The sequence below is a fragment of the Cellvibrio japonicus Ueda107 genome, assembly GCF_000019225.1.
Taxonomy (GTDB): domain Bacteria; phylum Pseudomonadota; class Gammaproteobacteria; order Pseudomonadales; family Cellvibrionaceae; genus Cellvibrio; species Cellvibrio japonicus.
On record NC_010995.1, the window covers coordinates 4,119,088 to 4,176,758 of the forward strand.

The 57,671-nt window shown below is 47.6% G+C and carries 40 protein-coding genes (1 of these 40 running past the window's edge); 23 read left to right on the top strand and 17 right to left on the bottom strand.

What is annotated here, in order from left to right; genetic code table 11:
- From rfbC to CJA_RS16645, 14 genes are all read left to right on the top strand, one after another.
- A protein-coding gene (rfbC, locus tag CJA_RS16580) for a dTDP-4-dehydrorhamnose 3,5-epimerase (RefSeq protein WP_012489013.1) crosses the window boundary here: on the top strand, nucleotides 1-314 show its 3' portion. 235 nt of this gene lie to the left of the window's left edge; only the last 314 of its 549 coding nucleotides appear in the window; the start codon falls outside the window, past its left edge; the stop codon is at nucleotides 312-314.
- A gap of 18 nt (nucleotides 315-332) precedes the next feature.
- The gene (locus tag CJA_RS16585; protein ID WP_012489014.1) at nucleotides 333-1,106 is read left to right on the top strand and encodes an ABC transporter permease; all 774 of its coding nucleotides are present in this window, start codon (nucleotides 333-335) and stop codon (nucleotides 1,104-1,106) included.
- The gene (locus tag CJA_RS16590) at nucleotides 1,103-1,807 is read left to right on the top strand and encodes an ABC transporter ATP-binding protein (RefSeq protein WP_012489015.1); all 705 of its coding nucleotides are present in this window, start codon (nucleotides 1,103-1,105) and stop codon (nucleotides 1,805-1,807) included. Before CJA_RS16585 ends, CJA_RS16590 begins: the two co-directional genes overlap by 4 nt.
- Before the next feature lie 82 nt (nucleotides 1,808-1,889).
- The gene (locus CJA_RS16595) at nucleotides 1,890-3,695 is read left to right on the top strand and encodes a glycosyltransferase family 2 protein (RefSeq protein WP_012489016.1); all 1,806 of its coding nucleotides are present in this window, start codon (nucleotides 1,890-1,892) and stop codon (nucleotides 3,693-3,695) included.
- Between the two features lie 6 nt (nucleotides 3,696-3,701).
- Entirely contained in the window at nucleotides 3,702-4,925 is a 1,224-nt protein-coding gene (locus CJA_RS16600; RefSeq protein ID WP_012489017.1) for a glycosyltransferase family 4 protein, read from the top strand.
- Nucleotides 4,926-4,938: 13 nt separating this feature from the next.
- Nucleotides 4,939-6,099 (top strand): polysaccharide pyruvyl transferase family protein, encoded by a 1,161-nt coding sequence (locus CJA_RS19205; protein ID WP_012489018.1) that lies wholly within the window; start codon nucleotides 4,939-4,941, stop codon nucleotides 6,097-6,099.
- A 202-nt stretch (nucleotides 6,100-6,301) separates the two neighbouring features.
- Entirely contained in the window at nucleotides 6,302-7,441 is a 1,140-nt protein-coding gene (locus tag CJA_RS16610; RefSeq protein WP_012489019.1) for a glycosyltransferase family protein, read from the top strand.
- Nucleotides 7,438-10,056 carry a rhamnan synthesis F family protein gene (locus CJA_RS16615; protein ID WP_012489020.1) on the top strand — a complete coding sequence of 873 codons (2,619 nt, stop codon included), beginning with the start codon at nucleotides 7,438-7,440 and terminating at the stop codon, nucleotides 10,054-10,056. The genes CJA_RS16610 and CJA_RS16615 overlap by 4 nt, the downstream gene beginning before the upstream one ends.
- Nucleotides 10,050-13,490, top strand: coding sequence for a hypothetical protein (locus CJA_RS16620; RefSeq protein WP_012489021.1), 3,441 nt, complete (start codon nucleotides 10,050-10,052; stop codon nucleotides 13,488-13,490). The genes CJA_RS16615 and CJA_RS16620 overlap by 7 nt, the downstream gene beginning before the upstream one ends.
- Before the next feature lie 92 nt (nucleotides 13,491-13,582).
- A complete protein-coding gene (locus CJA_RS16625; RefSeq protein ID WP_012489023.1) occupies nucleotides 13,583-14,401 on the top strand; it encodes a glycosyltransferase in 819 nt (272 codons plus the stop codon).
- A gap of 35 nt (nucleotides 14,402-14,436) precedes the next feature.
- A complete protein-coding gene (locus CJA_RS16630) occupies nucleotides 14,437-15,921 on the top strand; it encodes a glucosyltransferase domain-containing protein (protein WP_012489024.1) in 1,485 nt (494 codons plus the stop codon).
- Between the two features lie 37 nt (nucleotides 15,922-15,958).
- Nucleotides 15,959-18,013, top strand: a complete 2,055-nt coding sequence (locus CJA_RS16635; RefSeq protein ID WP_012489025.1) for a glycosyltransferase family 2 protein — start codon at nucleotides 15,959-15,961, stop codon at nucleotides 18,011-18,013.
- Between the two features lie 7 nt (nucleotides 18,014-18,020).
- Nucleotides 18,021-18,902, top strand: coding sequence for a glycosyltransferase family 2 protein (locus CJA_RS16640; protein WP_049765488.1), 882 nt, complete (start codon nucleotides 18,021-18,023; stop codon nucleotides 18,900-18,902).
- An 18-nt stretch (nucleotides 18,903-18,920) separates the two neighbouring features.
- Complete coding sequence (locus CJA_RS16645) at nucleotides 18,921-19,391, top strand: hypothetical protein (RefSeq protein WP_041551697.1); 471 nt, start codon at nucleotides 18,921-18,923, stop codon at nucleotides 19,389-19,391.
- A gap of 35 nt (nucleotides 19,392-19,426) precedes the next feature.
- Here the strand turns inward: CJA_RS16645 and CJA_RS16650 are convergent, their stop codons facing one another.
- The 6 genes from CJA_RS16650 to CJA_RS16675 form a co-directional block, all read right to left on the bottom strand.
- The gene (locus tag CJA_RS16650; RefSeq protein WP_012489027.1) at nucleotides 19,427-20,422 is read right to left on the bottom strand and encodes a glycosyltransferase family 2 protein; all 996 of its coding nucleotides are present in this window, start codon (nucleotides 20,420-20,422) and stop codon (nucleotides 19,427-19,429) included.
- 2 nt (nucleotides 20,423-20,424) lie between these two features.
- Complete coding sequence (locus CJA_RS16655; protein WP_012489028.1) at nucleotides 20,425-22,272, bottom strand: DUF2142 domain-containing protein; 1,848 nt, start codon at nucleotides 22,270-22,272, stop codon at nucleotides 20,425-20,427.
- Between the two features lie 5 nt (nucleotides 22,273-22,277).
- Nucleotides 22,278-23,111 carry a glycosyltransferase family protein gene (locus CJA_RS16660; protein WP_012489029.1) on the bottom strand — a complete coding sequence of 278 codons (834 nt, stop codon included), beginning with the start codon at nucleotides 23,109-23,111 and terminating at the stop codon, nucleotides 22,278-22,280.
- 3 nt (nucleotides 23,112-23,114) lie between these two features.
- Nucleotides 23,115-25,112 (bottom strand): polysaccharide biosynthesis protein, encoded by a 1,998-nt coding sequence (locus tag CJA_RS16665; RefSeq protein ID WP_238526785.1) that lies wholly within the window; start codon nucleotides 25,110-25,112, stop codon nucleotides 23,115-23,117.
- A 124-nt stretch (nucleotides 25,113-25,236) separates the two neighbouring features.
- Entirely contained in the window at nucleotides 25,237-26,130 is an 894-nt protein-coding gene (locus CJA_RS16670; RefSeq protein ID WP_012489031.1) for an NAD-dependent epimerase/dehydratase family protein, read from the bottom strand.
- Entirely contained in the window at nucleotides 26,127-27,164 is a 1,038-nt protein-coding gene (locus CJA_RS16675) for an MraY family glycosyltransferase (RefSeq protein ID WP_012489032.1), read from the bottom strand. The genes CJA_RS16670 and CJA_RS16675 overlap by 4 nt, the downstream gene beginning before the upstream one ends.
- Before the next feature lie 171 nt (nucleotides 27,165-27,335).
- Here CJA_RS16675 and CJA_RS16680 point away from each other — a divergent pair, with 171 nt between their 5' ends.
- Complete coding sequence (locus tag CJA_RS16680) at nucleotides 27,336-28,646, top strand: GGDEF domain-containing protein (protein WP_041551701.1); 1,311 nt, start codon at nucleotides 27,336-27,338, stop codon at nucleotides 28,644-28,646.
- An 88-nt stretch (nucleotides 28,647-28,734) separates the two neighbouring features.
- Here the strand turns inward: CJA_RS16680 and CJA_RS16685 are convergent, their stop codons facing one another.
- From CJA_RS16685 to CJA_RS16695, 3 genes are all read right to left on the bottom strand, one after another.
- Nucleotides 28,735-31,149 carry an acyl-CoA dehydrogenase gene (locus CJA_RS16685; protein WP_012489035.1) on the bottom strand — a complete coding sequence of 805 codons (2,415 nt, stop codon included), beginning with the start codon at nucleotides 31,147-31,149 and terminating at the stop codon, nucleotides 28,735-28,737.
- Nucleotides 31,150-31,416: 267 nt separating this feature from the next.
- A complete protein-coding gene (locus CJA_RS16690) occupies nucleotides 31,417-32,736 on the bottom strand; it encodes an ABC transporter permease (protein ID WP_041551703.1) in 1,320 nt (439 codons plus the stop codon).
- A complete protein-coding gene (locus CJA_RS16695) occupies nucleotides 32,733-33,515 on the bottom strand; it encodes an ABC transporter ATP-binding protein (protein ID WP_083766891.1) in 783 nt (260 codons plus the stop codon). The genes CJA_RS16690 and CJA_RS16695 overlap by 4 nt, the downstream gene beginning before the upstream one ends.
- Nucleotides 33,516-33,542: 27 nt before the next feature.
- Here CJA_RS16695 and CJA_RS16700 point away from each other — a divergent pair, with 27 nt between their 5' ends.
- Complete coding sequence (locus CJA_RS16700) at nucleotides 33,543-34,214, top strand: DUF3299 domain-containing protein (RefSeq protein ID WP_012489038.1); 672 nt, start codon at nucleotides 33,543-33,545, stop codon at nucleotides 34,212-34,214.
- Nucleotides 34,215-34,223: 9 nt separating this feature from the next.
- Here CJA_RS16700 and CJA_RS16705 read toward each other — a convergent pair whose 3' ends face one another.
- Complete coding sequence (locus tag CJA_RS16705) at nucleotides 34,224-35,249, bottom strand: CobW family GTP-binding protein (protein ID WP_012489039.1); 1,026 nt, start codon at nucleotides 35,247-35,249, stop codon at nucleotides 34,224-34,226.
- 78 nt (nucleotides 35,250-35,327) lie between these two features.
- A complete protein-coding gene (gene zigA / locus CJA_RS16710; RefSeq protein WP_012489040.1) occupies nucleotides 35,328-36,545 on the bottom strand; it encodes a zinc metallochaperone GTPase ZigA in 1,218 nt (405 codons plus the stop codon).
- A gap of 460 nt (nucleotides 36,546-37,005) precedes the next feature.
- Here zigA and CJA_RS16715 point away from each other — a divergent pair, with 460 nt between their 5' ends.
- The 4 genes from CJA_RS16715 (at nucleotide 37,006) to CJA_RS16730 (ending at nucleotide 45,021) form a co-directional block, all read left to right on the top strand.
- Nucleotides 37,006-40,065, top strand: a complete 3,060-nt coding sequence (locus tag CJA_RS16715; protein ID WP_012489041.1) for a TonB-dependent receptor — start codon at nucleotides 37,006-37,008, stop codon at nucleotides 40,063-40,065.
- Nucleotides 40,066-40,160: 95 nt separating this feature from the next.
- The gene (locus CJA_RS16720; protein ID WP_012489042.1) at nucleotides 40,161-41,684 is read left to right on the top strand and encodes a tryptophan halogenase family protein; all 1,524 of its coding nucleotides are present in this window, start codon (nucleotides 40,161-40,163) and stop codon (nucleotides 41,682-41,684) included.
- Between the two features lie 70 nt (nucleotides 41,685-41,754).
- Nucleotides 41,755-42,993 carry an ABC transporter substrate-binding protein gene (locus CJA_RS16725; RefSeq protein WP_012489043.1) on the top strand — a complete coding sequence of 413 codons (1,239 nt, stop codon included), beginning with the start codon at nucleotides 41,755-41,757 and terminating at the stop codon, nucleotides 42,991-42,993.
- Between the two features lie 24 nt (nucleotides 42,994-43,017).
- Nucleotides 43,018-45,021: a methyl-accepting chemotaxis protein gene (locus CJA_RS16730; protein ID WP_012489044.1), complete on the top strand. Its 2,004-nt coding sequence runs from the start codon at nucleotides 43,018-43,020 to the stop codon at nucleotides 45,019-45,021.
- A gap of 141 nt (nucleotides 45,022-45,162) precedes the next feature.
- Here the strand turns inward: CJA_RS16730 and CJA_RS16735 are convergent, their stop codons facing one another.
- The 4 genes from CJA_RS16735 to CJA_RS16755 form a co-directional block, all read right to left on the bottom strand.
- The gene (locus CJA_RS16735) at nucleotides 45,163-47,655 is read right to left on the bottom strand and encodes a CBM35 domain-containing protein (protein WP_012489045.1); all 2,493 of its coding nucleotides are present in this window, start codon (nucleotides 47,653-47,655) and stop codon (nucleotides 45,163-45,165) included.
- 541 nt (nucleotides 47,656-48,196) lie between these two features.
- A complete protein-coding gene (locus CJA_RS16745; protein ID WP_083766894.1) occupies nucleotides 48,197-49,849 on the bottom strand; it encodes a sensor domain-containing diguanylate cyclase in 1,653 nt (550 codons plus the stop codon).
- 162 nt (nucleotides 49,850-50,011) lie between these two features.
- The gene (locus tag CJA_RS16750) at nucleotides 50,012-50,662 is read right to left on the bottom strand and encodes a thiol:disulfide interchange protein DsbA/DsbL (RefSeq protein WP_012489049.1); all 651 of its coding nucleotides are present in this window, start codon (nucleotides 50,660-50,662) and stop codon (nucleotides 50,012-50,014) included.
- Between the two features lie 197 nt (nucleotides 50,663-50,859).
- Nucleotides 50,860-51,543 (bottom strand): c-type cytochrome, encoded by a 684-nt coding sequence (locus CJA_RS16755; RefSeq protein ID WP_012489051.1) that lies wholly within the window; start codon nucleotides 51,541-51,543, stop codon nucleotides 50,860-50,862.
- 150 nt (nucleotides 51,544-51,693) lie between these two features.
- Here CJA_RS16755 and yihA point away from each other — a divergent pair, with 150 nt between their 5' ends.
- Nucleotides 51,694-52,353: a ribosome biogenesis GTP-binding protein YihA/YsxC gene (gene yihA, locus CJA_RS16760; protein WP_012489052.1), complete on the top strand. Its 660-nt coding sequence runs from the start codon at nucleotides 51,694-51,696 to the stop codon at nucleotides 52,351-52,353.
- 408 nt (nucleotides 52,354-52,761) lie between these two features.
- Here the strand turns inward: yihA and polA are convergent, their stop codons facing one another.
- Nucleotides 52,762-55,518, bottom strand: a complete 2,757-nt coding sequence (polA, locus tag CJA_RS16765) for a DNA polymerase I (RefSeq protein WP_041551709.1) — start codon at nucleotides 55,516-55,518, stop codon at nucleotides 52,762-52,764.
- A 394-nt stretch (nucleotides 55,519-55,912) separates the two neighbouring features.
- Between polA and CJA_RS16770 the strand changes: the two genes are divergently transcribed.
- Entirely contained in the window at nucleotides 55,913-56,170 is a 258-nt protein-coding gene (locus CJA_RS16770; RefSeq protein ID WP_012489054.1) for a hypothetical protein, read from the top strand.
- Between the two features lie 318 nt (nucleotides 56,171-56,488).
- The gene (locus tag CJA_RS16775) at nucleotides 56,489-56,773 is read left to right on the top strand and encodes a hypothetical protein (RefSeq protein WP_012489055.1); all 285 of its coding nucleotides are present in this window, start codon (nucleotides 56,489-56,491) and stop codon (nucleotides 56,771-56,773) included.
- On the opposite strand, the gene CJA_RS16780 is transcribed toward CJA_RS16775, so the two are convergent.
- Complete coding sequence (locus tag CJA_RS16780) at nucleotides 56,750-57,583, bottom strand: metal ABC transporter solute-binding protein, Zn/Mn family (RefSeq protein ID WP_238526786.1); 834 nt, start codon at nucleotides 57,581-57,583, stop codon at nucleotides 56,750-56,752. The two genes, CJA_RS16775 and CJA_RS16780, sit on opposite strands and share 24 nt — an antisense overlap.
- Nucleotides 57,584-57,671 lie beyond the last annotated feature (88 nt).

Below are 57,671 nucleotides of genomic sequence, written 5' to 3' on the forward strand. Positions count from 1 at the left end.
GGGAAGTTTTTGATGTGGCGGTAGATATCCGTAAATCCTCTCCAACCTTTGGTCAATGGGTCGGAGTGATACTCTCTGCGGACAATAAGCGCCAGCTATGGATCCCTGAAGGCTTCGCCCACGGGTTCCTAACCCTCAGTGAAACTGCTGAATTCCTGTATAAAACAACAAACTATTACTCTCCCTCCCATGAAGGTTCAATTATCTGGAGTGATCCAACACTAAATATTCAATGGCCGGATACAAGTGCTGTACAAATATCGACGAAAGATCGGACAGCGCCTATTTTGAAACAGGCTCAATATTTTGAATGAGCGTAGTAGGTATTTGAATTGAAAATCAGAGACTTTATTATTTTGGTTGATACAAAAGCCAAAATGAACCTCAAGGCTGAGGCTTCCAGGTTGTATTTGTCATTTTTATGGTGGCTTCTTGAGCCGATCCTTTTTGTTTTAGCTTTTTATTTTGTATTTAATATATTACTTAAAAGCGGGCATGAAGATTACTTGCTTTTTTTAATGTGCGCCAAAATTCCTTACATGTGGTTTTCTAAAGCTGTTACCAGTGCATCTGGCAGCATTGTTGCCAATAGGGGAATTATCAGCCAAATCGATATCCCTAAAACTATATTTCCGTACGCCTCAATCCAAATTTCGCTATACAAAGAAATCCCCGTATTTATTCTACTGTTTGGAATGTGTATTGGTTATGGTTACATGCCATCCACAGAATGGCTATGGCTAATACCATTATTTTTTGTACAATATTTATTTATTGTTGCTGCCAGTCTGGTAACAGCACTAATGGTTTGCTATGCAGATGATGTCAGAATGTTTATTAGTATGTTGATGTTATTTCTGATGTTTATCAGCGGCATCTTCTTTGACATCAGCAATATTCAACAACCATTGCGAGATTATTTAATCCTTTATAATCCACTCGCTTTTTTGTGTGACAGTTTCCGTAAAATTCTAATGCACAAAGGCATGTACGCAATAGAGCACCTCATCGGACTTATCGTATTTTTCAGCATTGCAATTGGCTCTCTGCACCTTGTATACCGATCTTTAAGTAGAAATATCGCATCCAAGGTGGTTAATGCATGAGCCAATCATCTATTATTCTACGAGCAGAGAATGTCAGCCTGACTTATAAAAGCCGTACAGGATTCTTATCGAGTTTTACTCATCAAGCACTTAAAGGAATTACCTTTGAGCTTGAGAAGGGCGAAACAATTGGTATTCTGGGTAAAAATGGCGGAGGCAAAAGCTCACTGTTGCGAATTCTCGCTGGCATTATTAATCCCACAGGGGGGCAAGTTATATGTCCACCCCAAACAACTCGGGCACTGCTGACACTGGGTTTAGGTTTTATGCCAAATATTAGCGGGCGAGAAAATGCTATTTACTCAGCCATGCTTCAAGGTGCATCACGAAAAAAAGCAAAAGCGATTATACCAGCAATCGAAGAGTTTGCTGAGCTTGGAGAGTTTTTTGATCAACCAGTTGATACCTACTCCTCTGGGATGAAAGCACGCCTGGGATTTGCGACTGCAATAATGGCTGAAGTAGATATTTTGTTTATCGACGAAGTACTAAGTGTAGGTGATACACATTTCCGTCAAAAAGCAGAGGCAGCAATGCTCAACAAACTTAAAGGAGAACAGACATGTGTTTTTGTTTCTCACAATTCGGATCAAGTCAACAGAGTTTGTTCCAGAGCCATTTGGATTGAAGGCGGAAGTATCAAAGAACAAGGTGATACCGCTACAGTTGCACATCACTATAATTTGTTTATGCAATCCTAAATTAGTATTTAGACAATAAATGTTGTGAATTACCCACAACGATATGTTAAAGCATTAAATGCCCTATAATCTGGAGAAATCAATGTCCTCCCCGACATTCAATTTTAATATCGAATCTGTCTTTCGTATTGGCAAAGGTACTGGGCTTATTGGATGGGCACTGGATATTCAGCGCAGTATTGAAACCATTACGTTGAAATCCTCTATTTTTAAAAGTCGCACATTTCACTTGGGCACAGAGACAGAGCTTATTCGTACGCACAGGCCCGACGTCTGTGCCGCATTTAATCTTCCAGATAATCATACTTTAGGTTTTGTAATATGGCTTCCAGTTGAGTTAGATCCGCACTCAGAGATTATAATTCACTTTGATGACCATGTTAATCTCGCCCAAGGGCACAGCCCAGTGCAGCTCGGGGAGGGAGAGCGCAATCTATTTATTGAACAATCTTATTCTCATTCAGGCATGCCACTACGGCAACTGGCAACCAAATTCGATGACCCAACCTTTCTATTTGCATTACATCGCGTTAGCCGCCAATTATTAAAAGATACGTCAACATCGCCAAGCATCGAGCCGGCTCTGGGAATATGCTCGGTTGACTATGCCTTTAATTTAGATAATAGAGGCATCTTATTACTTGGTTGGTATCATTTTCTTGGCGCTGCTCCGACGGCCATTCACATTATTAGGAGTACAGGCGAGCCCATAGAAATACAACAGCCATTTTCAATTGCTCGTCCCGATGTTCAGGAGCATCTAAAAAGTCATTACAGTGGTGTCCAACAAAATTGCGGTTTTTTATCTTATATAGAGTATCCGCTCAACCCAGCACATGATTATGCCTTGAGATTTAAATTTAACCAAGGTGAACTCTGGGTTCATTTCTCTCTTGCAAACGACCACACTGATCTCACTCTTGTTAAAAAAATTCTCGAGTCTATACCTTGTCCGCAGTATCTGACCGGCTCCATATATAACATTTATAATTCCGGACTCGGTAAAGCTATTGAAGCAATTAGCATTAGGTACAAGCGCTCTCATCCAGCTTATACAGAACGCCAGTTTGGTATACCACCGACATCACCTCATACCTCAGTGATCGTCCCACTTTATGGCAGGTATGATTTTATGCGCCATCAATTGGCACATTTTGTACATGACCGTGATTTTGATGATGTTGATTTAATTTATGTTGTCGACGATCCTGCTATTAAGGAAAGTGCCATCAGTACAGCCATCAGTTACTACGCTTTATTCAGAAAGCCATTCCGCGTGGTATGGTACGACTGTAATTTGGGCTTTGCAGGAGCAAACAACATTGGTGTCAGTGCTGCAAGGGCAGAGCACCTACTCTTGATGAACTCCGATGTAATACCACAAGAACCTGGCTGGCTCACAATCTTAAGAAATGCCTATATGTCACTGCCAAACCCAGGAATCCTTGGCCCTCTATTACAGTTTTCTGATAACTCTACACAGCATGCAGGAATGAAAGCAAACCGGGATCCATACCTCCCCGGATTTTTACTCAATGGACACCCGGGCAAAGGTTGGCTCTATTACAAAGCAACAGAACCCAGCGAGCAGCAACTCCTGACGGCTGCCTGCATATTTTTATCAAAACAGGATTATGTCGTCGTCGGTGGTTTCGATGAGGGTTACCTTATTGGTGATTTTGAAGACAGTGATCTCTGCATGGCAATTAAGAAGATGGGCAAAAAGCTCTGGCTGGTTCCAGAGGCAAAACTGTGGCACCTGGAGCGCCAATCACAAAACATCGGTTCCATATCAGGATATAGACAACTTATAACACTATATAACGGCTGGCGATATCATGAAAAAATAATACGCGGTGAAATTGCCAATCCGGAAGAGCAGGAATAAAAAACAATGAAATACATGGTATTCAGTCATGGCCACCCAACCTTTAGTAAAGGCGGCGCAGAAATAGCGGCCTATAATTTATTTAAAGGCATCAATGAGCTACCTGGTCATGAGTGCTGGTTTGTTGCACGTTGCACAGACAATATTTTGCACCTTGGTTCTCCCCTTGCGGCCATTAACGAAAAAGAGTTTCTGATTTCAGGTAATGCCGACCTAACCCATCTGACCTCTACAATTCGCTTAGGTGATAATAGCGAATTTGCCGAACTACTCCGCTATATCAACCCCGATGTAGTGCATTTTCATCACTACATTAATCTTGGCCTAGAGATGCTTTACGCGGTTAAGCGTACGCTGCCTAATACCAAAGTTTTAGTAACACTTCACGAGTTTATCGCCATTTGTTCAAACAACGGGCAAATGCAAAAAACCAATGGCACACTTTGCCACACTTACAGCCCGCGTGAATGTATGCAGTGCTTCCCCAATAAAACACCTGAAGACTTTTTTCTGCGCGAACAATATATAAAGAGTTTTTTCAGAAATGTGGATCTGTTCATTTCGCCCAGCGAGTTTCTAAGAAAGCGTTATATAGAGTGGGGTATTGACGAGAACCGAATTAAAGTTATTGAAAATGGACAACGTATTGAAACGGATTTACCACCTCGGGAGATCAGATCAGAGGAAAAGCGTAATATATTTGGCTTTTTCGGCCAAATAAATCCATTTAAAGGTGTTGATGTACTACTGCAGGCGATCAGTAATCTGACCTCGAAACAACGCCGTAAAATTGTGTTGGAAATCCATGGTGCCAATCTGGAATATCAAACCCAAGATTTCCAAAAGAAAGTCAAGCGACTCTCAAAACCACTGGAGGAGGAGGGTGCTATTCGATGGGTAGGCTCTTATCAGCCTCATGAACTGCGTGATCGCATGGCAAATGTTGATTGGGTTGTGGTGCCATCTATCTGGTGGGAAAACTCCCCCATGGTTATTCAGGAAGCCATGCTTTTTAACCGCCCCCTGTTAGTAAGCAATATCGGTGGTATGGCTGAAAAGGTAACTCACGGTGTTAATGGTCTTCATGTACCCGTTGGCAATGCAAACGCCTGGGGTAATATGTTAATCAGATGTACAGAGGAGCCGGGGCTATGGGAAACCCTCCATAAAGGGATATCAAAGCCAATCTCTTATATAGAGTGCGCCAAAACCCACCTGAACATCTTATAAAAAGGTAATCATCATGACTATCATGTTTAGATGTGATCCACCACGTATTGGTTTGACAGCTCATCTGGATACCCACGCCGCCGCTTCGATGGTTGGTTTAAACCCGGGAAATCTGGCTTTTGGCTATGCCACAGCATTACTTCTCGGTTTTCCTCGCAATACTCACTTTCTAGCACCAGTCGATGCACAAGAAACCATCGGTGTATATGCCTGTGCTAACTTATTAGGTAGTCATTATGACCCCTCCCACTTTCTTAACTTCGTAAACACAAGTCCAAGTAGTTGGAAAATGCTGTTAATAGGTTTGGGGGCTCAGGGGCCACTGGATAGATTGACAGATAATCCCAATGACTTATCTCTCAGCGATATACAAATTTCATGGTTGAATGCAGTCTGTAGCAGATCTACTAATAGTGCTCCCAATATAGCTGTCAGAGGGGGATTTTCTCATGGCGTCTTAAATAAATATGGATACGGGGACAGAGCAGTTACCACAGGTTGTCCATCTCTGCTGCTTTCACCGGATAAAAATTTGGGTAAAAAAATCGTAGCAAAGTTCAATACGATAGGTTCAAACCCCTTACTAGACGGTACACTGGGTAATCCCTGGGACCTCAAGCATGCACCATTTGAACAACACCTTCTCCGTTTGGTTATTGCCACAGGAGGAGTGTCTCATGTACAGATGGATAAACGGCATATGTCGCTGGCCAGATTTGATCAACTTAGCCAGGAGGATCTGGCCGAGCTGAGATTTCAATTATCACCGGAAACCAGTATATCCGGCATGAGAGATTTTGGTCGCAGGCATTTACGGGTCTGGTGGGACGTCCCCTCATGGATGGAATACCTTCGCCGTGCTGACTTTGTTTTTGGTTCCCGTATTCACGGTATAACGCTGGCACTTCAATCTGGTACTCCGGCAATGTGCGCCGTGTGGGACTCCAGAACACTGGAACTATGCAGAGCAATGGGGATTCCCCACGTATCCCTTTATGATCAACCATGGATCACTGGCAGGTTTTCTTTCGATGACCTCAGAGAAGAATTTGCCAAACAATTCGATGGAGAGGGCTTTGATCAGAACAGAAAATTACGCGCCAATCAATTTCTTGAAATATTCACGAGAAATGGTGTTCCTGTTACTGATCATTTAAGGAACATTGCAAGTTAGAACAGGAAAGTTGATACATCACAAGACGGTATAATTTTCCCAACACCGACCAATTCTATTGACTCTTTTAAAACGGAGATATGGCGGGTGAGGGAAATCATCTGACAGCTTTTTGAATGACCATATTTATTGGTATAAATGGATTTTCAAATACAACTTCAGCAACCGAAAATTGATATCAAACACCTGATGAGATAAATGTATGGGCGAAAATATTCTTGATCGGCAAACTCACACAGAGCTAATGGCACATAATGCAACCACAACAAACCAGCAAATTATAAGAAATATTTCGCACTCAAAATCTATATGTTTCATCTCCGAAACAGGACGGGCAGATCGGCCACTGCAAGACCCCTCTGTTCGCTATCGCTGCTTTCATCCGGCCGAGACACTTATGCAACGCGGCCATTTTTGTTCGATCTATTCCGCAGCTCAGTTTTACAACAACCCCTGTATCGATTTTGATGTTTATGTATTTCATCGTCCGAATATGGCACGTCCGAATTTTCGGGAAATTGTTCAGCTGCTGCGCAAACATGGTCGAGTTCTGATTGCAGATTACGACGACCTCATCTTTGGTACGGAAGACATAGCACTTGTTTCCTCAGCAGTCAAAAATGGCACACTCAGCCCAGATCATGCAATCGCTGCTTTTGCCAGCAACCTTGCGGGATTATGTGAGTTTGATCGGGTTACTGCCTCCACAGAGCCCCTTGCAGCACGAGTACGCCAATTCAATCCAGATGCGCGAGTAGAGGTAGTCCCCAATATAATTCCCGAATCCATCTTGTCTACCCATGAAGCACTAGGTACACATTTATACCCGCGCCCAGGGAATACCATTGGATATTTCGCTGGCACACGTAGCCACGATAAGGATTTTCCCGTCGTTGAAGAAGCGCTTCACAGAGTGCTCTCTGAAAATCCAGATTTTAATCTGCTGGTAGTCGGTCCTGTTGCAATACCGCTCGGCATTTCATCACTACCCAATGTGAGCACTGCACCTGTAGTCAACTATTGGCGACTACCCAGTTTAATGACTATGTGCGCAACAGTGATCGCCCCTCTGGAAATGAGCGACTTTAATGCCTGTAAATCCCGGGTAAAATTCCTTGAAGCAGCGCTGACCGGTTGTCGCTTAATTGCAAGCCCTATTCCCGATATGCAAACCATCGGAACCGATCATTTAACGCTGGCCGCTAATTTGGATGACTGGTATGAAGCTTTGTCCTGGGTACCCGATCCCGCCAGCAAGCGCAACCTTGCGTTGCATAACCTTAACTTTCTGCGTCGCAATTGCAGTGTTGACGGGTTGGAAAACCTTGGAGAACTGAAATGAGAGTGTTGTTTTATGTTGAGCCCCATCCAATTCGCAACTCGGAAATCCATTTCAACGACGTAGTACGCAAATTCCTGCCACTGCTTGATGCTGGCCCCAAAATGGATATGCGGTTATTTGCTAACAACAAAACATTAGAAGCCGTGGGCGCTGCAACATTAGAGCCTTATACAAAACGATTGATTCGCTCAACACTTGAAGAAGAAACACTTTTCAAAAGCTATCTGCTTGATTGGGGTAGTGAAGGTGTCCCTATATGGCTGGATTTGATGGCCGGGCGCGGAGACGTGAGCGAAGACTATCTGAATATCCTGCGCCGGATCTGGCGTACCTTCCCATTCGAGGTGATTGTTCATTGGGGAGAGAATGGTGCTATCACCCGCTTTACTGAAGAGCGGCCCGTAACACGCATTGCCATGGAATTAGGTTGTACCCGTTCTCCCTTCTTCGAATCGGTTGTTATGGATCCTTTTGGTACCAATGGCTCAGCAGTAACACCGAGACTATCAGTTGCCGACCTGCGCGATATAGTTGGTGGGCAACAAATGTCACGCCACCAGGCAATTATGGCCTATTCACAGAATCTCGAAACACTGACCTACGAACATCAGTTTCTTCCGCTACCAGGTGACCTGGCAAGCGAAGCACTCAAAGCAAAGCGCTTGGCCTTCCTGCCACTGCAACTTTATGATGATGCTAACCTGTTGCGTTTCTCACCTTATAACAAGGTCAGTGATGTTGTCCTTGATGTGATCTCTAAACTTGCGGAACAGGGTTACACCACTATTATTAAACCCCATCCGGCATCCAGACATCGCCAGAATGCCCATATGGCAAATTTCATTGCGCGCTCTGAACTACAGCAATGGGCAGACAAGGTCATTTGGTGTGACCGTACCGATGTCACTTACAACAATTCCCAGCTGATTAACCTTTGTGATTTCGTCATCACGGTAAACAGCTCCGTTGGTTTTGAGGCACTTTATTACGACAAGCCTGTTGTCGTATTGGGCGATGCAGTCTATAAACCGCGCGACCTCTTCCCATCGCTTGAGCAAATACTAGAAGGCAATTTCGATTACGACACCTATCTGCAAGGAGCAGGCTATCTGCGTCAGTTTTTCCTCGGTGGCTATCTGCAGTCCGACAAGATCCGCAGCGATGCCTCCATGTTTGCGGAACGTCTTGGACTGATAGATTATTTGTGCAAGCTACGGCCAACAGATCCAATTCATTTTGCACGTGGATTTTATGCTGCCTCGGCACCCGCGCAGCAGAGCAGCGCGCGCTCAGCCATGTTTTATGGCCTGTCCACACCCGGGCAAAATGAGTTCGCCATACCAGGCCAGGCACAACGCAAGAACCGCTCACAAACCGCGATAACTTCAGCCTACCTACCCATAGCCCGCAGGTTGCTGTCCTATACCAGAATCCAGGAATTGGATGAAGTTCTCGAATGGCTTGACCTCACCTGGCGCAGCGAGAAGGGGCTCACCGAGATTATTATGGAAGGCGGTCTTGTTGATGACACTTATTATCTAAAGACCTACGCCGACGTCAGAGAAGCAAATATTGATCCCATCTTCCACTTTGTACATTACGGCCTGCAAGAAGGACGCAGCCCCCGTGCATCCATTTCAGGTGCAAAAGCAGAGGAAACACTCACACTGCTAAAAGAGGCAATTACAGCTGCCATTGTTCAACCTGTTATTCCGCTATACCCGCTCTCCCCAGAAGAGGCAGTGCGGCGCGATAGCCAATTTGCCGAAATCCGCGCAGCTCTTGAGCACAGCCAGAAACGAATTGCCGTAGTCGCTCATCTCTATTACCGCGACCTGGTACCCGAAATCCTGTCAGCATTGGAAACCATTCCCGAGGCCTTCGACTTAATAGTCACGCTGCCCGATTGGGGTACCCGACACATTGAGCAAATGGTACGCGAAGCCTATCCCGAAGCAGTGTTTTACCGCGCCGTTAACCGTGGCCGTGACATAGGGCCGTTTGTCGATTTACTGCCGCTGATTACTGAGAAAAACTATGATGCACTGCTGAAAATCCAAACTAAACGCGGTTACTATCGATCGGGCCGCTTGTTGCCACAATTTGGGCAACTGTGGCGCAGTGAAACCTTCCGCGCACTATTGGGCAATAAAAGCCGCGTTACCGATATCCTGGAGGCATTACGCACCGACCCATCTCTGAACATGGTTGGACCTTCACCCTATTTCCTGTCGCTAACTAAATACCCTTACCACGATCAAGGAGATTTGGCTCAGACCATACTCAATAATCCAACAGGTAATGGATTTTTTGCCGGAACCATGTTCTGGGTGAGACCCAGCTGTCTGCGCCCGCTGACTGAACCAGAACATTTATCAATTACTGCTTTTGAGCCAGAATCAGGCGCAAACGACGGTGCAACAGCACATTTAATTGAACGTCTTTTCAGTCAAGTAGCTTTTGCCAACGATGGCAAAATTGCAGGGGTTCCCAGTGACCCTGAGCTACCGCTTGAATTTGACCTTGCCCCTTGCAGGATGGAGATCCACGACTATTTCAAAAAGCGAATAGAAGAACAATCTGAAAACTCGCAAAAAGGGGCGCTGGCGTGGTGAGTCCCCTTGCTGCCTCCTTGATTGTCGGTCCATCGTATACGTTGCGTTGGCACCAGCAGGTACGCGATGGCGTAGTTTGCTGCAATCTGGAGGCAGAACGAATTATTGGCCTGGCTGACCATCCCATATGGTCGAAACAATTGCTTGAAACAGCCCGTGCAATGGCTGATACCGAAAAACCGATAGGGGTCATGATTGGCGATCTCCGCTCAGGCAATGGAATCTGCCTCAGCGACAGATGCAATCAAGAGTCTGTATTGAATGATGGTTTTTGGGGAATCAACAGTGCCGCGATTACCCTGGAATATGACCGGCAAATGCTTCAACGCGCGCGTGCTGGCCTGGCCTGTTGGCATCAGTGCTTTGGGGCTCGCGCCCGCTATGTATTTTGGTATTTATTCGGACAGCAAGTACATGACAGACTGGCAGGTCGCTACATCAACGATACAGGTTATCGGCATCTCACGTTCAATTATGTGGATGTTGTTGCCAACTTGCCGGATCTGGACATAGTAGATCTATCGCCTTTTTTATGTATGCCAATGCATGAGGTCAATCGCTTATTTATCGATAGAAACTCACACCCATCACGCATTGGCTATCTGTTACTTAACGGACTCCTGTGCGAAAACCTTAGTCCGCAAGACGCCTATCATCTTGCCGTGGCCGAGGTTGAAGCCGACTTGATCGCGCTCGCCCAGCAAATTGTCAGCCAGAAAAATGGGCCTGTTATCCTCACCGGTCATTCAATCTGGCTGGACACCTTGAGTCGCTATTTGGGGGCTTCGGGAGCAAAACGATTGGCTGAAGTCGGGCTAATCCTGGCACCACTTGAGCAAGCGCCCGGCCAAGCCTCCATTAAAGAAATTTGCACAGGGCTTGATCTGTCGTCCTGTGCCATTATCGTCTTGTCTGCAGGCGGAGCTGATTTAACACCAGTACTGGCAAAAGCCTTCGACACCACCACCGCTGCCTGGCATGAACTGCCGTGTATCGATTGGGAGAGCGCCGCCAGTTCAATAATTGTGGAACGCAAGGAGCACATCAAATTCAACCGCCTGAATACAACCTTGCCAGTACATACCAATATAATTAACTGCGTGCTTGAAGCACCTATGGTTGAACTCGGCCCAGAGGGTATCCCCAGTTGGGCAGGCCTTAAACATCTTATGCAAGTTATAGCCAGCGAACAGGTTCCCCTGTGTAAGTTGGCAACACAAAGCCAGAGCAAACCGACATTGACAGGCAGCTACCATATCGAAGGGGATGTGTTGCTGACAAACTCGGGAATGGCATTTCTGATCGGCGAAAACCATTCGATATTGAAATATGTATCCGGTGAATTGGTACCAACACAAGCATCATTGGACGACTTCAATAGCAGTATCGCCGAACAGCTCAAAATCGCACAGCAAAGCGGTATTTCCTATGTCCATATCATCTTTCCTGACAAACAGTCAGTGATGCAGGAAATCTTCCCAATCAAATCGCCGAGAAGATTGGGTGACCTGTACCTAAATCACCTGAACCCAGCGCTACGGCCTTATGTGATTTATCCTGTCGATGTTCTTGCCCAGCAATCACAAGCAGCATTTTATCCGTTGGATTCCCATATGACTGACCAGGGATCTCTGATGGTATTGCGACTAATGCTGGATGCCATAGAGATCAAGGCAGAAGATGCCTTGGATCGTATCGCCACACGTATTACCAAGCTGCAACGCAGGACAGGTGATCTGGGCGAAAAATTTACACCGAGTCTGCATCAGAATGGCCTCATGCTCGATTGCGATTGGCCACTTACTGAAGTGCGCAGTCCAGGTGATTTTAACAATGGCATGATCGACATACTGTTTAGCCCGGAAGCTCCTGTACACAAAACGGTATTGGTGTTGGGGGACTCGTATTTCCGTGTGATGTTAAAACACCTGAGTGCGATCTTCACTCGTGTCGTCTGCCTGTATACCAGCTCTTTGCCCCGTGAGATGATTTCACTCATTCGCCCGGATATTCTCTTCATTGGCACTGTCGAGCACACTCTCTCCAACACAAAATCTGATAGTGAGACCGATTCCTTTCCCTCATATCTTCATTTATGGGATGGTACGGATACGGCAATAGACAGGGAGTTTCTCTCCGCATGGGATGCAGTAACCTCACCCACTACCGAGAAGTCACAGGCCTACTTTACAGCGAAAGGTGTCGGGGAAAATATAACCACCAAAGCCACCACAACGGCGGCTAAAACTTCCGCTGCCCCAACCAATACCATAAATCGCAAGTTGCCCCTCAAAGGACTTATAGCCACACACCATCTCTATCGATGGGGAGGCTCAGAACTGGTTGCCATTGAATTGGCCGAAGCCTTGCGCCAACGCACCTGCAATATTTCCATTTATTCACCCTTCGCCGAAGTAAAATTCCTGGACGAAGCATTGGGATCAGACATTCGGGTTTTTACTGCACCTGAACAAATCCAGTTACAACAGTTCGATTTTGTCTATTGCCAGCATCAAACCTTGTCACGAATTATCCCACAACAAAAGGGGGACTTTCCCTTCAGGGGATCTTTACCTGTATTTATTTATAACCACTTATCCCCCTTCGAACAATTCGAATTCCCCGGCCCCTTTATCGAAGAACAACTCGCCGATATCATCATGTGTAATAGCCAGGAAACGGCGAGACGCCTATCCATGTTCGGGTCGCGATTTACAGACACACTACTCTTTCCCAATCCAGCCCCAGAAAGTTTTGAGGCACCAGTGGAAACCCACGCGCGATACCAGCTAAAGCGCCTGCTGTCAGTCTCCAGCCACTTACCGAAGGAACTGGACACCGCTTTTAGTATACTGCGCGAGCAGGGTATCGAAGTAACAAGAATTGGCGCGCCAGATAACGAGCGCCGCGTTCAGCCCGGTGATATTAGCAGCCACGATGCAGTAGTCACTATCGGGAAAACTGTGCAGTATGCTCTGCGCAGCAAGCGCCCCATTTTTTGTTATGACTATTTGGGCGGCCCTGGTTGGGTTGACTCAAATAACAGGGAAGTAGCAGGTGAAGCAAACTTTTCCGGTCGCAGTCATCCAAGGCACCTCAGCCCTGAGACAATTGTGCAAGAGCTTCTCGGTGGCTTTTCCAGAGCCTTTTCGGAAGTACAAGGTTTTGCAGCTGATCTGCTTGCCCCTTATCATCAGGAAAAGCTTCTTGATGATTTATTAGAGCGAATACATACACAGAAAAGTTGCCTGTCGAAATTGCACCAAATTGATAAAGATCAGTGGCCAGAGATCAGAAGGCGATGGGCTCACGAAGCAGATATTTACCATCTACTGGATCGAACCTTTCTAGCGGGAAACCCTTATGGTGGAAAGATTCATGCTTCTGTACCGATTTTTAAAAAGCGAGTTTTGGAACAGCCTTATTATTTTTAACATGCGATGAATACAAAATATTCCTGGAAAAAGCCACCCCATAACTCGTTAGTTGTCTATTTACATATTTTTTAGCTAGCGGATAAGTCACTATGAAGTTCCCAGTTTTTCTATCTGTCGTACTGACGGTAAAAAATCAATCAGACTCTATTGAGTCAATTCTGAAAAATGCCACACAAATACTTGCACCTCTGGTAAGTGACTACGAGATTATCATTATCGACAACGCCTCAAACGATAACACAATACCTCTACTCAAAAGAATCACCAGCGATTCGGGGCTACCTAATCTACAAATTTATGCCCTGACGAAAGAAGTTGACATAGATACTGCAAGCTGGGTTGGGGTGGAGAACTCCCTTGGAGACTATGTCGCGATAATAGACCCGTTTAGCAACGATTTTAACTTTATAGAAACCATGCTTGCCAAAGCCGTTGATGGCACAGATGTTGTTTTTGCCAGAAATACTGCCAAACAGAAAATTGGTACAATATATCATTTGGGAAGTTGGATATTTAATTCCGTTTATAAAAAACTAAATGGAGTCAACCTATCAAAAGAAGCGCCACAATTCAGAGTCCTCAACAAAAAAATCATTAATTTTATTTTACAGCACAAGCAACCAGCTCTTGCATACAGGCATCTGCCCGCAACAGGTGGATTTAACAAAACAATACTCGATTACTATTATATTAACAGCGATCTGAAGAGCAAAAACATCACAGAAAGTATAGATAAAAGCATCAAATTATTGGTTTCAACAACGCGTGCACCTATGCGCCTTGTTACAGCACTTGCATGGTGGATAATGTCAGACAATATTAAAGGAATACGCATAGACTTGGATAATCCAGGCTCATGTAAAGCCATTTCTGTAGATGACATAGGTCTATACAAAAGAATCTTTTAATTTCATTTAAAAAACATCTATAAGGCTTTTAAATAATGAATGAAATTTATATCGAAAAACCTATAGGAAAATCTATAGATATTCATGTTATGAGGTTTATTGTTACATCGTTATTTATCACAACAATTTACTTATTTTCATTTTTGAATAGCTCTGTTTATTACATTGATGATATAGGCAGAGTTATCACGGGTGGCTGGGGATGGTTAGGCAATGGCAGACCTTTTAGTCAGTATTTTTTTCAATTCTTAACTGGCAATAACACGGTTGATATACACCCACTTCCACTACTACTAGGTGTATCTGCAATACTCTATGCTGGATGGCATATTTATATTAACCTTTTTCCAAACTCGCCTTATATTGGTGCTGCTGCTTTTGCGATCATACTAATCAACCCTTTTTATCTTGAAAATCTATCTTACCGATTTGAGTCAATGATGATGGGGTTCTCCGTTGGCTTGGCTATCCTTAGTGCAATTATATTATCCAAAATCAGCCCACTAAGGATCTTGATAAGTATTATCTTATTATTTTCAATGATGTGTTTTTACCAGGCATCTCTCGGATTATATTTAACTATTTCCATAATTGTTCAATTTAGTGTTTTGCTTAAATCTTCCGAGAACAAACCTTTCTTAGATAGATATAAGCATTTAATTTCAAGTGCAGTAGTTTTGTTGGTTTCTTTCGGCCTTTACAAACTTATTTATGGAGACTTGGTAAACAATAACGAATATGATCGTTTGCACAGTCAGCTAATACCTTTTTCTTATGAAGGCTTGATCATACTTATTGACAATATAAACAGGTTTTATGAGATTATTAAATTACCAATTATAGGTCACAATGGTTATTTTTATGGTGTACTTCTTATTGGCGGATTTACATCTTCGTTATTTTTAGCAATCAAACTTCTTGCTTTGAAGAGATGGATAGATTCATTATTTTTAGCATTAGCCCCTTTTCTCGTCGTAATAGCATCACTAATTACACTATGTATTTTAAAAGAACCTGTATTCGCTGCCAGAACATTTATCGGTACATCCGGTGTTTTGCTTTTTTTCTTTTATTCGCTTTATTACGTTGGAAGAAATATTCTTGCCCTGCCCGTTTTTGCTTTTCTATTTATTACGTCTTTAACAATAAACTACGCGTATGCTAATGCTGTTAAAGCCCAGCAAGAGCAGGAATATTTAATTTTAAACCAACTTGCTGCGGATATAAAAACAGAAGACGCTTCAATTAATGAGATAATCATTATAGGAAGGGAAAAATTCTCAGATAAAGGCTTGCTATCCACAAATACATTTCCAGTCATTCAATTGTTGGTACCCAGAGTTCTTAACAATCAATGGTACTGGGGCTACATGCTACTTAAACATCACCCAGAAACTCGACACTTAAAGCAATATAAAGACGCGTCACAGTTCGTAGTTACTGAATCAAAACTTATAGCTGAAAGATCTCTATACAAGCTCTGGATATGTAGAAATAGATTCATATTACAATTTAAGTAAATGTAATCAATTAGTTCATTAGCTATGGATTCTATATATGTTTAAACGGCGAGTTGACGCTGATTGGTATTTATCCCAATACCCTGATGTGGCAAATAGTGGAATTTCTGCGGAAGAACACTATAAAGTCTTCGGTAAAGCGGAGGGAAGACTACCACGTCCACCAAGGACAACACCCCCATCAAAATTGGAGATTTTGCTAGTTGCTTTAAGTTCAGCCCCCCGCTTTTATGGTGGAATATTACCGGCCACCAGATTCCTGCTTGGGAATTTAAAACACCATGGAATACAAGGGTTTAAGGGGGTACTGGCAGAAATATACTATCGCAGCAGACCCAATCAGATTAATGTTGATTATAGTTCCTGGATTGCGTTAGGCGAGTTAAATGCAGCGGACTATTCAGCGGCAAAGAGGCGGCTGGAAGGCTTAGCTTTACAACCCTGCATTTCATTTGTGCTACCCACTTATAACTCTTCGATTCCATGGCTGAAAGAAGCTATTGACTCCTTAAAAGCCCAACCTTATCAAAATTGGGAACTCTGCATTGCAGATGATGCATCAACTCACCGGGAGGTACGAGACTTTCTCGCGCAACAACAATCACAGGATTCTCGTATTAAAGTGGTTTTTCGTGAAAAGAATGGGCATATCTCTGAGTCATCTAATAGTGCTGCAGAAATAGCAAGTGGCGACTGGATCGCACTTTTCGATCACGATGATCTATTACATCCTTTTGCACTTTACTGGATATTACAAGCGATTAATAACAACCCGGATGCGCAACTTATTTATTCTGATGAGGACAAGATTGATGAGCAAGGGAATCGACATAGCCCTTACTTTAAACCTGATTGGAACTATGATCTTTTTTTGTCGCAGAATTGCTTTAGTCACTTGGGCCTAATTCGCCGTTCTCTATTTGAAAAAATACATGGATTTCGCAAAGGTTATGAAGGATCACAAGATCATGACTTGATTTTACGGGCTATTGAACTGGTAGAACCTACACAGATAATCCATATTCCTAAAGTACTTTATCACTGGCGCGTTCATGCCGACAGCACCGCCAAATCTACAGATTCAAAACCTTATGCAGCTATCGCTGGAGAAAAAGCTATTCAAGATCATCTTTTGCGTATAAACGCAAAAGCCCAGGTTAGTTTTGAGGGATATGGTTATCGTGTTAAATATAAACTACCGGATAATCCCCCGCTGGTTAGTTTAATTATTCCTACTCGTAATGGCTTACAATTAATTCGCCAATGTATTGATAGTATTCAACAGAAAACCACTTATCCCAATTATGAGATTATTGTTGTTGATAATGGCTCTGATGATCCTGAAGCGCTGACTTATTTCGACACATTAAAAAATACCCCGAGATTTAAGGTTATTCGTGACAATCGACCATTCAATTACAGCCAACTTAATAACCTGGCGGTTAAACACAGTGATGGCGAAATCATTGGGCTAATCAATAATGACGTTGAGGTTATCCGTCCAGAATGGCTCAATGAAATGGTTGTCCATGCATTGAGACCTGGAGTCGGTGCTGTAGGCGCAAAGTTGTTATTTCCTGATGAGCGTCTTCAACACGGTGGTGTGGTTCTTGGTATAGGAGGGGTTGCCAATCATGCTCATTTATTTATTCGCGGCACGCATCATGGCTATTTCGCTCGGGCAAGTGTTACGCAACAATTTTCTGCGGTTACTGCTGCCTGCTTGGTAATTCGTAAAGCCATCTATCAGGAAGTGGATGGGTTAGATGAGCAAAACTTGGCCGTTGCATTCAATGACGTTGATTTTTGCATACGTGTCACTAATAAAGGATATAGGAATATATGGACTCCTTACGCCCTTCTCTATCACCATGAATCCGCGACGCGAGGGGCTGATATAGCGCCGGAAAAACGGGAGCGTTTTGTAAGAGAAGTTGAGTATATGATGTCAACCTGGAAAAAAGAACTTGCTAATGATCCTTTTTATAACCCCAACTTAAATCTGAACTTCCCAGATTTTTCACTTCATTCACCGCCCAGGCTAGGCAAGTGGGAGCTATCAGTTAGCCCTCAAACCCAGGATGCAGGATAATCGAACAGTGAAAATATTGGCAGTTGTTGTTACATTTAATCCAAATCCGGCTGTACTCGAAACGCTTCTTAACGCATTACAGCCTCAAGTGGATTTTATTGTCGTTATTGATAACAATTCATCTTCAGAAGTACAGCTGCCTAATATCCATAATTTAATGTTTATTACCAACTCTCAAAATCAGGGAGTTGCATATGCATATAATCAGGGCATTGCACTGGCTCAACAACAAGACGCCTCTCATGTCCTGTTATTCGACCAGGATAGTTGTCCGGCTCCAGATATGGTTAAGCACCTGAAAAACGCTTTTATCAAATATGATAATCATCAACTTGCTGCCGTTGGCCCAAAATACACAGACATCAAAGGCCAGGAAAAATCACCTTTTGTAGCATTGAGGGGACTGGGACTAACTCGAGTGGAGTGCGCCGACAATCAACAAGTTGATGTTGATCATCTGATTTCTTCCGGCTGCTTGCTATCACGTAAGGCTATTGAACAAATTGGTCTATTTGAGGACCAATTATTTATAGATTATGTTGATACAGAATGGTGCTGGCGGGCTAAGCGTAAGGGCTTTAGGCTGTTAGGTGTGGGAGCGGCAAAAATGCAACACGATCTGGGTGATACCCATTTTATGGCCTTTGGAAAACCCAGAGTATTACATGCCAGCTTCAGACTTTATTACCAGATGCGCAACCAATGGTGGATGATTTTACAACCCTGGGTGGGTTGGCGTTGGAGAGTGATGGATATTATTCGCAGCATTAAAATTTTTGCAGCGATTTCAATTTATGCACCACATCGATTTGAATATATTAGACATATGTCAAAAGGGATTTATGATGCATTTCGTTCAAATATGGGAAAACTAAAAACTGATCAATAAACCAATTGAGATTTCCGTATGAAAACCACTGTTCTAAAAAAATTGACTGCTCTTTTTTCTTGCGTTTTATTGCTTGTTGGTTGTGACAACAATAATGATATCAATACACTTAACGCTTATCCGGCTTTAGGCGTTTGTAATTTCGAAACTCCTCAAAACAACCAGATTATCAGCAACACCAATGACATCGTCATTAGTGGATGGGCTTTTAATAAAAACACGAACTCCACATCAGATTCGATTGTTTTATATTTAGCTAATGAAGAAACTAACAAGCTAACTGCAATAAAAACAACATCTGGCATGGTACGAGAGGATGTCGCGAAAGTATTTTCCAACAATAAACTGACACAGAGTGGCTTTAGTGCGACAATCACCAAGGGTGAGCTCACAGCTGGAAGCTATCAGATAGTCCTACTGCAAGCAGATAAATCGTTTATTATGGTTCGCTGTGATGGTGAAAAACACAACATTATTATTCAGCAATAAAATGCCCTTGTGCGCTACCCTCTCCTGCTGGAGGGTTATATTGATGATTTTTTTGACAAACAGCGCTTCGGGACATTGGCAATATCATAAGCAAGGAAAGACAACATAAACTGTACCCCTAACACTATCGGCAATACAGACAACATAACTGTGCCAGTAGGCGTTAAACTGCTTATACTGGCATAGTGATACCAATTAAATGCCCCATAAAATATCCCAAATAACAACAGTATTATCCCTAGCACCAGTTCTATAGATGCAATAGACATATCACGCAGATAATAGTTATAAAAAATTCGTTTAATCGTATTCTTAATATTTTTCTTTAAAAACTCACCAACAATTTTACCAACCTTTAATTGACTTTCTTCATCTCCATATTTTGCATCCATAGGTATATCAATAACTTGAGCGCGAATTGTATTGAGTCGAAATAAAATATCTGATTCAAAGAAATAACGTTTACTGATTTTTGCCAGTGGCAACCGTCTCAAAACACTTGTATGAATTGCTGTGTAACCATTTGTTGGATCAAATAAATCCCAATACCCTGAAGATATTTTTGTCATCAATGAGAGTACCGCATTACCAAATAACCTTATTTTGGGCATTTGGTGGATTTGCTCCAGGTCATAGAAGCGATTCCCTTTGGTATAGTCTGCCTCGCCGCGTAAAATAGGGCCAATAAAGTCATGAATTAAGGTGGGATCCATTTGCCCATCGCCATCGACTTTAACAACTACAGTCATTTCATCAACCAAAGCTTGCTGATAGCCGGTCATTACGGCACCGCCAACTCCCTGATTGACTTCATTGAATAAAACCACTACTCGATGATCATCTATAGTTTTCTGGATAAATAAACCAGAACCATCCGGGCAACAGTCATCAACTGCATAAATTTTCTCCACACAGGATGGAATAGCTTCTATAACGTCACCAATGTGGTTCTTAACTTTATAGCAGGGAATTACCACCGCAACCTTGGCAGCATGACCAGGCGATTCACAATGCATCATTTTGTTAACCATATTTACTTTTCACACTTGTACAACATACTTTCATTACCGGCCTGAAGTTGATGTACACCCAATTCAGCATCCTCACTGTATATGCATAATTCACGCATAATAGACACTGGATCCTGATCATCAATGGTTATACGCAGCTCAAAACCAGATAAAGAAAGCTTCGGATTACGCAATGCCGCACGAACATCCCCCCTGGGGATAGTGATATAGGTTATTGGATAGGAAACCTGGAGGTTACTGTAGAATATTTTACTATCGCCTGAAAAGAATCCCCAACCCGTAATCACTATTTGATGATCCTGAATAACTGCGTTATCTACAAAACCACCCTTGGGAGTTCCTTCATCTTTATCTTTGATTTTCACAAGCTGCCCGTTTTTTTCAGCATAATCTTTAGGATTAATACTAATAACCTTTCCTTGCTGCGACTGGCTAGCAAGATAATATCGATCCAATACAGTACCGACTGTTCCTGTAACACTAATAAATGCAAGCACGCACAAAAAAAGCACACTAAATATTTTTAGTATCTGAGGGAGAGATTTTATGCTTCTCGTCGTAGCCACTGAAAATAGAAGTGCAGACGACCAAAAATAACGCCCCTGTACACCACTAATTAGCTCGGCAGGGTGCGGCGTCCACGTAATTAATAACAGAAAAAATACCAATAAACATGAAGATAAGGATACTACCAGCAAGGTTGCCCTAGGCAACCAATCCAAATGTGCACGCGTATAAGCCAACGATAGAAAAAGAAGAATAAGTAAAATCCAATATATAGAACTGATTACGCTGGCACCAACGCTAGCATCAAGCCACCCTAAAACACCAACAAAAGAAGTGATATAGAAATGCTGTAGATGAGAGTTACTTATACTATCAAAGACTAAGGAGAGGTACTCTATTGGGTGTTTTATATAATGTAACAGCAATTCAGAAGGCTTGGCGCCGATCGACACCCTGCTATCCACGGTTGTCATCAACGCATAAAACACCCAAATGAAGGCCAAGATAACAACTGCAATCGCAGACCACCATAAATAATTTTGTCTATACCGGTAGGCAATCACCAGAGGCATTAACAACATCGGCATTAGGTTAAGCCGGCTATTCACCAGAACCAAAAGAGTTACCACAAAAGTGATATAAAGTGTTTTATTCCATACAGCATACATGTCCATCAATTTCACAAATATCGACACGCATAAAATTAACATAGCCACGGCAATACCATCCTGGCTAGTTGCCACACTTTGGAACAACATTAGTGGCATAAGTAGCAGCCCTAAAGTAAGGGGGCTAGGGGTAAGAGTCCGAAACGCCATCCACAACAATATTAGAATACTGATTGATGCCAGTGTTCGCGCAAGATAGTAAGAGTGATGAATACTTAAATCAAGCAACTGTCCAATCCACAGGCCTATAGTTTGCGGTAGATATATTGCGGGGAAATAATAGTTAACACCGGGACAACTATTAAATACTTCTGTTTTGGACCAATGCAGTGATTTGGCATCATCCAGCATTTCACGAGTTAATTTACTATCTACTTTACCAGGAAGAACAGTAAAAATTCCCATGTAAGTACTTAGCGATTCATCAATATACCCACCTGTAGACTGTCCCTCTGGGGTGATCATGCTTATGCGCCCTTGGGAAAGCAGATAGGCTCGTTTCAAATGATCTTGTTCATCGGGAGATTGAAATGGCGGAATCAATGATGACAGGAATATTGTTGATACCACAAATAAGATAACCATCAACAGCACATTACTGGAGGAGTGCCCTTTATTTAAAAGATCAACTATTGCCGGTAGCTTTTTGGTTGTAATAAAGTTTTTTAACCACATAATTCTTAAAATCGCCTAGAGATAATAAATTTTATAAATGACTGACAAAAATAATAAATGTGCAAGAGGCCTTTGCGCGATGCACCACCACCAGCATGTATAATTTTTACCTGTGGATGATGAACGATCAGGAAGTTATCCTGAATTCGCATGGATAGGTCAAAATCCTCAAAATACATAAAGAACTTTGGACTAAATCCAGATATTGACTGAAGCGCTACCGTCCTGCAAAACATATAGCAACCACTGGCCAGTTCAATTTGTAGTGGTTGTGACGCCGGCAACAGATCACGATATTCGTAGCGGTCCAGGCGAGCTCTCAATGCTTGATTCAGCCACTTGCTATTTAATGCCCTGGCAGCTAACAAAACTGCTGTTGGTTGACGTTTAGCAATGTACTGTCGCTCGCCATGTAAGCCAAAGGCATCCGGAGCTAAGAGACCAACCTGAGGATTAGACCCCAAATAACGTAAGGCAACACTAATATTGTCTTGATCCAGTATCACATCCGGATTGAGAATGAGATGGTAATCGCTCCTGGCCTCCATAATTGCCAAATTATGCCCTTTCCCATATCCAAGATTACCATGACCAGTTTCTACAATGATGGAATCAAATTCCGACAGAAATTCATCTCGCAATGTGGATAGAATGTAAAAATTGTGACCATCTGGCCCATTATCAATCAGATAAAGGCTTATTGACCTAAACAGGCCTTGATCACGAGCAACAGCACAGGAAGAAGCTAAAGATGATAGCGTTAAGCGCAAAACCTCTATATCGCCATTAAAGGTAACACAGGACACACTTAACAAACACACAGACAACTGAGAGCTCAAGCTCTATTCCGCCAATATCTTTTTATCTACCAAACCAGGCATTACCAAAAGCTTGGCTGTCTCTTTTTTAGACTTGTGAATTAAGTCACTCATTTCATAGAGGGGCTCAAATTCAACATCCGAATCAACTATCAAGGTAAACAATTCCTGATGACGGTATTGTTCACAATACAGCTGGGCCTTATCGAGTAGCTCTGCTAAAGACTGCGGGGATATTTTTTTCTCTTGGGCACGAAGAATACGTGGGTGTGTAGTACCTTCACAGTTACTACCACACAGCAGTTCTTCATATAATTTTTCACCAGGGCGCAATCCGGTAAAAATGATTTCGATATCGCCATTAGGATTATTTTCATCTCTCACACTGTAACCCGATAAGAGCGCCATTTCGCGGGCCAAGTCGTGTATCTTGACCGGCTCACCCATATCTAACACAAACACATCGCCACCTTGCGCCATGGAACCAGCTTGAATCACCAATTGTGCGGCTTCACTAATCGTCATGAAATAGCGCACTATATCTTTGTGGGTGACGGTAATGGGCCCCCCTCGACGGATTTGCTCACGAAAACGCGGCACTACCGAGCCAGAAGAGTCAAGGACATTGCCAAATCTCACCATACTGAACGTAGTCGAACTTGTGCGCGTTGCTAAATCCTGCAGCACCAACTCGGCAAGGCGTTTGCTTGCTCCCATAATATTGGTAGGACGAACGGCTTTATCGGTAGAGATCAGTACAAAGTGTTTTACCCGATGCCGCAATGCAGCTTCTGCAACATTACGTGTACCAAACAGGTTGTTTTTAACACCTTCAATAAGGTTATGTTCAACAATCGGCACATGTTTATAAGCAGCTGCGTGGTAGACAATATGTACCGCAAATTGGGACATCACCATATTTAACAGTGATACATTTTGTACGGAGCCCAACAAGGGTACAATTTCTATGGGAAGCTGATCGGCAATTACCTTCTCTGCCAACTCTTTTTCGATACGATATAAATTAAACTCGTTTTGCTCGAACAAAATAATTTTTGACGGACTCAGCTTAATTAGCTGGCGGCAAAGCTCCGAGCCAATAGAACCTCCAGCTCCTGTCACCATAACAACTTTATCGGTTGTATTTTTACCCATCAGGATGGGATCAGGTGCTACCGGGTCACGCCCCAGAAGATCTTCAATTTGGATATTGCGCAGCTCACTGATATGTGCAACACCACGCACTATATCGGTAATAGGAGGAATGGTTTGTACTTGCACCAACAGCGGCTCAAGGTAACGAATAATACGAATACGCTCTTGCCTTTCTATATTGCCTAACGCCAACAAGATGCGACTAACCTGGTGCTCTTCAATAAGCGCAGATAATTTATGCGGATGATAAACCGTCAAACCGCGCAACACGCTTCCCTGGAGTATTTTATTGTCATCCACAAACGCAACCGGATGAAACTCCGAGCCCTGTTGCAATTGGGCAGCCAGGTTACTTCCTGTTTCACCCGCGCCATAAATAATGACTTTAACATCGCCTTTGGGTGTTAACGCCTGAACAATATTACGGAACGCAAGGCGCGGTAACCCAATAAGGATCAGTGTAGTGAATACATAAATAATAGGGACGGAACGCGGCAAGAAAGCGTGCAGGAAAAAGCCACTCAGTGCCATTGCCAAACTTGAAATAAGGATGCCGATGACGATGGTAAACATCGCCTGCTGGGTCATATAACGCAGGATCGCACGATATAGCCCCATACGCATGAAGGTGTATAAAGACACAACCAGCGTAAACAGCAGGCAAAGCAGTATTGGACGATCAAAGTGTATTTCTGTGCGCCCCATACGCAGGGCATATGCCAGATAGAACGAAGACACTATCGCAATAGTGTCATAACAAACCGATATGGCTCGTTTGACAGGCCTGGGCGCACTTAGGAAACGGTAGAGTAGAGAGTTGTTTTTCATCAATTCCTTCGGCCCATTCATAGATTCCAGAGGCGTCATGGTATCAACCACAACGCCGGTTGAGTAGCAGAACCCTGTAACAATTTGTGGGTATTATTTGTACCGGACACGTATTCATAACTGCCTCCCATATTTTCTATATTATTTATTATTGCAAGTTATATCAGTCCATTTCTGGTTGCCATCCCAGTAATGTTTGCGTTTGCCCTATGTCAACCTCCAGATTACTGATTAACTTATCAAGCTTCGTGCCAATAACCGGTACATGACGTAGTAACCTGAGCAAGCTGGTAGGGAACGCTACCAGACGGGGGCTGAATTTTGCCTGACTGGAAATCAACCAGATAATCTCTGCTGTGCTGCGTGGCCGGGCATCACTCACCAACAGGGTTTGCCCGGCTGCGGCCGGATGATCCAGGCAACACCGAATAAGGCTGCAGAGGTTTCCCAGTGAAACCAAATCCCTGCGATTACGTAATGACTTGAAGGGCAAGGGAATTTTCAAATCAATCAGCCGAACCAGGGTCGCCAGGTTACCCTTGGGAGCCCCACCCCATATCAGCGGTGGGCGAACAATCACCAATTCGGTACCCGTCTTATCAAACAAGGCCGTTAATGCCTGCTCAGCTTGCCATTTTGATCGCCCATAGGCATCGCCGGGTTTAGGGGGGTCACTACTACGAAATGGCAGTCCAGTGGTGACCTCGCCATTTACCTTGATACTGCTGAGGAAAATAAAACGCCTGGCACCCGCACGCAGGGCTGCATGGGCAATCGCCAAGGTAGTATCAACATTAATGCGGCGATATTCCTCATCAATACGTTTGCTGGCAGAGCCGGGTTGATGTGCACGAGCGGCCAGGTGGATAACGACTTCCTGCCCTACAAATGCCTGCTCGGGCAGTGATACCAGATAATCCGGAACAGGGATATTAACGGTCCCCTGCAAACCATAAGGTTGCCGGGTCAATGTCACCAGGTGATATCCAGAAGCTACCAGATATGGACATAGTGCCTGCCCCAGATAACCATTGGCGCCAGTAACCAACACATTCATAACGGCCTCTCCGGCGCCGGCCACTGCTGATGCCTGCCAGCACCTGACCGCCAAAACACCAGAGCTAACGGACAGTAGCCCAGCAGCAATCCCATAAACCCATCCAGGTGCCCCAGTACCACCAAGCCTGCAACCGGCAATAAGTAACCTAACGTCAACAGGTTATATCCCAAGGTGACTTTGGTATGTGATTGCCAGCGACGGGACAGGTGTTGATAGGCATGTTCCCGATGCGCCTGATAGAGTTTTTGCCGACGCCATGCCCTGAGCAAGAGCGTGAGACTGGCATCAACGATAAAAGCACCGGAAAGGATCAATACGGCCCAGTAAAACACTGGATTCCACTGTCCCGCTTGCAGGAAGATGACACCTAATACAAGGCCAATAAAGCAACTCCCTATGTCCCCCATAAAAATACGGGCCCTGGGGAAATTCCAGAGCAAAAAACCGGCACTGGCTCCTGCGAGCAAGAAGGGAGGCACCATAAGTTCGACCGGAGCCCCGATTAACCAGAGCAGTACCAGTATCCCCAGGGAGATACTGATCGCAGTCAAAGAGGCGATTCCATTGATGCCATCCATGAAGTTATAGAGATTGATAATCCAAACCAGCACCAGTAATGCCCACAGCGATAATAAGGGGGGCGACTCCAGGGTAACGCCAAATACCCCCAACGCGGTCATGCCACCGGTTAAATAAAGCGCCAGTGTGGCTGACAGTATTTGTACCAGCAGGCGCCATCCCGCCTTTACATGCCCCAGGTCATCCAGATAGCTAACACCTGCCAGCAGTAATCCCGGCAACAAGAATGCACTGTATTGGATCACTCCCAGAGGGGTGATCGATATAGCCACTCCCATGCCCAGCAATAAACTCACCACAATCGCAATACCACCACCGCGGGGGGTTGGTACTTGATGGGAGCTGCGATCATTGGGGATATCCATCAGTGACTTGCGCAGGGCATAGCCTCGATAACATCCTGTCAGCATAAAGCTGAGCAGGAAAACACTGACCCAAAGCCCGAATAACATAGAATTAACCCAACAAAAATCAGGATGGAGTCTCCAAAAACCTGATAAAAACCTGCTTTCTTACCCATAACAGCTATCATTCATGGATAGTTTATCAGCGTCGTAAAATCCTCTAAATACAACAAGCAACGATGCCTTTCTGCAGCGACACTCAGGAGCAACTCCTTTTCCATGAACGCCCGGCGATTCAACTCGGTATTATTATTGGCCATGGTTTTTACGCTGGTGGCGATTTTTGCACAGGAGTTCTTGCCAACCAAGCGATTACTACTCACCCCATCACCCCAGGGTATTTATTACCTGTATTCAACCGAACTGGCAGACGGCTCCCCGGCCGGCAGCTGGATCAGTGAACATGAGCGCAAGATGCGCTGCGTCTTTCCCGGGAATATAACCAATGTCCATTACTCCTGTAGCCTGAACCAATTGTTTGCAACCGGCCCAACCAGGGGCATTGACCTATCCGGCTATACCCATATGCGTATTCATGTGGCACATAATGGCAAGACACCCAGGCGAATCAGGGTTTCCCTGCGCAATTTTGCTCCAGCCTATTCCCGCGAAACAGATACGAACAGTTCCAAATATCACGCTGTCATTCTGCGCAGCGAAGAAATCAATCGGATGACCAGTATCCCAATACACGATTTCACCGTATCTGACTGGTGGATTGATCAATACCAGATCCCCCGTAGCCAGGCGCAGTTGGAATTAAGCAATGTCATGAATCTGGGGTTGGACTTCTTTGATAGTCTTACCCCCGGTGACGATGAGCTGGAATTACGCCATCTGGAATTCACAGGTGAATGGATCTCCAAAGAAACCTGGTATTTGCTCATATTGGGTTGCTGGATGGCCGGAATCACACTCTATGCTACCAGCCGATTAATCCAACTAAACCGCCAGACTAAACACGACACCCAGGTTATTAATTCCCTCCATCTCGATAAACAAAAACTGCAACTGGAAACCGATAAGTTTCGCCGTCTTTCGACAGTAGACCCGCTAACCCAGGCCTATAACCGATTTGGTATTGACCAGATCGTCACAACCTTAATGAACCATTCAGAGCTGCAAACAACAGAAGCGGCTGATTTTGCCTTGATGGTTATGGATATCGATCACTTTAAGCAGATTAATGATAATTATGGCCATGACCTTGGCGATAAAATCCTGCAGCGCATAGCGCACATTATCCAGGAAAACCTGCACGCGGAGGACTTTCTGGGGCGCTGGGGTGGAGAGGAGTTTATTGTGATCCAACCCAACACATCAAAGGAATTTGCCATGGCGCTGGCCGATAAAATTCGCCAGGTCATCGCAACCACCTATTTTGAATCCGGGAATACTGTGCGGGTAACCCTGAGTGTCGGTGTCGGAGAAAGGCTCATCGGAGAGGATTTTGCAGCTACCTTTAAACGTGTTGATGAAGCGCTTTATCGGGCCAAGGCGGAGGGTCGCAATCGCTGCATCATGGTATAACCGGCATCAATTTTTCCGCGCGCAGGAAAAACAAAACCCCGCATAAGCGGGGTTTTGTTTCATTCTATTTAAGACGCTCAAGGAACAGTCAAAGCTTATCGAAGGCATCTGTCTGCAAACAATCAAACCGACGCGCATCATAGTCAACAACCCTTGCCACATCCTGGGGCTGGATAATGTTTTTAGCCGCCGCATCTTCCGCTTGCTCCTGAAGGGTAGCACCCTGCAACTTGCCGGTATTTCTCGCCTTGAGGAAGGCATGCCACACCGGGCCAAGGGACAACAGCGTTTGATAGGTGCTTTCCACACGACCAGCCGCATCCAGCGGATCGTGACTGATATAGAGGTAGTGACTGAGCATTTGCCGTACCGGGTTTTCCTCCATGATCAGATCACCCAACTCGCGGATCAAATCGTCATGCGGTTTACGCACAACATAACCACAGGGCATGGCTAAAAACTTGATCGTCCTGGCGAGCCAACGCACCGGGAAATTGTTGGCAAAATCCTTAAGTGCTTCCTGGGCGAGATAAATAGCGCGATTCACGGCGTATTCCGCATGGGCATCCTCGGCACGGGTACGCGGGTGCGCGGAATGGAACTTGAGGATGGCACAAGCGATAAATAACTGGCTGTGCACATCACCCAGGCGCGCCGAGAGCAGCTCGCGGCGCTTGAGATTACCGCCCAGAACCGCCAGGGCGATATCCGACATGCTCGCCAGGGCGGCACTCAGTTGGTTAATCCGCTGGTACCAGCGACGGCTGAAGTCGTCGGCATTAGCCGGCACACTACTGAAGCGACCGCCGAGAAAGCCGAGTAATTTGGTACGCAGCATGTTATTGGCAACATGGCCGAGATGGGAGATAAACAATCGGTCAAACTTTTTCAACGCTGCTCCTGCATCACTCATCTCCATTGCCTGCATTTCCTCGAACAGGAAGGGGTGGCAACGCATGGCGCCCTGGCCAAAGATCATCAGGGAGCGGGTGAGGATGTTGGCGCCTTCCACGGTGATGGCGACAGGAACGGAAATGTAAGAGGCAATCAGGAAGTTGCGCGGCCCGTTCTGGATAGCGCGGCCGCCAACAATGTCCATCGAATGCTCAACAGACTGACGCATCATTTCCGTGGCATGGTACTTGGCCATCGCGGTCATCACCGATGGTGCACCGGTTTCCAGCCCCTTGGTCACAAACTGGCGCATGGCTTCCAGGGTATAACCCGAGGCAGCAATCTCGGCCGTCGCTTCCTGCACACCTTCAAACTTGCCCACTTCGGTGTTGAACTGGCGGCGAATACGGGCGTAAGCCCCCACCAAACGGTAATTCATTTCACCCGATGCCGTAGACAGGGCAGGCAGGGATACACCGCGCCCTGCCCCCAAACACTCAATCAGCATACGCCAGCCCTTACCGGCCATGGCGGCGCCGCCGATAATCCAATCGATGGGAATAAATACATCATTGCCAAAAATAGGCCCGTTCATAAACGGCGAGCCGGGATTGTGGCGCTTGCCGATATCCACACCGGGATGGTTGGCGGGAATCAATGCACAGGTAATGCCGTACTCCTTCTTATTGGGATCACCCAACAATCCTTCAGGATCGTGCAACTTGAACGCCAGGCCGACCACGGTGGCTACCGGCGCCAGGGTAATCCAGCGTTTGTTGAAGGTCAGTTTCAGGCCAATCACTTCCTGCCCCTCATGCTCTCCCTTGCAGACAATACCCACATCGGGAATGGAGCCGGCGTCGGAACCGGCCTCGGGGCCGGTAAGGCCAAAACAGGGGATTTCGGTACCGTTCGCCAGGCCGGGCAACCAGCGCTGGCGCTGCTCTTCCGTACCGTACTTAACCAGGAGTTCACCTGGCCCGAGGGAGTTGGGCACCATCGCAGTCACGGCTGCCGTGCCGGAGCGGCTGGCGATCTTGCTCATAATACGGCTTTGCGCATAGGGACTAAAATCGCGGCCACCGTATTCCTTGGGGATAATCAGGCCAAAGAATTTTTTCTCCTTAAGGTACTGCCAGGCTTCAGGCGGCAGGTCTTTGCGATTGTTGTGGATATCCCACTCATCAAGCATGGAGCAGAGCTCACTCACTTCATTATCGAGGAACGATTGTTCATCTGCCGTTAGTTGAGGCAGGCTAATTTGGGCGAACTCATTCCAATCGGGCTTGCCACTAAACAGTTGCTTTTCCCACCAGGTAGTTCCCGCCTCCAGGGCATCGCGCTCAGTAGCACTGATCGGCGGCATGGTTTTCTTGAGGATGCTGAAAACCGGTTTGGAAAGAACCACACGGCGGATCGGGCCGATATTCAGCACCAGCAGGATTGCCACCAGGGGCACCACCAACCAGGCAGAATAGAGTGCCGGCGCCACGACGCCCAGCAACAGCCAGGCAACAATCACAATGGAGGAAGCTGCAATCAGCGCGACCTGGCGATACACCAGCACGCCGACCAGCACCAGGATGGCAAGCAACGACAGCAACAGCATAGGTTTATCCTCTAAAAATATTTGCCCGGACGGACACAACAGCCGAGGCATTTGGCCTTCTTTGACCCTGTTGCAACGTCCGGGTTTCCGGTGTAACTCGCCAGGCTTTCACCTGAGCCTATTAACCATAGTCGATGAATGCCGGATTGGCGGCCCAAGCCCAGGCAAAATCATACGGGCGCCTGCGCAATATACGCAGCTTTTATCCGAGGGGGATGAACTGCATCAAGGAACCGCGAATTTCCCCTATCTGCACGACCTGACAGCTCAACGGCTGACCACCAATCCCTGGCTTAAGGTCTGGCGCGCGGCGCTCCAGGCGGGGATTAGCCCCAACAGCAATGCCAAACCCAGCACCCATAGCGCATAGTTCCCCAGCTGGGCCAGGTTCGGCAAGGTCTCCAGCGACACACCATAGCTATCCAAGATCCAGGGATGCACCAGCTGCAGTCCCAATGCCAACAGCAATACGCCACCCAACAAGCCCAATAAGGCCAGCAGCATCACCTCCAGCTCCAGTAAGGCAAACAGGTACAGTGGCCCAGCCCCAAGGGCACGCAGTATGGCCAGCTCGCGGCGGCGTTCGCCCATCGCCGCCAGCAAACTGGTTGTCATTCCCAGCAGGCTGGCCACCAACACCAAACCGGCAATCAGCTGCAAACTGGACTCTACCACCCCCAGCATTTGCCAGAACTCAGCCAAGGCCAGCCCGGGGATAATCGCCTGGAGGGGTTCGGCAGGGTATTGGTTGATCTGCCGCTGGACAGTAAAGCTGGCAGCGCGGGACTTGAGGCCAACCAAGAGCGCCGTCACAGAGTCCGGGTGAGCATCTGCCACAAGCTGAGGTTTATGGTCGTGGTCGTGGTCGTGGTCGTGGTCGTGGTCGTGGTCGTGGTGATCAGTATGTGCTTCTGTCATCGCAACCCGCCTGGATGGCGGTACGCCGCCTTGCCAGTCACGATGCAGTCCGGCGATAGCCGCCAGGCTGATATGCAGGCTTTTATCCACCGGCGTCCCCGTTGGAGCCAGTACCCCGGTTACGACAAAGGGACGATCATCGTGATTATGCAGGCTGACCTTGCCACTGCCGTGGGCCAACACCAGCTTGTCCCCCAAACCATAGCCCAAGGTCTTAGCCACCTGCGCCCCCAATACCACCTGGTTGGCCTGCTGAAACCACTCGCCCTGAGCCAAGTGCAGCGGTTGATCAGCGCCATAGCGGTAATGCCGGATATAACTGTCGGCAGTACCTACAACCGGGTAGCCGCGATGGGAGTCGCCCAGGGCAATGGGCACGATCCAATCCACCTGTGAATGGCGTAACAACTGTTGATAGCTATCCCAACTGACATTGGCTGTGGCATTACCGATGCGAAACACCGAGTAGAGCAGCAGATTGATAGAGCTGCCGCGCGCACCAACAACCAGGTCTGTCCCTACCAGGGTTTGGTTAAAACCGGTTTTGCTGGATTGGCGAATATGTTCAATCCCCAATACCAGGGCCACGCTCACGACGAGCGATATCACCGTCAACAACAGCGTCCAGCGACGATTCCATAAACTGGCGAATGCAAGGCGCAGCATCATGGCGCCACCTCCGCCAATCCTGGTTGTACCGGCGCTGGATTGAACTCACTTATATCCAACTGCCGATCAAAATATCCCGCCAGACTGCGATCGTGACTGACAAAGACCAGGCTCGCGCCTGTCGCGCTGCACTGGTCGAGCAGCAGGCGCATAAAGCTATCGCGGCTGTCCGAGTCCAGCGCTGAACTGGGCTCGTCCGCGAGGATCAAACGCGGCTCTCCCAAAAGTGCGCGCGCCACGGCAACCCGCTGCTGTTGCCCCACACTCAATTGGGTGGCGGGCCGATGCTGCATCTGGCCTATGCCCAAGGCAGCCAATAAGGGTTGCAGGCGCGCCTCGGCAGCAGCGCGTTGCGTCCGTGGCAAAAAGTGGAGGCGCAAACGCAGGTTATCCAACGCGCTTAAGTAAGGCAGCAGGTTGAACTGCTGGAAAATGATCCCCAGCTCACGCGCGCGGAACTGATCGCGCGCGCTGGCAGACAAAGCGGTCAAAGGTTGTCCAAACACCTGTAATTCGCCCTGCTGCGCTACAGCAACACCAGCGAGCAGGTTGAGCAGGCTGGATTTACCGGAGCCCGATGGCCCATAGACAAATAGCCGCTCACCCGCCGCCAGGGTAAATGCCGGGATACTCAGCAGTGGCCCGGCACCGGGCTGCCAATGAAACTGCAGGTTGCGGATAAAAATGGCTGGTGTGTCATGCAACAGGGTTTTAGACTCGCAGGCCGTCACACGTGGCTCCCCGATTAAGTAGTAGGGCCGATTAGCCCGGTTGATCATTCATGTTTTCCACAAGGTTGTATCGCCATGCGCTCAGGCATTCTCAAGCTCGGCCTCCTGTTACTGCTCGCCTTCGGATGGACGCCTGGGCAAGCCATGTTTTTATTCAAAACCATCGATTGGGTGGATTTGATCCCCGAAGAAGACCTGCGTTTGCTCGAATCTATCCCCGAGGTAGATCACGAATCCCTGAGCGATGATGCCTTTGCGGAGGACAGCATCGGTGCATCTCCCGGTTTACGCCCCAGCGAAAAGCTCACCGAGCAACTGAGCCAACAGATGGCCAGCGCCATTGAAGAAGCCGCCAGCGGCCAGCCGGGCAAGGGCGGCGAGCGCACCTGGAAAGATGCCCTGGTTTCCACCAGTGTGCGCGCCGAGTTTGATAACCGCCCGGTGCGCCTACCCGGTTATGTGGTACCGCTCAGCTACAACGACAAACAACACGTAACCGAATTTTTCCTGGTCCCCTACTTCGGCGCTTGCATCCATGTACCACCGCCCCCGCCAAACCAGATCATTTACGTGAGCTACCCCAAGGGCTTTACCCTGCCCGATCTCTACACCCCGTTCTGGGTGCAAGGTACCATGAAGATCGCGACCAAGGAGCACGAGCTGGGCGTCTCGTCCTACAGCATGATCAATGTGGCACTCACCGAATATACCGAGGAAAACGCCGAGGAATCCCCCAGTAGCGATTGACCCCACGCCTTACACAAGGCGAAACGCTAGCAGTTCTGCCTCCAGCGGCTGGGCGTCTATGGGGGACTCGCTGATCATTTCCAGGCGGCTATCCCCCAGGTCCTGCGCCGCCACCTCGGCTAAGGGTTTAACACTCAGGACGCCCTGCTCGGCATTGAACATATAGATCCCCTCACTGGTGTTCATCACGGCCTTGGCGCGCACAGCCGGTAAACCGCTCATCCATCCGAACAGGCCATTAAAATCAAAGCAAATATCCGGACGGAACATCCAGCCACAGGCATGGAAACCACCGCCCTGGTTTTCGCGGCGCACAAAATCCTCACCCTCCGGTAATTGAATTGCTGTGTTGTAAAGCTCGCGCTGTGGACTCAGGCGATTGGCAGCCGCTTTTTGCCCGGCGTGGTGTTGGGGGTGTTGCAGGCGATGTTGCTGGCGCGGGTAGTCCAGCCAGGCCAATTCCAGCTGCCCCTGGCTAACAGCAAAAGCCGCTGCTTTGGGCGGCTGGAAACTGGTCGCCAGGCCATCAAAATTGGCGCGATCATCCGGCGCGCACAGGTCGGTTTTATTGGCGACCAACACATCCGCAACTGCAATCTGGTCATTGAAACTGGCATTGCCGGTATAGCGGCTATCGCTCAATTTGCGTGGATCAACCAAGGTCAGGGTGGCGCGCAGGTCGAGCAGGGTATCGTAGTATTCACCGGTCAGGGTGTTGATGATTTCTTCCGGGTGCCCCAGCCCTGTAGGCTCCACAATAATGCGATCCGGCTTGGTGCGCGCAATGAGCATATTGAGCGCCATTTTCATCGGCAGGCCCGCCACACAGCAAATACAACCACCCGGCACTTCACGCACATGGGCGTTAGTACCCTGCAAGAGCGCGCCATCAATACCTATCTCGCCAAACTCATTGACCAATACCGACCAAACTTCGTGGGTCGGTTTGATATTCAGCAAATGGGTAATGGCGGTGGTTTTACCCACCCCGAGAAAACCGGTAATGATATTGGTTGGGATCAGGCGGCTGGACATGGAACCCTCATCGCACAAAAAGACGCCGGCATTCTACACAGCCCCTGACCACCCGCCTATTCATCGACAACTATCGGCTTATTCATCAGCAAACCATTGAGGGAAGGGATCCGGCAGGGTTTTCCAATAATCCTGCCCCAGCATCAACTCATCATCATCCAGTAAGCAGGCATCCAGCTGGCCTGTGATCATCGCCTGATCCAGCCCCTGGCCGATAAAGACCAATTCCTGGCGCATATCGCCGAAGGGTTCCTGCCACTTCGCCATGATGTACTCAAGCTGCTCCTCATCTTCCGGCCACTGCTCGCGCGGTACCGCTCGCCAAAACATACCCGCTGCCCCCTGTTGGGCGACACCGCCAGCCTGGCTCCATTGGCCCGCCCATTGGGGGCGTGACGCCAGCCAGAAAAACCCTTTGGAGCGCAGTAGCCGACCTGAAGTACCCCGTACTGATTGGTCAAAAGCACCACTGAAGAAATCGTGCAACTTTTGCGGATGGAAAGGACGGCGCGCCCGATATACAAAGCTGCCAATACCGTACTCCTCCGTCTCGGGAATATGCTCCCCGCGCAACTCCTTGAGCCAGCCAGGTGCCTGGCGGGCGCGCTCAATAGCAAACTTGCCGGTATTGAGTAATTTCTCCAGGGGAACCCGGCCGCGCACCATGGGCACAATCTCAGCTACCGGATTGAGCTTGTGCAGGATGGTTATCAGCTCATTTACCTGCACATCACTGAGTAAATCGGTTTTGCTAATTAACAGCACATCGCAAAACTCCACCTGCTCCACAAGTAAATCCGCCACTGTGCGCTCATCCTCCTCCCCCAGGCTTTCACCGGTATCCTGCAGTGGAAAAGCACTCAGATAGTCGTTAAGGAAGTTCACGCCATCCACCACAGTCACCATAGTGTCAAGTCGCGCCAGTTGTGCCAGGCTCTCCCCCTGTTCATCCTCGAAAGTGAAGGTCTCTGCGATAGGCAAGGGCTCGGAAATACCGGTGGATTCAATCACCAGGTAATCAAACCGTCCTTCGCGTGCCAAGCGGCTTACTTCAATTAATAAATCCTCGCGCAGGGTGCAGCAGATACAGCCGTTGCTCATCTCCACCAGTTTTTCTTCAGCGCGATTGAGGGTGACCTGGTTATTCACCAGGGCGGCATCAATATTCACCTCACTCATATCATTCACAATCACCGCCACCCGGCGCTTATCGCGGTTGTTGAGGATGTGATTTAACAGGGTCGTTTTACCAGCCCCCAGAAAGCCGGATAAAACGGTGACGGGTAGCAATTTCATAACTTGAGTCCAATGCGTAAATTAATATGTTATAACATAACACATTCCAACTAAAAATAGCGACACCAAACGCGCTCCACATCCTCTTCACAGCTCAACATCATCCTGTTTTTCCAACCCCAAGTATTCCCTGAATGTTTCTTTTGTCACCCTTAGTAACACCAAAAATGTATACGATTACATATTTTCATAAAAACAATAAGTAACGAAAAATCAAAAATATTGTTAAATTCCATGAAAAAGAATTAAAAATAACCAATTGTTTTTTATGGTTTTTTAAAAATTATTTCTATAGAAACAGAACTATTAAAAAATTTACTCACTCAGCAGATATTAAAATTTTATAAAAAACATCGCTTAATTAGTTTGAAAATGTAAACGGTTACAAATAGCATGGTATTACCAACCTCATGTAAAGGTCGGCCAGGTTCCCCATAAAAATCACAAAGGAGACAAGTCCATGAAACACCCCAACCGTTTTTCACACAAACTACTGCCCGGCCTCATCAGTGCCATCATCGCCACTGGCGCCCAAGCCCAAAGTGATCACGTTGAAGAAGTTGTCGTGACCGGGGTTCGCAGTGCCCAGGAAAAAGCGATCGATATAAAACGCAATGCCGCTGAAGTCGTCGACTCTATTTCCTCCGAGGATATTGGCAAGCTGCCTGACTCGACGATTTCCGATTCACTGCAACGTATTACCGGTATCCAGATCGCCCGCTCTGCCGGCCAGGGCGGCCTTGTCAGTATCCGTGGCTCACGCGAAGTATTATCGACACTGAATGGCGAGCTATTCCTGACCGCCGAAAATATTCTCAATAGCCAAGCCAACTATACCGACGTTCCCGCAGCGCTGATCAGTGGTGCTAATGTCTCCAAATCATCCAGTGCCAAACAATTGGAGGGGGGTATCGGCGGGAGTATCGACCTGCTTACCCGTCGCTCATTAACACTCAGTGAAGGCTTCAGTGCATCCGTTCGCGCCCAAGGCAGTTACGGCAGCATTACCGAAGAAACCGACCCCGAAATCAGTGGTCTGCTCGGCTTTAACTGGAACGACCAGACCGCCATGTCACTCGGTTTTTCCTATGCAGATCAAACCCTGTCAGACAATGCAGTCTATACCCGTGCAGGTGAAGACCGCACAGCCGAAACCTGGGGTTGCGATTGCGACCTGGATGGCGATGGCCAGAAAAATACCGACTCACTGATGATGATGGCCTGGAATGGCCCACAGCTATACAACCGAATCACCGAACGCGAGCGCATAGGTCTGACCTACAACCTCAACACCCAACTGAGTGATTCCCTGGAACTGAACATAGACATGTTCTACAACACCATGGACGAAAAGGCCTCAGGCAATATTCTTAATATCAGTGCAGAAGGGATCAATTACGACCGCTCCAGGATCACCCAATTGCACGGGGTTAGATCCACAGGAAATACCGGTCTCTATACCAATACTTACGCCACTGGGTTTACTGCCAATATGTCCGGCGGTATCCGTGCCGGTGTAGATTCCGACTATGTGGATACCTCTGCCTTTAACAACAGTGTTGAATTGAAATTTGATAATGGCGGTGCGTTCACTGGCAGCCTGCGCCTGGTTTCCTCACGCGCTAACCGCGAGCAGAGCAACCTGGATCTGGCACAAAGTGCCGCATCTCCCGGTGGTGACGATGGCCTGGTGTACAACGTCAATGGCGATACCCGTGTCGTTAATCCCGGCTGGATCGCCGACTTCTATCCAGTCACCTTTATGACCGGCAAGGATTCCGTCAATGTCATGTTTGATCAAACCTTCGCTAATCGTCTGGCACAAAAGGAATCCTGGTATTTCCACTCCGCCTGGCTGGAGGGTGAACGCCACACATCCAATCTGGATGTCTTGCGCTTTGATGGCAATTACAAACTCGCTGATGAGGGCGTTACTTCTATCGACTTTGGTCTTCGCCGCGCCGACCGCGATATGTCGAGAAACACCTACCACTACTTTATGGACACCGGGTTGATTGCCTACGAGCCTACCAGCATGACCCCCTACAACATGCTGGTGAAATACCACGAAGCCGGCTACGTCCCCAACGTGACGTCCGGTGGTCAATTTGCCAATTATTTAGTCGAGGTCAGTCCCGGTGTTTACGACACAGTGGACAATCTCAACATTGAACCGGTACGAGGCGTCAACCTGGATGAAGCCTATGTCGCCAAATACCTGCACACCGTCAGTGACATGGGCGCATTGGTCAATGGCTACAACCTGAATATTCCCATGGTCGATGTGAGCCGTATTGGTAACCACAAAGATTTTATGGATGGCCTTTACGATACCAACCACGTGCGCAAACAACGCCCCGATGCCTCTTACAGTGTTACCGAGTCGCGTGAATCGTTTTATGTCAGCGCAAACTTTGAAAGCAACCTGACTGACAACATTATCCTGAATGGTAATGCCGGTGTGCGCCATGTCTCTACCAGCATCACGGTAGAACGCAATATCACCGACGGCACCCTGGTGCCCGATGTCTTTGCCGGCGCTGACCCCAACCATACCCTCTATGAAGACAAGGGCGATGAATACCTGACGGTCAATCACTCGCATTTCCTTCCCAGCATTAATGCCAATTTGTTGTTTGGTGACAGCTTTAAGCTGAAAGCTTCTTACGACGAACGCACATCATTACAGTCGCTTAACAACTTTGGTGAGGCATCCAGCACCACCTACAGCAGCTTTCAAACGGACTCGAATACAGGCGAAACATACCAGGCCATCCAGGAAGTTAAACGCGGCGGCAATCCCTACCTGAACCCCTGGAGTGCCAAGGTCTATAACCTGGCGGGCGAATATTACCCCGCCAATAATGCCTTGCTGGGACTGACCCTGTTCTATATGGATATCGGTGGCTTTGTCGATACCAAAAGCACCCATGCAGCCCTGCCTGATTCCGATGGTGTAGTGCGCAACGGTGCCACAATCCAGGAGCTGGTTAATGGTAAAAACGCAACGATAGAAGGCGTAGAGTTTTCCTATCAGCAAAGTTTCGACTTCTTGCCTGGGCCATTGGCAAATACCGGATTGACATTCAACTACACCTACTCACCCAGCACCAAAGAGGGATGGAAATTTGCCGCCGATGGCAAAGAAGTTCCGTTTAATGCTACCGCGAAAAACCAGTCAAACCTGGTGCTTTGGTACAACGATGATCAATTTGAATTCCGTATCGCCGCTAACTACCTGAGCAAACGCTACGATGGCCAACTAGCCAGTTGGACCACTGATCCACTTGTCACGGACAACGAAGAGAAAATCCTGGGCGGATTGGATCGCTGGGAAGATGAGACACTCTATATCGACCTCAACGGTACCTACCATGTCACTGATGCAATTGATATTAACCTGAATGTACAAAACCTGACGGAAGAAGGGTCCTACAGCTACATTCACTGGTCTAACTTCCGCAGTGGATACCAAGCCTATGAGCGCCGTATCACATTGGGAATTAATGCCAGGTTTTAATACCACACGGCAAGGATGCCAAAACGTAAAGGGCGGATTTCCGCCCTTTTTTCCAGTGTTCATGAACAACGTCCAATATCACACAAGAAAACACCATGCACGCTATTAAGTCCCTGGTTATTGTCGGTGGCGGTACGGCTGGTTGGATGGCCGCTGCATTTTTTGCCAAACGTTTTACCGGGTGTGCCATGACAATCACCCTGGTCGAATCAACTGAAATAGGCACTATTGGTGTAGGCGAAGCCACTGTGCCCTCAATGAAAATGTTCCTTGCGGATTTGGGAATTGACGAGCGGGAGTTTATTCAAAACACCCAGGCAACATGTAAATTGGGTATAGATTTTAACGGCTGGTGGCAACAGGACACCGCTTTTTTCCATCCCTTTGCAATGTTTGGGGCAAAAATTGCCCATATACCCTTTCATCATTACTGGGCTTATTTACGTGCGCAAGGACAAGCCGGCCCTATCGATGACTATTCCCTCCCTGCACAAATGGCCCGCGCTAACAAATTTGCTCTGCCTAAAGATGAGGCGTTGGACATTGCACGCTTTAATTATGCCTATCATTTTGACGCAGGATCATTCGCCAACTACCTCTCCCGCTTCGCTCAGACATTGGGTGTAAAACATATAGAAGCCAGGGTTACCCATGTATTAAAAAATGCGGATACGGGTAATATCAGTACACTGATACTCAACAACGGCAAGGAAATTGAGGGCGATTTCTTTATCGATTGCAGCGGGTTTCGCGCGCTGCTCATTGAAGAAAACCTGCATACGGGTTATCAGGATTGGTCGCATTGGCTCCCCTGTGATAGGGCCCTGGCCTTACCCTGTGCCCATCAAGGCTACATCCCTCCTTATACCAGGGCGTTAGCCTGTACGGCAGGGTGGCAGTGGCGCATTCCATTACAGCATCGCCATGGCAATGGTTACGTTTACTCCAGTCATTATATCAGTGACGATCAGGCACTCGCGGAGTTAACGCAGCATATGCACGCCAAACCCACGGCAGACCCAAGGGTTATTCGCTTTACCACCGGTATGCGCAACAAATGCTGGAATAAAAATGTGTTTGCATTGGGACTGTCCAGTGGTTTTCTGGAACCACTGGAGTCCACCAGCATTTATATGGTCCAAACTGCGCTTGCGACACTATTTACCTATTTCCCCACGACTGCTGACAACATTGCACTGTCGACAAAGGTCAATAAAATCCTGGCTGAACACAATGAAAAGCTACGTGATTTTATTATTCTCCATTATCACCTTAACCAGCGTATCGGTATGGATTTTTGGGATGCTTGTCGAGCCGCACCCCTGCCAGACAGCTTGAGCAACCGCATTGAAGAGTTTCGAGCAACCGGCAACATCCGTTTTAATGACCTGGACTTTTTCCAAATAAGCTCATGGCTGGCTATGTTTTCCGGATTCCAGCTATTACCACAATACCAACATCCCAAAATACTGCATACCAACAAAACCCTGATTATTCAGGAGTTACAGCAAATGCGTAACGCGATTCAGCGAGTTGTCCGGGAATTACCGGAACACCACCAATTTATTGCAAAAAACGCTTCCCTTACCAACACCGCCATTACCGCTGAATCCGGATAACTATTGAGCCACCCAACTCACCAATAACCATTTCCTGAAAACAATAAACCCCTTTTCCATGGTGACTAACATGACGTATTTCATACTGATTCGGCGATGGCTACTGTGTAGTATTTTCTTGCTTCCCATGCTATCTGCTCCCAGCTTGGCAGCTGTCAATGGTGAAATCACTTTCTTTTCCAACCGCGTTGACTTAGTAACAAATGGCAGCTATGCCCGCTGGGTTAAAGAATTTCAAATTCAATATCCTCAAGCAAGGGTACAGGTGCAAGGTATTACCGATTATGAGGTTGCCATGCCAAAGCGCTTCGAGGCACGCAATTACGGTGATGTCATGCTGGTACCACGTGATATGCCCAAGCAGACTTATCCCAAATATTTTCTGCCGCTCAATGGGTTGCAATTACAAGACAAGATTTATTTTGCCGATAACTGGGAATACCAAGGCAAACACTATGCCTATACCCAAGGCGTCATTGCCGAAGGCCTGGTCTACAACAAACGGGTATTTAAAGCAGCCGGCCTTGACAAGCCACCTGCCACCCTGGACGAACTTTTCACCATAGCAGCCACACTCAAAGCAACCGGAAAAGTACCTATCGCCTTGAATTTGGGTGCAGCCTGGCCATTGCAACAATGGGATAAGGCAGTCATGGGGGCCGCCGGTGACGGCAACTACTTTGCCAATATGGTTAATGACGCCCAACCATTTAGGGCAGGAAAGCCCTATTATCAATCCCTAAAAATTGCCCATGATTTATTTACCAAGGGCTATAGCGAAGAGGATTTTATCCTTAATAATTGGGAGTTATCCAAACACGATTTCATCGCTAACAAAACAGCTATGCTTTTCCTCGGCAATTGGGTGATTCCACAGTTAATGGAATCCGGTATGCGTAGCGAGGATATAGGTTTTATTCCCTTCCCCTTCGACAACAGTGGCAAACCCAGGGCTATTTTGAATTTTGACTGGGGCATGGCAGTGAGTCGCTATAGCAAACATCCCGACACGGCCAAAGCCTGGATTGAATTTATCATTACCAAGTCCAATTTTGCCGATATCGCCGGTTTTATTCCCACCGACAAGTCGCGTCGCTCCCCTATGGCACAACTGACTCAATACATGTCCTATCAACCGGAGATCATCCAGGCGGCCCCCGAAAGTAACGATTTTATCCGTTTGGCTAATAAAGCCGGCATGGATTTTATGAGTGGTGGTTACATTCGCAATATCCTGCTCAGCCCGGATTTTGAAGGCAGCATGGCTTATTGGAACAAGCGTTGGCGTCAAGCCAAAGAAAACTTCTAAGCGCCGTCTGGAGAGATTAATACCATGAAAAACTTATCCATAATCGCACAAGTAATTTTCGGCTTTGTCATATTACTGGTACTGCAATTGATGGTGACCGCCTTCAGTATCAACAGTCAGACACATTTATCAGGCAATATTGACTTGTCCTCCGGGGTGGTAACACCGCTGCTGCAATCCAGCGCATTGCTAACACAAAATTTACAGGGGGCAGCCCAAGCCGTAAGCCAACATGCCGCCGAACAGGAACTGCGCAACCTTCCCGCTTTACAGAAAAAATTTGCCGATTTTCGCACAGGGTACCAACGCGAATATAAAGACGCAGAAAACTATGCTGAAGACTTTCCTGATATTGCCACGTTATTGGATCAACTCAACCAAACCACTACCGCTACTTTCGCCCAAGCGGAAGCACATCTGAAAGCTTATGAGCGCCTGCTGCAAAACCGTGCCAGCGAATTTCAGGCATTGAAGCAATTTGAAGACCGCTGGCAATACTTCGGGGCGGAAATGAAAGATATTCGCTTCAACATGGCCGATGCCGATATACCCGTGCAATGGTTATTGACCTCTATAGAACAGGACGCTAACGAAGCCTCAGCCCTTTTATCCAGAATACCCTCTATACACGAAGCAGATACGCTGGGGGATAGCGCACGGGAACTGCGCTATTTTTGGAAAAATATTGAGCGTAAATACACGGTTATACAGACGCGTTTCTCTGCTGTCGCCGAACCATTACGACCCGTGGTCTCTATTTTGGAAAAACATATCAATCATGGGGATGGTGTGCTCCTGCAACAACAGGCACTCCTTATCTCAGAGGCGGAAAGCCGCCAACTGTTGCAACAGTTGGTACAACAATTAGATACCAGCATGGGTAAGCTGGCAGCACTCAATGATCATTTGAAATCGCTATCCGATACATCCAGTGTCCACACCAAGGCAGCACTGGCCAGCGGTGGAACCACTATCTGGTTAGTATTTTTTATTTCGCTGCTCGTAGGTATCGCCGTAGCTGCCAAGGTGGTATCCGGGGTGCGCACGCCCATCAAGCAGCTGGTGCGTCGACTTGAGGCCCTGGCGCAAAACGATTTACGCGATTCCCACGAAAAATCCAACGTAGGTGAATTTGGTGAAATATCCATTTCACTGGACAAATTGGCCGGTAACCTAACCCGGATTATTCGTGATCTCAAAGAGCAAACCAGCCAGCTGTTAGTGATGGCAGATAGTGCCAGTCGCATCAGTTCCAACTCACGCCGGCAAATTGATTATCAGAAGACCCAGGCAGAGACCCTGGCTTCTGCAGTCACTGAAATGGAACAAACAGCGCGCGATGTAGCCACTAATGCACAAGACACCAACAATGTAGTATTCGATATTTACTCTTCTACTAAATCCGGTCAGCAAGTGGTCAACCGCAACAAGGAATTGATTGGTAACCTCAATAATGAATTGAATTATGCAGCCGATGTGATTGACAGTCTCCGTAAAAACTCCGATGGTATAGGCTCAATTATCTCCGTTATTAACGGTATAGCAGCACAGACAAATTTGCTCGCGCTCAATGCTGCCATTGAAGCAGCCCGCGCAGGTGAACAGGGGCGAGGATTTGCCGTAGTGGCTGACGAGGTTCGCACATTGGCCACCCAAACCCAGGCATCCACGGCTGAAATTACCGAGATGATTGCCAACCTCCAATCCAGTGCCGTACAAGCCACCGATATCATGCTCCGCAATAAAACTGTTGCCACCTCCTGTGTCGAGCAATCTGACCGGGCAAGTGAAGCCCTGGCCGGTATCGCAAATGGCCTCGACCGCATTAAAGATATGACTGCCGCAATTGCCCAGGCAGTGAGTGAACAGAGCAGTGTTGCTACCGAATTAGCCAAAGGGGTAGTAAACATGTCAGACATCGCTGACAGCGTACAGCGCGAAGCTATTGAGTTGGAAGCATCGAGCAGTTCATTACAGCAGATGGCACAACAACAAGAACGCCTAACCAGCAGCTTTGTTTTGGGCTAATTCAGCAATCACTTGGTATCACATCCTAGTCACGACATAACACCAAATACATAGATATAACCAACACTAAAAAACCCCCGGACGGTTACCCGAGCCGGGGGAAGAGGGAGGGATGCTACCCGGAGAGAAGAAGAGAAATACTTATTGCATCAGCGACCGGTATTTTCCGGAATACGCCTTCATCACATCGCAACTAAGTTTATGCAAATCCATATGAATTTTGTCACCCTCTTTATTGGAGCCAAGTGCACCCAACTGGGTTAGGGACATTTCAGCTTCATTCAATGCACAGTAGAACTGATAACCATCATGGTTACCGGACCAGCCACCGGTAGGCTCGCCATAGGGGCCAGCACACCATTGGCAACCGCGCAACGGAGTTCCACCATTACCCCACTCTTTGCCAGACAATTGCCAGATCAGGAAACCACCGATAGCATCTTTATTGGCATAGGCTTTGGCGTACCAACTTTCCATATAATTGGCACGCTGTGTCAGAGAAATGGAAACAAAGCTATCTACCGCAGCCTGGTCAGTGAAACTGCTTAGCTCAATAAAATTTGAACCTGTGGTGCGTTGTGCATGTGCCGGCCACCCCAGTTCACCGATGTAAGCTGGTTTACCGACCTCACGCGCAAGGTCAGCCAGTTTCTGGATATTGCTCAATACCTGTTCATCAGTCATCCGCCAGGAGGTTGGATAGAGGTGTGCACTGATTGCATCAATATTAGGATCGCGATTCAATTCAACCAAAGAGGCATAGGTATCATCCAGTGCAATGCCAAAAGAAGACTCAGAACCAATAGAAACCAATTGGTGGGGAGCGATGGATTTGATATGCGCCGCAATATCTGCAACCCAAACTTTAAAGTCAGCAAAATTACCGGTGGTATAGCGCGGCTCATTTGCCAGCTCCCACATCATAATCGTGGGGTCGTCCTTATAGGCCTTGCCCGTTAACGGATTAACATGATTCAGTAAGTTGGTGATGAACGTTTTGAATAAGGCACGGCCACTAGCACTGCCGTAGGGACCGTAGTCTTCAATCTTGCCGAAATAATCCCAATAATCGGACAGTGACAATACCAAGCGCATATCATTGGCTTCAGCCTGGGCAACATAATTATCGAAGAGTTCAAAGCTGCGTGTGATCAGGGCTTTTTCGTCCGCAGTGCGCTCAGACTCCGGCTTAACCAGAATAAAGCTGCTACCGGATTTCTTGTTAATGCAAACACCGTCGTGAGTGGATGAGCTATTGCAGAACATCCAGGTGCGCACTACTTTCATATCCAGGGCTTTCGCCCGCGCAAAGAAATCATTGGCCATGGGTTCCGGTTTGTACATCAGGTAATACTGGTTGGAGCCATTGAAGTAGAAAGGCTTATTACCCAACACAAACTGGGTGCCTGACGCTTCGACAAATTCAGGCACATTGGCAGAGCCCACCGTCACGCGCAAATTGCTGCTGAGTACTGTCCCCTCCAAGCCAAACTTCAGACGGTAAACACCATCGCCCTGAGTGGGAATAGTCAATGGACTTTCGCCCCCATACAGTTGGGTGGCGCCATCGTTGACGCTATAGGTTAAACGTCCACTACCCTGCTTCTCGTAAACCACCTGGATATTGCTACCCGAAGGTAATTGCGCAAAGTTGGCTGGCGAGCGGATGGTCAGGCCGCCCAGCAGTTCCAATTTCAGGCTGTGTACATTCATGTAACCCCAGTCACTGCTCCCCACGCGCACGCCAAAGCTGTGGTTGCCCGCGGACAGGGTTTTGGTCTGTACATAAGTAACTGGCACCGTCGCTTCAGCAAAGGCGTAACTCAGCGCTGTACCATCCATCACCAGGGTGTTGACCTTACTGCTGTATGGTGAACTCCAGGTGAGGTTAATGCGGTACTCACCGGTTACCGGTACGTCCACATTCCAGATCACCGCACTCCCAGCTCCCTGTAACTCACCAACATTACCAACCAATTGCGCAGGGGCAGTGATACTGGCGCTGGCTGCAGTGTAGGTCCAGCTATTGCCTTCCGGTACTGCCATTGAAGAGGACGAAGAACTAAGCGAACTGCTGGCAATACTACTCACACTTGAACTGCTCGATGGCAAGCTACTTGATAAGGGTATGCTGCTTGATGAAGACAAACGGCTTGATGAGGACACACTGCTGCCGGATAACACGGAAGAACTATTGCCACCCATTACACCATAAGGAGCAGGCAGGCTTGCGCAGTCGGCATACGCAATACAACTCTGCTGGTTTTCCCAACCCCAGCCTGATGCCGCCTGCTGACATACAGGATAGGAATTGCCATACCAATTGCACTGTGCCCCCACAATAATCCCTGACGAGGAAACACTGGCGCTTGCCTGCACACTGGAACTGTTCCCGCCTGAGCTACAAGGCTGGATAAACTGCCACACATCCCAGGGGTTACTGGTGTCCGGTGCTACGCCTACATTGGCCCACCAACGCGCTTTGAATGCACCGCCTTGGTAAACCACAGCTTCACCACCCTTATACTGGGTAGTGGATGACCAGGCCGGGGCATTGCAATCTGCAACTGCCTGCCCACCCAAGCCAATAACAAAAAGCCCCGTCAGAATACGGGGAGAGATAAGGTGTTTCATAAAATACCTGCCAGTTGATATTAGATTTATTAAAACCAGCGCAAGCATGTGAAATAACGACAGAGGTAGGCGAGAACTGCTACCCGAAGACAACCATTCATTGACTTGCGATTTCCCTCAATACCCCATCCAGGGCTTTGTATTCTTTCCTTTCAAACCCGTTCGGCGAGTTATTGTTCTCCAAGAAACCCACATAGTTACAGGGAGCATACCGCTCAGCCAAAAAGCTCTTGCCAGAGTCATGCTGATATTTGTTATTGTTGTGCCCACAAATGTAATCGATTACAAACTATCAGTATTTTTTAACCATTGCAAACATAAGACAAGCCTTATTTTTATCCATAAAATTACAATTCATTGTTTTTACTATATTTTTTTATTAAAAAAAAAATCAACAATGAGTAATCGGTTACATTTTTGATGCAAAAAAATGGAATGGATGTCTTTTTATTCACCCATTGAGTGAGATAAATAATCAGGGAATGATCAGGAATACCAGAACCCAGCGGCGCACCGGGTAACCTATGTGCAGCAGCGACGACTAAACCTGTTGCGTAGCATTGCGTCCGTTGCTTTTGGCTGCATACAGGGCCTGATCCGCACGTTCAAAGGCAGAGTCCAGGGTATCTCCCGGCTTAAACTCTGTCAGTCCTGCCGAGATCGTAATCTGCAAAGGTTGCTCCTTGTAATTGAAGGCGGCACGGGCGATAGCATCGCGTATTTTTTCCAATACTATCAAGGCGTTATCGCCTGATGTTTCCGGCATTAGCGCCACAAATTCTTCACCGCCGTAGCGGCAGAAAAAATCCACTTCACGCAAACGCTTGGCAATAGATCGCCCAATGACTTTAATGACCCGATCACCGGCCTGGTGACCATAGTTGTCATTAATCTTTTTGAAATGGTCAATATCTATAATCGCGATTGCCAGGGGACGACCATAGCGCTCCCAGCGCTGGACCTCCGCCCTGGCTCGCTCGTTATAGGCCTCACGGTTAGGCAGTTCTGTGAGCGCATCGTGCAGGGCCTTGAAGCGCTGTTGCTCCAGGGTTGTGCGATTCTGCTCTGCTTCCGCTTCCATGATTTTGATCTTTTCACCCAGGCTATTGAGCTGTACCGCCAACTGCTGCTGCGCTTGCTCCGTCTGTTGGAAGCGATCCAGCGCCTGGCGAATACTCCCCAATTGGGACTGAACCCGTTGCTTCAATTGAACCAGGTCCGTCGCCTCTTCCGCCTGCTGCTCCAGGCTAGTCATTTCCTGTATCACCTGCGCCTGCAACTGGGCTGAGGCCTCTTGTCCAGCGTAGGATGACTGCACGGCGCCCCCCAGCAGGGTTGAGATTTCGGCCAGCTCACGATTGACTCGATCCAGGTAATCGGCAAACGCCCGGTTGGCAGAGAGGTAAGCTTCCATCACCAGGCTGCGCACCTGGCGCAAGGAGCCCAGTGCCGCCTCTATAGAGTCAGACGCTGACAACTCTTGACGAAGCTGCTGTACAGGCTCGCGCCATTGATCGTCCTGCTCCAGGCTTTCCAGGAACTCATTGATAAGTGCCAACAATTTTCCGAACCACAACTCGGTGGCATCGCTCTGCGCCGCAGTTATGGGTGATTCAGGTAAGTGGCTATTTTCTAGCGGGAGCAACACCCCGGCCGCATCATCAGCCGACGCGGTATTTTTCGCACCAATTAGACGCTGCAGTAAGCCCGTTTTGGGCTGCTCAATCTGGGAAAAGGCCTGCTGTTGCAAATCGGCAAGCTGCTGCAAGAGCGCGGGGTATAACCGGATCTTTTTGCTGCGCTTGGGCAGTTGTGCCAGGTAATCGCTGATATCCCGTTTCAATGATCGGCTCAGCGCAGCCCCCTGCCAGGGCTTTAACACCTGGGCCAGGGATTCACGCACACTCAGGCTGATATGGTCGCGCTGTTGCTCCAGTGCAATGGCAGATGCTTCCAATCGCCCCAGCAGATCGCCGATATCGGCGGCCTTATCTTTGCGCAAGCGCTCGCGCAGCTGCACCATCAATTGATCGAGGGCTTCATCCTGCCCTTCAGCTGCCAAACTGACCCTCACCAGCACACGCCGCAACAGTTCCACCTGGGCTTGATGCCGCTGCTCAAGCAGCTCCTGGGTATCCAGGGCATCCAGGTATTTCTCACGCCATTGCTGTTTATCCTCAGGGGTATTTGCCATCGTGCCGGAAAAGCCTCTCGAAAAGATAGGATGTGAAATCAGTAAGGAGCGATCAAATGGTTTGAGTATAGCTGCTGGCCATTGCCCTACCCCGCTGTAAAAACAAACTGCCATAAAAAAACCCGCCGGGTCTGGCGGGTTTTACCATGAGCCAGTTCAGGCTCAAGGAGTTGGCGCTTGCAAGCCGCGCTCTTTGCGCACCTTGGCAACCAAAAAGTCTGCCACTTTCAGCATCTCGGTATGACCACCTGCAAGGCGAGAGCTGATGTGGTATTTACCATCAACAACCATTTCAGGGGTGCCTGTCACCTTGTAACCACGCGCACGGGCTTCGGCTTGTTTGATCATACTGGTAACCCCGAAGGAGTTGTAAGTGCTCAGGGTTTTTTCCTTGCTGATACCGTAGTTAGCAAAGAAATTAGCCCAGTCTTCAGCACTGGTGAAATTTTTGCGCTCCAGATGGATTGCATTGAAAACAGGCATATGAGTTTGGTCTTTAATCTTGAGCGCTACAGAAGTGTAATATCCGCGAATCAAGGGCTCCATTTGCGCATTCCACATAGCGTGGGTTTGTACCAGGTAGGTATCCGGCGCCAATTTCTTCTCCCAGGCATGGAGCATGGGCTCAAAGCTGAAACAGTGACCACAATGATAAGAAAACACCTCAGCGACTTCGATTTTGCCGGGGTCAGAGGTGCGCACAGGAATCTCCAGCAGCTTGTAATGTTGGCCTTCAATATATTCAGCTCCCTTATCTTCTGCGCAGGCAAACAGGGAAAACACCATAGCCAGCAGGGCAACCAAGATACGCATAACGCAATCCTCTTCTCATCATTGTTTTTAGTGGATGGAACAACCTGTGCGCTTTGGCAAACAAGTCGCACTCAAGTTCCTTGGCAGGGGCGAATTCTCCAGCCAGCGACAACGGCTGTCCAGCCCTGATAATCCCCGCTCAATAAAAAAGGCGACTTGAGTCGCCTTTTTTATTGAGCAGTAGAGAACCCAAGAGATTAATGCAAGCCGGCAATATAGTTGGCCAGCGCCTTGATCTCGGCATCGCTGAGCCTATCGGCAACACTGCGCATGATCATTTGATCGCCGTCATTGGTGCGATCACCGGCGCGGAAAGCACGCAGTTGCTTTTCAATGTAATCCGGGTATTGGCCACTCAACCGTGGATAACTGGCCGCGGCATTACCCTTACCATCGGGAGCATGGCAACCTGTACAGGCGGGAACCCCTGTAGCCTTGTTACCCGCGCGATAGATACGCTCACCCAACTCAAGGGCATCCACCTTAATACCAGAATTAACCTGTACTTCCAGTTTTTGTGAGCCGGACAGTTGGGTCGTCTGGCTGGCAAAATGCGCCGCTATATCAGCCAGATCCTGGTCACTCAGGGCGGAGAGCAAGCCGGTCATTTCCAACACTGCTCGACCGGTTTGGGGCTTTTTCTCAGCATCCTGCTCGCGGTCCCAGTCACGGATATCTTTCAATTGTTTTAACAGATATTTTTCACCCAGGCCGGCCAGCTTTGGAAAGTTGGGAGCCAGGCTGTTGCCATCGGCACCGTGGCAAGCGCCGCATACAGCCGCCTTTTCAGCACCGGCGGTCGCATCGCCGTTAGCCATTACGCCCGGCGCAATAAGGACCAACCCCACGGAAAATAACGCGTTACTGAGGATATGTTTCATTGGCTAACCCGATTTGAACGATAGATCGTGAATTGTTGTAGGCCTTTGTCAGCGGGTACAATCCCGCCCCTCGGTGCGCAAACCGCGGCTGTAAAGGCGGGCGGCATTATATACCAACGCACGAATAACACACCATTTTGAAGGGTTTTTATGTCCACCCCCATCGCCTTCGGCAAAGCTCGTTTTTTAACCAGCGCTCCCAGTATCCGCCAATGCCCTCCCGAAACGGGTCGAGAAGTGGCATTTGCCGGGCGCTCAAACGCTGGGAAATCCAGTGCAATCAATGCATTGACTAACAATCATCGGCTGGCGCGCACGAGTAAAACACCCGGCCGCACACAACTGATCAATTTCTTTACGCTAGGTGACGAAGCTTATCGCCTGGTTGATTTGCCCGGTTACGGCTATGCCAAGGTCTCCCGTGAACTAAAGGAGCAATGGCAGCGCGATCTCTCGGAATACCTGGAGCGGCGTAAAACATTGCAGGGGTTGGTGCTCCTGATGGATATCCGCCACCCCCTGCAAGAATTTGACAGCGCCATTTTGCACTGGGCGATGCAAGGTCAAATGCCTGTCCATATCCTGCTGACCAAGGCAGATAAACTCAGCCGCAGCCAGGTCAACAACACCCTGTTCAAAGTACACAAGGAACTGAAGAACCTGGGATTACACGATAATAAATTGAGCCTGCAACCTTTTTCAGCACTCAGCAACAGTGGAGTCGACGAACTCAAATCCGTGCTGCAATCCTGGTTAATCCCCAGTGACGGAGCTTGCGAGGAGCCCAATACCGGCGAAAGCGAGGGATAAAAAAAATCCGATGATTGGATAATCACCGGATCAAAGAACTGGCACTCTTGGGGTAGTGCCAGATGGGCAAAGCAGAACTACGGGGAACTCATGAAACAAGTAACCCTAGGACTAAGCACTGGAAAGGAAAGTTCGGGATAAATCGTAAATCTTTGTAAATGCAACAGTTTTTGCACAATTACCGCCAACAGGGTCAGTTTTAGGGCAAAAAAAACCCCGACAAGGTCGGGGTTGGCTACGCTGATCTACTTCGCTTAGCTGGCCTAACAGCCATTAGGGGAGGAGTTAGCTCATGATCGTAAAACACACACTGGCTATGACCCACTCCTTATAAAATTAGTTCCAGCCACTATTAAAAAAATTTGCACATTTCTTGGTTAATTGTTAATTAGCGTAAAAATCAATCACTTAGTGTGCCTCATCCCAGTTATTCCCCACACCGGCATCAACAATCAGGGGGACATTTAGCCTGGCCGCGGCAGACATCCTGGCAACCACACCTGTGCAAACCTCATCCAGGCAGGATTCCGCGACTTCCAACACCAGCTCGTCATGCACCTGCATAATGAGTTTTGCATCCAGCCCGGCCTCTACCAACCAGTTATCCACGGCAATCATGGCCGTTTTGATAATGTCAGCGGCCGTGCCCTGCATGGGTGCGTTAATCGCCGTGCGCTCCGCAGCCAACTGAAAGTTTTTGTTTTTGGCATTGATATCCGGCAGATAGAGCCGGCGCCCGAACAGGGTCTCCACATACCCCTGCTCATGGGCTTGGGCACGGATATTATTCATATAGCGCTGCACACCGGGATAGCGCTCGAAATAACGGTCGATGTACTGTTGCGCTTCGTTGCGTCCAACATGCAGTTGTTTGGCCAAACCAAATGCAGACATGCCGTAAATCAAACCAAAGTTAATCGCTTTGGCACTACGACGCATTTCAGGGGTTACTGAATCCAGCGCTACTCCAAAGACTTCTGCGGCAGTAGCCCGGTGCACATCCAGCCCTTTTTCAAAGGCGCTCAACAAACCAGAATCACTCGATAAATGCGCCATGATGCGCAATTCAATTTGTGAATAATCTGCAGCAACCAATTTATATCCGGCAGGCGCAATAAAGGCCTGGCGAATACGACGCCCTTCATCGGTTTTTATGGGAATATTTTGCAGATTAGGATCTTGCGATGACAGACGACCGGTCGCCGCTACCGCCTGGTGATAATTGGTATGGATACGGCCGGTGGCAGGATTAATCATCAACGGCAGTTTATCCGTATAAGTCGATTTGAGTTTCGCCATTGCGCGATACTCCATAATCACTTTAGGCAGCGGATAATCCAGTGCTAATTCTTGCAGCACTTCTTCTGCCGTCGACGGTGTCCCTGTCGGTGTTTTCTTGATAACCGGCAATTGCAATTGCTCAAATAAAATCACCCCCAATTGTTTGGGTGAGCTCAGGTTAAATTCCTGCCCGGCCAGTTCATAGGCTTTACGCTCAAGCTGTACCATGCGCTCGCCCAATTCAATACTGTGCTGACCAAGCAATTTTGCATCGACTAAAGCACCATTGCGCTCAATGTGTGATAGCACCGGAACTAAAGGCATTTCAATTTCACGAAACACCTTGCATAAACCCGATTGCTGTTGCAGTTGTGGCCAAAAGAACTGATGCAGGCGCAGCGTGATATCGGCATCCTCTGCTGCATAGTGTCCTGCATCTTCAATTTTTAATTGATTAAATGTGAGTTGCTTGACGCCTTTGCCTGCCAACTCTTCAAACGTAACGGTTTTATAATCGAGATAGGTCTGAGCGAGATCATCCATGTTGTGGCGGCTAGCCACTGAATTCCACACGTAGGATTCCAGCATGGTGTCATATTTAATACCGCGCAAGGTGATACCGTAATTCAGCAATACACTGCGATCGTATTTAATATTTTGGCCAATTTTGATTTTATGTTCATCTTCAAGCAGCGGCTTGAGTTGGTTCAACACCCATTCCAGGGACAGTTGCTCCGGCGCACCCATATAATCATGACCACAGGGGATATAAGCAGCAACACCCGGTTCTGTTGCCACACTGACACCGACAATACGCGCTTCCATAACATCAAGACTGGTCGTTTCTGTATCAAATGAAAACTCTGTCGCGGCTTGCAAACGCGCCAGCCAGGTTGCAAATTCCGATTCTGTAAAAATAATATCGTAATGTTTTTCAATCGCGGTTTTCGTCGGCACATCTACCTGCGAATCAATTTCAATAGCAGATTCTGTATTTGACAACTCCGCAATCCAGCTTTTGAATTCCATCTCCTCAAACAGCACACGCAATTTTGCATTGTCGGCGGCCTGGTTGTGCAATGCTTCCGGCCCCATGGGTAATTCCACATCCGTCTTGATCGTGGCCAGCTGGTAGGAAAGATAGGCCATATCGCGATGTTCGATCAGTTTTTCCGGCATGGTTTTCGCGCCGCGGAAAGACAAGCTGCGCACTTTTTCCAAATCGGTATAAATCGCATCGAGGCTGCCAATTCCCTGTATCAATCCTTGTGCGGTTTTTTCGCCAACGCCCGGAACACCGGGGATGTTATCGACCTTGTCACCCATGAGGGCGAGATAATCAATCATCAATTCGGGGCCAAAACCGTATTTGGCATGCACACCGGGAATATCCAGCACAGAATCCGTCATGGTATTCACCAGCGTCACATGCTCGTTCACCAATTGCGCCATATCCTTATCACCCGTGGAAATGATCACGTCACGCTTTTGCTCTGTTGCCTGACGGGCAAGGGTGCCAATTACATCATCAGCCTCAACCCCTTCAATCACCAACAACGGCAACCCCATGGCTTGTACTATGTCGTGAATCGGCTGCACCTGGGGACGCAAATCCTCGGGCATTGGTGGACGATTGGCCTTGTATTCGGCAAAGAGTTCATCGCGAAACGTTTTCCCCTTTGCATCAAATACCACCGCAATAGGGCTTTGCGGGTAATCCTTACGCAAGCGCCGCAACATATTGACCACACCCTTTACGGCACCTGTCGGCTGGCCTTTGGAGTTCGTCAGGGGAGGAAGGGCATGGTATGCACGATAGAGATAAGAAGAACCATCGACCAAAACCAGGGGAGAGGAAACGGAAAGGAGCGTCTGTTGTGTCATGGCGTAAATCCGGTAATTAACTGGCCCAAAGGCCCAAACAAAGGCCGAAGGATACACCAAACCCGATTTCCCTCCGGAGTGGTCTCACACAATTGCTCCGGCTCTCCCTCAAAGTGTTACCCACAACCAACTATTTGTTACCAGGCGACAAAATAAGACTTAACTTCCATTGTTAACGCTAAATATCGGTATTTATTCACATTTATACAGTTCATATAGATAAAAATTGTAACCAGGCACTATTCATTCCTTAAAAATCTGTTACCATGAGTAACATAAAGTAACACACCGAGTTTTACCCGAAGCACGCTGTGATCTTTATATAACCACACCAAGCACAGAAAAGTTGCTCACAAGGCAACTGGACTTTTAAATACGTCGGAGGACACACACGATGAAAAACGCAGCTCTTTTACTGACATTACTGGTTGCCACTGCTGGCGCCAAGGCTACTGATGTAGCAGAAAACACGAATTTGACCCTCGCAGTTGCCGATATCAAGGCCAAAACCGTCTGGGTAGAAACTGAAGAAGACGTGCAATTGCGCTTGAGCGAAGATCTTGAAGAAAGGGCAGATACCATCAATGCCAAGATCAACGCCAAACTCGAGCAACAACTGGAAGCCAAACTGGCTAAAGATCTGGGCATCTAATCCAACCCTTAGCCTCGCCCGGCTCATTGCCGGCGGGGTTATTTTTTATACATCCTAGATACCTTTTATACTCTTTTATTCCGTTTTTCTCCTCGTGTATTGCCCCCGCAGATTCACTTATTTCTTTTCGAAATATGACTGCGGGGATCTTTTTTTGCCCAAATCACAATTTTGACATTTCACTAATAGCTGACGCCTAAATGACTGGCGTGCTATCGCGCCTCACCTAGACTGGCTTTTAACAAGGAAAACCAAGACCGGACGATGGATAGCAATCCTGATGACCCTTTTGTTGGCAGTTAATTTTCGGAGCCGCTCATGGAAACACTGATTTTTTCCCAGACCGCCATTTTTCGTATGCAGCAGTTAGCCAGCAGTTATTTCCATGTGACAGGAGTGCGCCACCGCATGGCAACACCTGAAGGGATGGTGGCGCTATTAAACGAAACCGGACAATCCACCGATAAAAACGTACGCGAGTGCTTCGATGCTTTTGTCATGGAGCTGAACAAACGCCAGATCGATATGCTTACGGCACGCAATGTTAAATTGCGCAAACCCCAGCACATCAGCGTTATTTCAGCGGTGCGCAAGGCAGGCTGAGAAATCCTGTCCCATACGTCGGATCAACTCCGGATAAGTCGTTATTTTTTCACTCCCAATGGCATCCAGTTGCCCCTGGCGCAGTTTTAGTTGCTGCGCCAGCGCATCAATATGCTCACTCCGTTGATAGGGCTCACTAAAAATACATTCACCACCTTCCGCCATTACGCGACGCAGCTCCGCTAGATGCCGGGCACCCGGACGCTGCTCGGGAACGAAGGTCACATAAGCCAACTGCCGCAAACCGTAATGATGGACAAAGTGACTATACCCTTCGTGATAAACCGCAAATCCCACGTTACCTAATGGCGCCATAGCCGAACGTAACTCACGATCCAGAGCGCCCATAGATTCAGCAAAAGCCGTTGCCCGCTGGCGAAAGAAGGCTGCATGCCCCGGCTCTAGCGTAGCGAGGCGTTCAGCCAATGCCCAGGCAATGACCGCTGCATTTAATGGGTTTAACCAAAGGTGGGGATCATGGGCATCATCATGGTGGTGATCATGACTGTGATTGTGTTTAGAGTGATCATCCATATCGGGCCAATCAATACCTTTGAGCAGGTAACTGCTCAACTGACGCGCTTCCGGCAAGTGGCGCAAGGGCTTGGCAAGAAAACTTTCCAGTGCCGGCCCAACCCAGAGCACCAGGTCTGCCTCCCGGATACGTTTATGATCAGACACTTTAAGCGGATAATCGTGGGGAGATGCCGTAATAGGTAATAGGGTATCTATAGTGACCTTGTCTCCCACCACTTCCTGTGCAATCAGTGCCAAAGGCTTGATGCTGACCAATAGGCGAGGTTTCGCCATAGTAACGGGAGCTGCCAGCAATAGCGCCAGTAACCAGGCGGGGGAAAATCGGTATTTCAAAAAAGCAGAAACAAGCATTGCAATCATG

Coding starts and splice junctions, on each gene's coding strand:
- CJA_RS16590 (WP_012489015.1), top strand. CDS start 1,103: ATGAGCCAATCATCTATTATTCTACGAGCAGAGAATGTCAGCCTGACT.
- CJA_RS16775 (WP_012489055.1), top strand. CDS start 56,489: ATGGAAACACTGATTTTTTCCCAGACCGCCATTTTTCGTATGCAGCAG.
- CJA_RS16680 (WP_041551701.1), top strand. CDS start 27,336: ATGAACGCCCGGCGATTCAACTCGGTATTATTATTGGCCATGGTTTTT.
- CJA_RS16715 (WP_012489041.1), top strand. CDS start 37,006: ATGAAACACCCCAACCGTTTTTCACACAAACTACTGCCCGGCCTCATC.
- CJA_RS16635 (WP_012489025.1), top strand. CDS start 15,959: ATGTTTAAACGGCGAGTTGACGCTGATTGGTATTTATCCCAATACCCT.
- CJA_RS16700 (WP_012489038.1), top strand. CDS start 33,543: ATGCGCTCAGGCATTCTCAAGCTCGGCCTCCTGTTACTGCTCGCCTTC.
- CJA_RS16625 (WP_012489023.1), top strand. CDS start 13,583: ATGAAGTTCCCAGTTTTTCTATCTGTCGTACTGACGGTAAAAAATCAA.
- CJA_RS16670 (WP_012489031.1), bottom strand. CDS start 26,130: ATGAATGTGTTGGTTACTGGCGCCAATGGTTATCTGGGGCAGGCACTA.
- CJA_RS16685 (WP_012489035.1), bottom strand. CDS start 31,149: ATGCTGTTGCTGTCGTTGCTTGCCATCCTGGTGCTGGTCGGCGTGCTG.
- CJA_RS16645 (WP_041551697.1), top strand. CDS start 18,921: ATGAAAACCACTGTTCTAAAAAAATTGACTGCTCTTTTTTCTTGCGTT.
- CJA_RS16780 (WP_238526786.1), bottom strand. CDS start 57,583: ATGGCGAAACCTCGCCTATTGGTCAGCATCAAGCCTTTGGCACTGATT.
- CJA_RS16615 (WP_012489020.1), top strand. CDS start 7,438: ATGAGAGTGTTGTTTTATGTTGAGCCCCATCCAATTCGCAACTCGGAA.
- CJA_RS16695 (WP_083766891.1), bottom strand. CDS start 33,515: ATGATCAACCGGGCTAATCGGCCCTACTACTTAATCGGGGAGCCACGT.
- CJA_RS16655 (WP_012489028.1), bottom strand. CDS start 22,272: ATGTGGTTAAAAAACTTTATTACAACCAAAAAGCTACCGGCAATAGTT.
- yihA (WP_012489052.1), top strand. CDS start 51,694: ATGTCCACCCCCATCGCCTTCGGCAAAGCTCGTTTTTTAACCAGCGCT.
- CJA_RS16745 (WP_083766894.1), bottom strand. CDS start 49,849: ATGGCAAATACCCCTGAGGATAAACAGCAATGGCGTGAGAAATACCTG.
- CJA_RS16720 (WP_012489042.1), top strand. CDS start 40,161: ATGCACGCTATTAAGTCCCTGGTTATTGTCGGTGGCGGTACGGCTGGT.
- CJA_RS16730 (WP_012489044.1), top strand. CDS start 43,018: ATGAAAAACTTATCCATAATCGCACAAGTAATTTTCGGCTTTGTCATA.
- polA (WP_041551709.1), bottom strand. CDS start 55,518: ATGACACAACAGACGCTCCTTTCCGTTTCCTCTCCCCTGGTTTTGGTC.
- CJA_RS19205 (WP_012489018.1), top strand. CDS start 4,939: ATGACTATCATGTTTAGATGTGATCCACCACGTATTGGTTTGACAGCT.
- CJA_RS16690 (WP_041551703.1), bottom strand. CDS start 32,736: ATGATGCTGCGCCTTGCATTCGCCAGTTTATGGAATCGTCGCTGGACG.
- CJA_RS16725 (WP_012489043.1), top strand. CDS start 41,755: ATGACGTATTTCATACTGATTCGGCGATGGCTACTGTGTAGTATTTTC.
- CJA_RS16750 (WP_012489049.1), bottom strand. CDS start 50,662: ATGCGTATCTTGGTTGCCCTGCTGGCTATGGTGTTTTCCCTGTTTGCC.
- CJA_RS16675 (WP_012489032.1), bottom strand. CDS start 27,164: ATGTTATTCGGGCTTTGGGTCAGTGTTTTCCTGCTCAGCTTTATGCTG.
- CJA_RS16735 (WP_012489045.1), bottom strand. CDS start 47,655: ATGAAACACCTTATCTCTCCCCGTATTCTGACGGGGCTTTTTGTTATT.
- CJA_RS16705 (WP_012489039.1), bottom strand. CDS start 35,249: ATGTCCAGCCGCCTGATCCCAACCAATATCATTACCGGTTTTCTCGGG.
- CJA_RS16650 (WP_012489027.1), bottom strand. CDS start 20,422: ATGGTTAACAAAATGATGCATTGTGAATCGCCTGGTCATGCTGCCAAG.
- CJA_RS16600 (WP_012489017.1), top strand. CDS start 3,702: ATGAAATACATGGTATTCAGTCATGGCCACCCAACCTTTAGTAAAGGC.
- CJA_RS16770 (WP_012489054.1), top strand. CDS start 55,913: ATGAAAAACGCAGCTCTTTTACTGACATTACTGGTTGCCACTGCTGGC.
- CJA_RS16755 (WP_012489051.1), bottom strand. CDS start 51,543: ATGAAACATATCCTCAGTAACGCGTTATTTTCCGTGGGGTTGGTCCTT.
- CJA_RS16630 (WP_012489024.1), top strand. CDS start 14,437: ATGAATGAAATTTATATCGAAAAACCTATAGGAAAATCTATAGATATT.
- CJA_RS16610 (WP_012489019.1), top strand. CDS start 6,302: ATGGGCGAAAATATTCTTGATCGGCAAACTCACACAGAGCTAATGGCA.
- zigA (WP_012489040.1), bottom strand. CDS start 36,545: ATGAAATTGCTACCCGTCACCGTTTTATCCGGCTTTCTGGGGGCTGGT.
- CJA_RS16595 (WP_012489016.1), top strand. CDS start 1,890: ATGTCCTCCCCGACATTCAATTTTAATATCGAATCTGTCTTTCGTATT.
- CJA_RS16665 (WP_238526785.1), bottom strand. CDS start 25,112: ATGACGCCTCTGGAATCTATGAATGGGCCGAAGGAATTGATGAAAAAC.